The 57,671-nt window shown below is 36.8% G+C and carries 26 protein-coding genes (1 of these 26 running past the window's edge); 17 read left to right on the forward strand and 9 right to left on the reverse strand.

What is annotated here, in order from left to right; all coding sequences use genetic code 11:
- Nucleotides 1-221 precede the first annotated feature (221 nt).
- The 3 genes from serB (at nucleotide 222) to asd (ending at nucleotide 4,165) form a co-directional block, all read left to right on the forward strand.
- The gene (gene serB, locus CKF58_RS01370) at nucleotides 222-1,214 is read left to right on the forward strand and encodes a phosphoserine phosphatase SerB (RefSeq protein WP_119530199.1); all 993 of its coding nucleotides are present in this window, start codon (nucleotides 222-224) and stop codon (nucleotides 1,212-1,214) included.
- A 412-nt stretch (nucleotides 1,215-1,626) separates the two neighbouring features.
- The gene (locus CKF58_RS01375) at nucleotides 1,627-2,619 is read left to right on the forward strand and encodes a thermonuclease family protein (RefSeq protein WP_119530200.1); all 993 of its coding nucleotides are present in this window, start codon (nucleotides 1,627-1,629) and stop codon (nucleotides 2,617-2,619) included.
- Nucleotides 2,620-3,025: 406 nt separating this feature from the next.
- On the forward strand, nucleotides 3,026-4,165 hold the full coding sequence (asd, locus tag CKF58_RS01380) for an aspartate-semialdehyde dehydrogenase (RefSeq protein ID WP_119530201.1): 1,140 nt from the start codon (nucleotides 3,026-3,028) through the stop codon (nucleotides 4,163-4,165).
- Nucleotides 4,166-5,499: 1,334 nt separating this feature from the next.
- Here the strand turns inward: asd and CKF58_RS01385 are convergent.
- A complete protein-coding gene (locus CKF58_RS01385; RefSeq protein ID WP_222987648.1) occupies nucleotides 5,500-12,633 on the reverse strand; it encodes a filamentous hemagglutinin N-terminal domain-containing protein in 7,134 nt (2,377 codons plus the stop codon).
- Between the two features lie 2,502 nt (nucleotides 12,634-15,135).
- Between CKF58_RS01385 and CKF58_RS01390 the strand changes: the two genes are divergently transcribed.
- The 6 genes from CKF58_RS01390 to CKF58_RS01415 all read left to right on the forward strand — a co-directional run bounded on the left by CKF58_RS01390 (nucleotide 15,136) and on the right by CKF58_RS01415 (nucleotide 25,042).
- Nucleotides 15,136-15,996 (forward strand): SAM hydrolase/SAM-dependent halogenase family protein, encoded by an 861-nt coding sequence (locus tag CKF58_RS01390; protein ID WP_119530203.1) that lies wholly within the window; start codon nucleotides 15,136-15,138, stop codon nucleotides 15,994-15,996.
- 606 nt (nucleotides 15,997-16,602) lie between these two features.
- Nucleotides 16,603-17,166: an ECF-type riboflavin transporter substrate-binding protein gene (locus tag CKF58_RS01395; RefSeq protein WP_119530204.1), complete on the forward strand. Its 564-nt coding sequence runs from the start codon at nucleotides 16,603-16,605 to the stop codon at nucleotides 17,164-17,166.
- A 336-nt stretch (nucleotides 17,167-17,502) separates the two neighbouring features.
- Nucleotides 17,503-19,218, forward strand: coding sequence for an ABC transporter ATP-binding protein (locus tag CKF58_RS01400; RefSeq protein WP_119530205.1), 1,716 nt, complete (start codon nucleotides 17,503-17,505; stop codon nucleotides 19,216-19,218).
- Entirely contained in the window at nucleotides 19,208-20,038 is an 831-nt protein-coding gene (locus CKF58_RS01405; RefSeq protein WP_119530206.1) for an energy-coupling factor transporter transmembrane component T family protein, read from the forward strand. Before CKF58_RS01400 ends, CKF58_RS01405 begins: the two co-directional genes overlap by 11 nt.
- A gap of 636 nt (nucleotides 20,039-20,674) precedes the next feature.
- A complete protein-coding gene (locus CKF58_RS01410) occupies nucleotides 20,675-23,053 on the forward strand; it encodes a TonB-dependent siderophore receptor (RefSeq protein WP_119530207.1) in 2,379 nt (792 codons plus the stop codon).
- A 207-nt stretch (nucleotides 23,054-23,260) separates the two neighbouring features.
- Complete coding sequence (locus CKF58_RS01415; protein ID WP_119530208.1) at nucleotides 23,261-25,042, forward strand: ABC transporter ATP-binding protein/permease; 1,782 nt, start codon at nucleotides 23,261-23,263, stop codon at nucleotides 25,040-25,042.
- Nucleotides 25,043-25,427: 385 nt separating this feature from the next.
- Here the strand turns inward: CKF58_RS01415 and CKF58_RS01420 are convergent, their stop codons facing one another.
- Nucleotides 25,428-26,855: a pyrroline-5-carboxylate reductase gene (locus CKF58_RS01420; RefSeq protein WP_119530209.1), complete on the reverse strand. Its 1,428-nt coding sequence runs from the start codon at nucleotides 26,853-26,855 to the stop codon at nucleotides 25,428-25,430.
- Nucleotides 26,856-27,256: 401 nt separating this feature from the next.
- Entirely contained in the window at nucleotides 27,257-30,034 is a 2,778-nt protein-coding gene (locus tag CKF58_RS01425; protein ID WP_119530210.1) for a hypothetical protein, read from the reverse strand.
- Between the two features lie 2,020 nt (nucleotides 30,035-32,054).
- Here CKF58_RS01425 and CKF58_RS01430 point away from each other — a divergent pair.
- From CKF58_RS01430 to CKF58_RS01440, 3 genes are all read left to right on the forward strand, one after another.
- Complete coding sequence (locus CKF58_RS01430) at nucleotides 32,055-33,299, forward strand: hypothetical protein (RefSeq protein WP_119530211.1); 1,245 nt, start codon at nucleotides 32,055-32,057, stop codon at nucleotides 33,297-33,299.
- A gap of 2,315 nt (nucleotides 33,300-35,614) precedes the next feature.
- On the forward strand, nucleotides 35,615-36,964 hold the full coding sequence (locus CKF58_RS01435) for a hypothetical protein (RefSeq protein WP_119530212.1): 1,350 nt from the start codon (nucleotides 35,615-35,617) through the stop codon (nucleotides 36,962-36,964).
- A gap of 1,616 nt (nucleotides 36,965-38,580) precedes the next feature.
- Nucleotides 38,581-39,777, forward strand: a complete 1,197-nt coding sequence (locus tag CKF58_RS01440) for a hypothetical protein (protein WP_119530213.1) — start codon at nucleotides 38,581-38,583, stop codon at nucleotides 39,775-39,777.
- 226 nt (nucleotides 39,778-40,003) lie between these two features.
- Here CKF58_RS01440 and lnt read toward each other — a convergent pair whose 3' ends face one another.
- Nucleotides 40,004-41,695, reverse strand: coding sequence for an apolipoprotein N-acyltransferase (lnt, locus tag CKF58_RS01445; protein WP_119530214.1), 1,692 nt, complete (start codon nucleotides 41,693-41,695; stop codon nucleotides 40,004-40,006).
- 12 nt (nucleotides 41,696-41,707) lie between these two features.
- Entirely contained in the window at nucleotides 41,708-43,177 is a 1,470-nt protein-coding gene (locus CKF58_RS01450; protein WP_222987649.1) for a transporter associated domain-containing protein, read from the reverse strand.
- A gap of 1,805 nt (nucleotides 43,178-44,982) precedes the next feature.
- Here CKF58_RS01450 and thrA point away from each other — a divergent pair.
- From thrA to trmD, 4 genes are all read left to right on the forward strand, one after another.
- Nucleotides 44,983-47,448 carry a bifunctional aspartate kinase/homoserine dehydrogenase I gene (thrA, locus tag CKF58_RS01455; RefSeq protein WP_119530216.1) on the forward strand — a complete coding sequence of 822 codons (2,466 nt, stop codon included), beginning with the start codon at nucleotides 44,983-44,985 and terminating at the stop codon, nucleotides 47,446-47,448.
- A gap of 9 nt (nucleotides 47,449-47,457) precedes the next feature.
- Complete coding sequence (thrB, locus tag CKF58_RS01460; protein WP_119530217.1) at nucleotides 47,458-48,588, forward strand: homoserine kinase; 1,131 nt, start codon at nucleotides 47,458-47,460, stop codon at nucleotides 48,586-48,588.
- 426 nt (nucleotides 48,589-49,014) lie between these two features.
- Nucleotides 49,015-50,325 (forward strand): threonine synthase, encoded by a 1,311-nt coding sequence (gene thrC, locus CKF58_RS01465; protein WP_119530218.1) that lies wholly within the window; start codon nucleotides 49,015-49,017, stop codon nucleotides 50,323-50,325.
- Between the two features lie 179 nt (nucleotides 50,326-50,504).
- On the forward strand, nucleotides 50,505-51,335 hold the full coding sequence (gene trmD, locus CKF58_RS01470) for a tRNA (guanosine(37)-N1)-methyltransferase TrmD (protein WP_119530219.1): 831 nt from the start codon (nucleotides 50,505-50,507) through the stop codon (nucleotides 51,333-51,335).
- A gap of 591 nt (nucleotides 51,336-51,926) precedes the next feature.
- Here trmD and CKF58_RS01475 read toward each other — a convergent pair.
- Entirely contained in the window at nucleotides 51,927-52,301 is a 375-nt protein-coding gene (locus tag CKF58_RS01475) for a hypothetical protein (protein WP_222987650.1), read from the reverse strand.
- Nucleotides 52,302-52,634: 333 nt separating this feature from the next.
- Complete coding sequence (locus CKF58_RS01480; protein ID WP_147397185.1) at nucleotides 52,635-53,006, reverse strand: hypothetical protein; 372 nt, start codon at nucleotides 53,004-53,006, stop codon at nucleotides 52,635-52,637.
- A gap of 198 nt (nucleotides 53,007-53,204) precedes the next feature.
- On the opposite strand from CKF58_RS01480, the gene CKF58_RS01485 reads away from it, so the two are divergent.
- Nucleotides 53,205-53,927: a hypothetical protein gene (locus CKF58_RS01485; RefSeq protein WP_119530222.1), complete on the forward strand. Its 723-nt coding sequence runs from the start codon at nucleotides 53,205-53,207 to the stop codon at nucleotides 53,925-53,927.
- A 346-nt stretch (nucleotides 53,928-54,273) separates the two neighbouring features.
- Here CKF58_RS01485 and CKF58_RS01490 read toward each other — a convergent pair whose 3' ends face one another.
- On the reverse strand, nucleotides 54,274-54,834 hold the full coding sequence (locus tag CKF58_RS01490) for a DJ-1/PfpI family protein (RefSeq protein ID WP_222987651.1): 561 nt from the start codon (nucleotides 54,832-54,834) through the stop codon (nucleotides 54,274-54,276).
- Between the two features lie 143 nt (nucleotides 54,835-54,977).
- Nucleotides 54,978-57,671 carry the 3' portion of an ATP-dependent RNA helicase HrpA gene (hrpA, locus tag CKF58_RS08535; protein WP_342767820.1) on the reverse strand. It continues 1,797 nt past the right edge of the window, so 2,694 of the gene's 4,491 nt are visible here — the last part of the coding sequence; the start codon falls outside the window, past its right edge; its stop codon occupies nucleotides 54,978-54,980.

The following is a 57,671-nucleotide window of genomic DNA, read 5'->3' on the forward strand; positions in this document are numbered from 1 at the left end:
CCTTATAGTATATACATACTCTAGGTAAAAAGGTTGGGTTGTTTGTCTGAAAAAATTAATTATTTATTTATTTTTTCATCAAGTTATAAATGCATAGAAGTCTATTGCTCGGAAATGATATAATAATAAAGCTGGTATTCCTTTGTTTTCAGATTAGATTTAATACCCATGATCTTGAACAAACTATATTTTAATCTCTTATATAGGTGCAAGATTTTACTATGGTAAAGTTTTTTTCTATTGATAATTCTTTAGTAATAAATAGTCGTAAAACAGCTGCTTCTTTAGCAGCTTTCCCTAGCTATAAATTGTCATCTCGTGAATATGCTCAAATGTTAGAGCCAAATAATACATTGGAGAGATATTTGGTAGTAGGGATCATGCAAGATTTTCCCGTAAGCGTGTTACAACATAAGTTAAAATCTTATGATGCACAAGTACACTTTGTAAGAGATCAATTTAAGTTAGTGGTAGTACTCTTTTCTACTTCACAACCTCAAGAGTTTATTAGCTTCTTAAGTTCATTAGGAGCTGATGCTGTAGAACTGACTCATGTACCAGATATCCGTAAAGCTGGAGCTTTTGTTTCGGATATGGATTCGACAATAGTGCAATGCGAATGCATTGATAAGATTGCTGCTTTATGTGGGCTAGAAGAACAAGTGGCTGCGATTACCGAACAGGCAATGCAAGGTAAACTTGATTTTGTAGCGGCTTTACAAGAACGTGTATCCTTATTAAAAGGTGTGCAAGTAGATAAGTTTGCAGAACTAATTGCCGAGCTGCCAGTTATGCCAGGGGCGAGTGAGTTATTAACTTATCTGCATGAGCAAAAATGGACAAGCGTACTTGTAAGTGGAGGCTTTGTGCCTTTTGCGCAAACGGTGGCTCAAGCTTTAAATTTTACAGCCTACCATGCAAACCACTTAGAAGAGAAAAAAGGGGTATTAACTGGTAAGGTAACTGGCACAATCGTAGATGCAGCCTATAAAGAGCAATGCTTAGCAAGCTACGCCGAGCAAGAGTTAGTGACAATTGCTATTGGTGATGGTGCGAATGATATTCCAATGCTGGATAAAGCTGATTGGGCAGTTGCTTATTATGCAAAAGAGAAAGTACGAGCACATGCGGACTTTATTGTACAGCACACCGATTTACGAGCGGTGGCAGCTGCATTAGAGCTTAAACGTCAGTTACTAGAAATGAGTAACTAAAAATTAAGAGAATAGTTACCTTTATTAATTTTAGATTAAGATTGGTAAATATTTAATTTATACTCATTTATACAATGGCAATATAAAATATTACGCGTCTAACTTACAAAGAGGAAAAATATTTTACGGTCGTTTTTGCGCTAAATTTCCCTTGTTTCGGGAAACTCAAGACAAAAAAGTAAAAATTCTTTTTCTATACGCTAGTAATTTATTAATTCGCCCTTATAAATAATATAAGAAATAGAGCAAAGGATATTAGCAAGGCTAGTTTGCTAGACCATAAAGATGACTTTGCTTTACTCTTCTGCCGCTTAAGTGTTTGAACTAAGCATTAAGCAAATTACGAATAAAAGTTTTTAGTTTAGGATTTAATTTTTTAGCAGGAATTGAATCCCGAGTTTTTAGATGTGTTATGAATCTTTCGGTAAAATTTAAACGCTACTTACTAGCGGCTGCCACAGGCTTATGCTTTGTCTCAGCTCTAAGTACAAGTAATTTTGCTGCAGCTGCGCCTATGAGTGCAACTAATGATTATAGTGCATTTGGTGATCGTGGCGGACCTGGAGGCAATCCAAGAGCTAATCTTGGACATGATCCAAGTAAAGCTCCAGGACGTGTAGGTCCAGGATACAATTCAAATCCTGTTCTTCGTGGTAACCAAGGTCGTAATAACCCAGCCGCACGTGATGGCAATGGACGTAGTTCGAACTTTGGTAAAACTTCGGTTTATGCAAGTAATCCAGCATTTGCACGTAGTTCTGGTTTTAATAATTTTGTTCTTTACAACAATAGCAGTATTTTTACAACTGCGGGAATTGTTGTAAGTTTTATGACGGCTAACTCTGTTGGTGGTTCATCTAATCCAGTCGTAGGTATGTATCAACATGCAAGCACAGGCACAGCAACAACTTTAACTAGTGCCCTAAGTGTAGATGCAACAACCGCAACCACTCTAGCCGACGATAGTCTTAATCAAAGTACCCAAGCTGCAGAAAGCTTTAATAGCTTTGTGGCGCAAAACCAATTACCAAGTTGCTTAGTGACCGAAGTATTTAGTGGAGATACTTTCTCATGCTACTTCGCTCACTTAGATGCAACCAGAATCGTTAAACTTTATGGCATTAATGCCGTAGCTAGTAGCTATGCATATAATGCTTCGGCTTTAGTAGCTAACTCTATTTTAAATAAACGAGTAGTAGTCCAAGCTTTATCAACCTACAATGAACCAAGTGTGCAAGCTGTAGTGTATTGGGAAGGCTTAAACCTTAACTACCGCATGCTGCAAGTTGGTGCTGCACAAGTAAATACCAATGTTGCTGATAATAGTTCAGCGTATAAATCATTTATTGAAGCGCAAGCGCAAGCTAAATCACAATCGCTAGGACAATGGCACTTAGTTGATTAATTCTTACATCTAAAAACTCGTCTATTTAAAATTTTATCCAAAGATCATTAGCGTCTCAGTTTTATCAACTGAGACGCTTTCTGTTTAGCCGATCTTTTTAGCCAATCTTTGCTTAAGCAAATAGAAAAAACTTCAGCTAAATCCCTAAATAATTGCTAAACTAAGATAGTTAAGTTAATGTTACTTATACCTAAATTGAAAAAATTTAACCTTTTAGTTTTAAATGTTCTAGATAGTTCTGAATAGTTCTCAATAGTACTAAATAGTTCTAAAGCTAAGAGTTTTTAGGTGTTAACTATGACTTAATTCCAGAATTTTGATAATTATTATTTTTATAACTGAGAGTTTACGGCATTAAGGTCGTAGATCCTGTGGGCTAAATTTTTATTCAAGGATTGATAAAATCATGACATTTACGCATAAACCTAAAGTAGCTATTGTGGGCTACCGTGGCATGGTAGGTTCAGTATTAGTTAACCGTATGTTAGAAGAAGACGATTTTGCACTAATTGATGCAACCTTTTTCTCAACTTCAACGCACGGTACTCCAGCTCCTAAAGTTGGCAAGTATGATTTAGGTTTAATTGGTGATGCTAATAGCGTTGCCGAGTTAAGCGCTTATGACGTAATTATTACTTGTCAGGGGGGTGACTATACTAATGCAATGCATCCACAACTACGTGCTGCTGGTTGGCAAGGTTACTGGGTAGATGCTGCTTCAGCTCTTCGTATGAAAGAGAACGTAAGTTTAATTCTTGACCCAATCAACAAAGACCAATTAAAAGCAGCAATCGCTGCTGGGCAAAAAGACTTTGCCGGTGCAAACTGTACAGTATCTTTAATGCTAATCGGTTTAGGAGGTTTATTTACTAAAGGTTTAGTAGAGAGTGCGATTGTAAGTTCATACCAAGCAGCTTCTGGTGCTGGTGCAGCAAATATGCGTGAACTAGTAGAGCAATTTGGTGCAGTATACAATCACGTAGCTCCTGAACTAGCTGATAAATCTAAAACCATGCTAGATGTAGCTGCAAGTGTGCAAGATTTATTAGCAAATAATCTACCATCTCCATACTTTGGTGCGCCATTAGCAGCAAGCTTAATCCCATGGATTGATGCAGCCCATGATCATGGTTTTACCAAAGAAGAATGGAAAGGTCATGCAGAAACTAATAAATTATTAGGTTTAACAGATCACAGCATTAAAGTAGATTCGACATGCGTACGTGTAGGGGTATTACGCAGCCATAGCCAAAGCATTACCCTAAAATTAAAAGAAAATCTGTCAATAGCACAAATTGAAGAGTTAATCGCAACTCATAATAAATGGGCTTACTTAGTACCTAATGAAAAAGAAGCAACTTTACAACGTTTAACCCCAACCGCAGTATCAGGTACATTAAACATTGCAGTTGGTCGTGTGCGTAAACTATCATTAGGTGATACTTACGTAAGTATCTTCACTGTTGGTGACCAATTACTATGGGGGGCGGCAGAGCCTTTACGTAGAATGTTACGTTTATTATGTAATGCACCTCTAGACTACTAGTAGTTACAGCTTAGTAGTATAGCGTAATTATAAATTGCAATTTGTGTAGAAAGGTATAAGAAGTAAACTTTACCACTTCTTGCACTTGCTATATTTTAAGAAGCGATTTAATTGTACGACCTAGATCTGTGATCAAGTCAACTTAAATTGCAAAACTTAAGTAAAAAGCCGTGGTGTTTTACAACATCACGGCTAAAATTTTAAGGGTTTAAAAAAGGATTAGTTAGGTAATAGTGATTAAGATCTGTAAGAGGTAACACTTGCTTAGAAGTTGTATGTGCGCATGTACATACTGCCAACAAGTGTATGAGTTTACGTTAGTCTTAAATAGGTTAAGGTTTTTAGAGTTAAATTTAAAGTAAAAAGAAGAGGTAAAAATTAAACTTTGTGCTATGCACGTTAAGTCCCTATAAGAGAAGCGATAAGTCTCTATAAGAGATGCAATAAGTCGCTATAAGAGACTATGCTGTCATAGGACAAAATCTTTAAACGGTTTTAGTTTGTTACTGCCAAATTATCGGGAATCCCTAAGTTAAGTAGAGCTAATTATAGGTTTAAGTTAGAGAGTATGTACAAGACTTATAAGGATAAATCTCGTCATAAGTCTAGAAGTAGATCTAAGAGTAAATCTCTAAATCGATCTGGGATTAAGTATATAACTAGCTAGCTAATGGTCTTGACTTGGATTTGATTTGGCACTAACAAAATAAAAAAGTTCTCGCCGCCGTGCGGCGAAAACCTCGGACTTTGGACTTTGTTTTATTATCTATAATCATTTTTGCTTGAGCTCAAACTTTAGTCTATAAAAGTGATTACTCATTGTTTACAAGTTGAGTTAAAAATACACCTTGCACTTAGGGGGATTAGCCTCGACTTTAGGCTAAAATAGAGTGAGAGAAAAAATGCCTAAAGTAAAGATAAACTAAAAGTAAATAAGAAAGCATCATAGCTCGCAACTTCTATCATGCTTTCTCCAACATATTTTAACTATCTTTTAGGAGGCTAACATGTAGTGCTGGTTAAAGATAACACTAACTTGTTAGGATGAATCCATTATAGGTATAGATGATAATTATTATCATTTAGATTGATAGTAAAAATTACTTAAGCTGTGATAAATAATACTTATTAATTTTTTAATCCCGCAGTCTTATTGTGGGATTTTTGTCTGAGTAAAAAAATCTCCTCAGCACTTGGTTTATTCAACCTTGGTGCTGAGGAGATTTTATGTATATAGTCAGCGCTAACAAGCTTGAGCTGATTTGCGCTTTGCTTGTTATAAGCTAGCAGCAGTTATCAGCTAAACATAGCAAGCTCATAGCTCTTAGCAAGAATTAGTTATTTTTTATTGCTTGAACTATTAGTGCTATTGCTGTTAGTGCTGTGGTACTATTCGTACTATTAGTGTTGGTAGTCGTGCTGTTATTGTTGTTTGCACTACTACCAGTTACTTGCGCTTGATTATTGCTTGGCGCGCTAATGCTTAAATTAATAGGCTCTGGAGCTGGAATTACACTACCTGGAGCATAACAAACTGATAAAGCACCTGGAGTGGTTGCTGGTAAACAAGTTTGTGTTTGGTTTTGTAATTGGATGCCCTGTCCTTTACGACGACGTGCTTGACTATCTAAACCAAAATCAGGTGAAGCTTCAAGTAAAACTTGCGTTTTAGTGCTAAAGTTTTGTACCAGACTTAAGTTGGCTGAATAATCTTGTACGCTTTGACCGTATGGTCTTACAGGATCCAAACCTTGACCTGTAGTTTGTGAGTCAAGAAGATCTGAAGATTTTAACTGACTTGAGTTAGTTAAGTTTTGGCTTTGACGTACGAGATTGAGCAGATTGTCATTAGCGTCGATGGTTTTAGCATTAACGGCTGCAAACACTTGACTAATTTGGGTTTTCGAAATGCCTTTAAATGCACTATCAGAATTACCATATGGTAAAGCTTGCGAAGCAATACCAGCATTCTTAGCTGCATTTAATGCTGCTTTCGATGGTGTTGGATCTTCAGGGAACAGGTTACCGCTGCCACTTTGATCTTTAATATGATGACTACCAGGTAAGTTCATTTGAGTATCACTTAAACCAGCTGTAGGAGCTTTGATTCCAGCTACATATTTCTCACCATTTAGTTCACCTGTTAGTTTACGCTCTTTTACTAAAGCTACACGACGGCTAATTTGGCTATCGACTTTAGTACTAGCGTTGGCAGAAGTTTTATTACCGCTGTTTTTACCTTTATTGCCGTTGTTATTATCTTCTTCATCGCTTGAGCTGCTACTATCGCTACTTTGTTCTCCCTCTTGCTCGCTGCTACCGGTTTGGCTACTTTGACTAGAGTTGTCAGCTTGGGCATCGCTGCTTGTGCCTTGCTTGTCGTCGCTGTTAGAGTTTGAGCTGGTTTTGCTTGAGCTAGTAGGATCTGGTGAACTACCACTTGCACTGATAGCTTCGTCACTAAGTACTTGCGTATCAGAGTTAGTTTTAGTGTTCTCAGCAATAATGTTAATTACTGTACTTTCTGCTTGCGCAGGAATAGCTTTTTCTGATTCTTCTGCAGTATTGTCTACATTACCTTGGCTAGGTGTTGTAGAGCTGCTGCCAGTGCTACCAGTTGTACCTTGATTGCCTTGGTTGCCTTGACTAGCTTGACTATCAGTATTACCGCCCGTACCTGTGCTGCCTGAACCGCTATTACCACCAGTTGAGCCTTGGCTACTATCCCCTTCACCGATGGTAATCTCGCCTGAAGCTGGATCTAAACTTGGAGTCGTTTGATTACTTTGATTAGAACCTTGCTTGTCACTATCAGTTTCAGGGGTAGTTACAGGTTCTTTAGTTTCGCTGCTCGAGCCGCTAGTATCTGAACCTGTATCTGGAGTAGTAACTTGGCTTGAATCTTTACTACTATCTTCTGCGCTCTCACCTTGTTTATTGTCTTGCGTAGGAGTTTGGGTATCAGTAGTAGGTTGTTCAGTTGGCGTATCAGTTACTGGAGTTTCGGTACTACCTGTTTCACCACCGCTTGCACTTGAATCAGTGCTATTGCCAGTTTGTTCTTGGTTATCTCCTTCAACACTCGAGTCCTGACTGTGCGCTTTAAGGAAATCAGCACTTAAGGCATTACAATCACTTAAAGAATCAACACAAGTTAAAGATAAGTTGTTAAATGAGAAACTCGTAACTTGCGTATTTACTTGACGTACTTGTAAATCAATGCGATCGGCAGCAATAGTTGCTTGCGAGTCAACGGTTAAGGTGTCTGTAGTTAAGCTTAAAGTTTTACCTACACCAATATTTGAGTTACCGTTAATATCGGTGGTAGAAGCCGCATTAATGGTTGCGTTATAGTTAACTGTAGCCTGACTATTGGTAAAGTTGAACGTAGCAACCGCAACATTAGCATAGTTAGCGATTAATGCCGCACTATTGAATGTTGCTTGTGAGCTCGAACTATTACCCGTAAAGTTAAAGTTATTAACGCGTAAATTAGAGTTATCTACCGTTAAGTTACCTGTAACGTTTAAGTTGTAAACTTCGGCTGTAGAGTTAGCTGTAGCTTCTAAAGTACCTACATTAACTTGCGTTTGTTGGTTGGCTGCGTAGAACTTAGTATTGTCACTTAGGATTAAAGTGTCAATCTCAGCACTTGTGCCTTTAACTGTAGTAGTGCCATTAGTATCAGCAATATAAGTACCAACAGTTAAATTACCAAAACGGTTAATCGAAGCGCTGGTAATGTACTGCGTAGTTGCTTGCACATTTGTAGCGTCCACCACACTACCACTAACCACACTAACGTTTGGAGCTTTGATGTTAGTAACTGCAACTGATGAACTATCTAAGGTTAAGGTCGCAGCATCAATGGTTGTATTAAGCTCTTGGCTACCAGTGATTTGCGCATCATTGGTTAGGGCTAGTTTATCGCGTACGATTAAACTACCATTATTACTGAAGTTAATAGATGAGTCATTAAGAGTAAAGTTATTAACTCGCAGGTTATAACCTTGTAGCGTACTATTGTTAGTAGCGCTTGCATCAGCAACGGCTAGCATGCTCGAAGCGTTAGCTGTACTATTATCAAGGATAAGGTTCGACCCAGTGATCATGCCCGCATGGAACAATGAATCTTTTACGGTTAGAGTATTACCATTGAAGAAGCTTAGATTGCTAATATTGCTACCATTACTAAAGTTAAATTTATAGCCGGTCAATGAACCTTTTTGCTCAGCGTTATTCAGGATTACGTTTGAGAAGTCAGCGTCACGACGTACTTTAACGATCCCTTGGAAATCACTAATTAGGTTGTTGGTAAAGTTAACATAGTGTGAACTATAGTTAGCTAAACCACTACCTTCACCACTACTAGGACGGAAATCACCTAAAAATAGTCTGATGACACTAAAGTTTAAAGTCGTGTTAGTGAAATTTAAACTTTGAGTTGTGTGTAAGTCGATAACGCTAGTACCAGTTAATACTAGGTTGTTACCAGTAACATCAGTATTCCAACTACGGAAATAAATACCTTGGGTTTTCTCTTCCCCAATCAGCGTTCCAGATGATGGAGAACTTAGGTTTTCATAAGTGTAATCGCTGCTTAGAGTAGCATTTAACTTAAGGTTACCTTTTAGTGAAATGTTATTCGCAGTTACATTCATTGAGGTAACGTGGAATTCAGCCTCTGCACTTTCGTTTAGCGTGAACTCTTGCGTATTAATCTCAACCGTTGATTGATTACCACGGGTTACACTATCAAGAACAAACGAATTAAGGTTTACCTTACCATCATCGGTAAAGTTATCAGTAGTTAAGTTACCAGTACGCACAATTAAGCTTGAGCCATCAGTTAGGGTTAAGCTAGCATTGGTAATGGTAGCTAAACCATGATCTTGTAAGCTAATGTTTGTCCCGCTTACATTTAGCGAAGTATTAACTAAGTTACTATTATTAGCCGAAATTACTAATGAATCTGCTGCTTCATCAGTATTAGCCGCAGCATAGTTGTAATTTAAGCTTAAATTCGAATCAATAATTAAAGCATCACGTAAATAGATATTAGCCGTGTTGCTGTATAAGGTATTGTTCGTTTTTAAACCAATAATGGTTGAGTTCTCAATACCTAAGTTAATATCGCTACTACGATTAATAACTTCGTTATTAGTCGTATTAGTAAAATCTGCTTTTGTAATATTACGGAAAGTTAGAGTTAGACTACTATTTGGATAAGTACTACCAAAAATAGTATTGTTCGCAAATGATACGCTGTAATAGTTAGCTACTGCAATGTTACTTGCATAAGCTTTAAAGCGAGAAGACGAGTCAAACTCAAATGTACCCTGACTATCATCACTCCTTGAATAATAGTCAAAGTTTAAACTACCGCGGTTTTGAATAATTAAATTCGAACCATTAGTTGCACTAATGTTGCCCGTAATTTCTAAACTGCTTTCAGGCACTTTACTTTTTGCACCTGCAGCTAAGTAGTTAGCATTAGTGTTTTGCAATAATAGAGTGGCATTGTTTAAGTTAAGGTTTTCTAAATAACCACTTAAACCAGTATCATTTTCTGAACCTGAGTAGTAGAACCAATAAGCATTACCATTAGTAACATTTAAGGTTGCACCTGCTAAGTCAAATAATAACCACGCATTACCGTCTAAGCTTGAGTTAGTGCTTGTGCGGAAATAGATATTACCACCGTTTAAGCTTAAATCATCAGTTACGGCGCTGAGTTTTTGATTTGACGCGCTTACAATGCCTGTAGGTAAGTAATCGGCTGCCGCTACATATTGTAAAGCTGTACTATTAGTACCACCTTCGGCTGTTACACGAATATAACCATTATTTGCAGTTACAAAACTCGTATTCGCTGTTAGTAAGTAAGCAGCATTATCAGCACTAGCGGTATTAGTATTAATAAATAAACCTGTACCATTAGCTAAAACCCGACCCTGTTGTATTGTACCATTAGTTACATCAAAAGTAACATTATTAATTGCGGTTCCACTATAGATATTACTATTACCTAAGTGACTTACATAAGTAGCATTGTCTTTATCAGTGCTATCAGGGAAAGAGGTTGCATTACCACGGAACTCTACGTTTTTCAGTAGCAGACTGCCCGTAGTTGCAACACTAGCATTAGTACCACTTACGTCAATGGTTGAGTTAACAAAGCTTACAGCTTTACTCGCTGTAATTTGCTTAACAAAAGCTGTACCACGTGCACGTTCATCACTGTTTGAATCTGGATCGATGGTATCCGAGCTTACAATAACAGGTTGTTGGCTTGTGCTGGTGGTTTCGGTTTCAGCCGTAGTTGAATCTACTGCGCCAAGTTTTTCATTAACGTAATTTACTCCCGCTAATGAATAATTAGCCATAGCGCTATAGTAATTATCTAGAGCACTATCACTCACATTTACGTCTAATTGACCGGTTAGTGTAGAGTCGGCAACACGTAATGAACTTAGAGCACGGTAGGTTTGATTAGCTGTAATGGTCGAACTAGTAATACTAATATTATTCCCAGCTAAGAGTTTAAACTCACTACTACCAAGACTTAAAGTTGAATTATCTAAACTAATATTCCCTAGTTTCGCCGCTAAGGTTAGGCTGTAACCATTAGTTGTTTCAAGGTTTATATTACTCGCGCTAATGTTACCTTCAGGTGTATATAAAACAATGTTAGTTGTATTTAACCAGTTGTTTAACAGGTTATCTGAAATAGTAACATTATAAGTAGTACTTAAAGTACCTGAGCTTTGGTAAGCAGAAACAATTTTCTCTAAAGTAATAGAGTTGTATGAAGTACCTGAGTAATTAATGCCAAAGATGTAAGTTGAACCTTTATATAAGGCTACTACATCATTTTCACTATCACTGCTATTCGCAAATTGATAGATAAAGGCCTTTTGCGTTAGGATTTTGGAATTTGTAAGCGTAGAGTTTGAAATTAAGTAGATGTCTACTGGATCTAAGTACCAGTTACCACTACTTGTATTCACTAGCATGTCATCAGCAAAGGCAATATTCTTCGCCGAAGTCTCTACAATCCCTGCGCCATTGGTGATACTCCAAGTACCAGCATATAAAGCGGTATTAGCATAAGCAAGGATTTGTCCTTGTTCGCTTTGTGTAGATTCAGCAAGGAAGTTCGCACCGCTTTCTACAACAAGGCTTTGCGCATATTGACTTTTACTATTAGCTAACTCTTGTTCTCCAAGTAAAGTAGTTAGACCACCAACGTACACTTTACCTGCGCTTTGGTTATTTGCTTGTGCGCTCACGCTTGAGTTGCTTAAAAAAGCAATCTCATCACCATTTACGGCCACTTGGTGACCGCTTAGGCTACTGTTGTTGATTACTAAGCTGTTATTAGTAGTGTTAGCACTTACGTTTGTAGTACTTACATTAGCTTGGGTGCTAGTAATCGCATGATTACCTACGTTATAGCTACCAGTACCTTCAGCACCTACGAGCTCAACTACGCCATTTTTATCAACTTGCACGGCTTTAATTGAACCTTGGTTGTACACTCTATTAGCTAATAAAGTGGCATTTTTACCAGCAAAGATCTCACCTAAGTTTAAGGCTTGGTTCTCAGCGCTAATGGTATAAATAATGCTTGGGTTATTAAAATCAGCAATTGAAATAGATTTACCTGCTAAAAGGTAAACACTACCTTTTTCGGCTTTTAATACCCCTTGGTTAATTACGCTACCACCAATTAGCATTAATTTACCGTCTTCACCAACGCTTAATACCCCTTGGTTAAGAATGCTAGCCGCTTGCGCTTCTTTAGCATTAGCAAACTTATAGTTACCGGCTAAGAAGTCTTCGTTGCTTAAATCTAAACTTGAAACCACTAGACTTGCAGCGTCAATCGTAGCATTTTTACCAATAACTACACCTGCTGGGTTAATAATAAATACTTGCCCATTAGATTTTAGCGTCCCAAGGATTTTTGAAACTTCACCACCTAAAACACGGTTAAGAACTGCGCTTTGGCGATTGTTTTGGATAAAGTTGTAGATTTCATCTTTATTGATGTTGAACTTATCCCAATTAATGATAGTTTTGTCAGTAACGGTTTTAATGTTGGTTACTAAACCTTGAGAGCTAATAGTTGCTTGGCCTGCAACTACTTGTGGATTGCCGGTTAGAGCATAACTATTTGCACTTACACCAAAACTACCCATCATGGCAAGAGTTGCAGCTAATAAAGACATGCTTACGCGCGAGCCAGTGTAGTGTACTGCTCGACGAGAATTTACGTTTGCGTTGGCATTTTGCGACATGCCTAATCCAAGACTTAATGGCAGTGCCATTAAGCCTGATGAGCTGTCGTTTGCCTCATTAATGTCAAGATGACCTTGAGTTGTTTTATTTGCTGTATTTTCTAGTTCAGAAACTACAACAAGATATCCGCTATGATTGCGTTTTAAACGATATATTCTGTTCATGTGAAGAAAACTAAAAAATATCTTAGTCATCATAGTGCGCAAGGCGCACAATAATCAACGGATACTCATATTTAAAAACGGTCAATACGTAAACGGTGCAGACCACAAACGCAAATTGGGCAGACGTTTGCAGCAGTGCCGGTTTATGGTGCTTAAATATGAGTACCTGCTATGTACATAACTAAGAACGATCTATAGAAAGAGATTGTATTTTCTGGGATCGTTTAACTTGCTTTAATCTTAATTTAGAGAATCTCTATATCGCAATTTCGAGCCAAGTAAAGAACTGCAGAAAATAAATCTATTTAGGTGTTGTTCTAAATAACCAAAATAAAGTGGAGAATGTAAAGATGCTAACTTAAACAGTTGGGCTATTTAGTCAGCCAAAAGAAATTAGAAATTAAAATATAGAGGACAAGAATAAGAGTGTAAGAACAGGCAAGAGTCTGGGAATGAGGCAAAGCCGACAATACTTTCAGAAATAATGATTGTTTGGAATGAGAGGTGAGTTAGTTACGTAAGTAATGAAGTACTCTGGAGATACTTGCTAATCTAGCCAAGGATAAAAAGTCTAGATAGATCTAGATAGGTTAGATATGTTTAGATAGTTCTAAATAGCTATAACTAACCAAAAGCTCTAGAGAAAACTAGATAACCATTATCAACCTGAAAAACTCTAGATAACGGATAATCTATCTTCTTTAGTGTTAAAGAGAATAGAAATCAGTTGTTGTAAGTGTGAAATCACAAGAGTTTAAGGTTAAGTATTTTACGAGGCAACTAAAAAGTTTAACTTACAGCGAGGTAAGGTTAAACATTAGTAGTTAAGTTTAATACGCGGATGTATTATGAACTTAACTAGTGAATTTCCTGAAGTATGTGAATAGTCTTTTTATCTGTCTATGTGTAAAGTTACTCTACGTCTAGAGTCTGCATTAGCAGCATAGATTAAAAAGAAAGTGTTTGCTTTGGTGCTAGTCCCAACTTACATAAGTTTTTATGGCTTGGTTTAATAAACTTAAGCTATAAACTCTTATTACTTGCACCTTATTAGCGAAAATAGCTAATTTTCACTAATAATTAAGAAAATTTAACTTTTAACTAGCTAGGTTAAAACTTAAATTTATTTAGCTATAGTCTTAGACAAAATATTTCTTGAAAAGTTTTATAAAAAATGAACTTTTTTCAAGAAAATATCAGCATAGACAACATGGTTAATCATTGCTGGCAGTGATAGCGTTAAGGCATGATCACTGTTAAGGGATTTTGTCATGAATAGATAACTGATTATCTATGCAGTTAGACAAGAAAAGAGGAAGAAAGTTTTATCTTTTTACCAAAAATCTTCCGAAAAAGCACAAGTCTAGTTGAACTGGCTATTAAAAATTACTCTTCAAGCTAGCTTGTATGCCATGAAGATTGAATTTGGTAAAGGTTGTTTGAAAAATATCTGTAAAGTAGCTTAATTTTATCCTTACGCAAAGCTTAAGAATAGGAGAGATAAGAACGAAGAGATTTGCGTAAGCTAGGTTTTGGGGCTTAAGTGCAATGGCTTTTTTGCTACTTTACAAAGAGTTAGAAAAGTCTAAGGTGCTGTTTGGTCAAGAAAAATAGGTAATGTTTAGCAGTATAGTCAGTAAAAGTTAATCATAACTTTAAACCTGCTAAAACATAAACCTAGCAGGTTTATTAACTCCGTTAAGAGTTAACTGATCTAGAGCATTAAGTGAACTAGAACATTAACTGGACTAGATCACTAACCCAACTCGAACATTAATCTAGCTAGAACCTTAACTTTAGAAATTCTTCTATGAGAGATTAAAAGCTTTCTCATAGATTTTTCTATAAAAAATCGTTAAATTAAGCGATTTTAATCAGCAGACGATTTCTAGCTCTAATTATACAGATTTTATATAAAAATTGGCATAAAATACCTAAATATTATATCTTTACAGAGCTCTATAGCTTCCTATTGGTAGATAACAATCTCAATATAAAACCCTTAGTTAATTATCAGAATTTTAACTATTGATTTAACGGGATTTATTACTACTGAAATTGTAGTTTTGTAGGCTATTTCCTACTAAAAACTAAGGCTAAATAATTGTCTGTAAAGAAGTGCTTTAGAGACTTGGACGTCTAAACAGGAAAAACTTCAGGCTGGGGTTTTAGAAAAAATTGTGACTTAGGTGGATAAGAAAAAGTCTTTTTGCGTATAGCCTGCTATATGTAAGAGGCTCGGAGAACTAAGATTGCTTGCTTTAGAATTAACTAGTGCAATCTATTGATCTTAAAAATAATTATCTTAATTATTAAGGTTTTAGTTAAAGTGGGAATAATTTGCTCTTAACAAGCTTCCCATTGCCTTGAGCTTTAGGTTAGGATATATCTATGAGCTCCAAGCGCATTAATTTTTAACCTCTTATTACACTTTAACTTCTTATTTATTTCTTAGCGCAAGTTAGCTTTTGCACTTGCAGCCCCATTCACATTGGAGTTTTTATGCCAACAAAACATGTCTTAGTATTACAAACTGATTTTGGTCTAGCTGATGGAGCCGTAAGTGCAATGTACGGAGTTGCTGCCCAAGTTGATCCAACTTTACGTGTAGCAGATCTAACGCACGAAATTCCACCTTATGATGTATGGGCGGCTAGTTATCGCCTATTACAAACAGTTCCTTATTGGCCACAAGGTACGGTATTTGTGTCAGTTGTTGATCCAGGTGTAGGTTCGACGCGTCGTTCTCTTGCCGTACGTACTACTGGAAGACAAATTATTATTACTCCAGACAATGGGACTTTAAGTCACATTGCCCACGTAATCGGCATCGATGAGATTCGTCAAATTAATGAAACTACTTCCCGTCTTGCTCATTCAGAAGAAAGCCATACGTTTCATGGACGTGATGTCTATGCTTATAATGGTGCACGTTTAGCTTGTGGGGAGTTAGATTTTGCGGATATTGGTGAGTTAGTAGCTGTAGATTCGATGGTAAAACTACCTATCATTGACGCAAAAATTGCGGAAGATGGGAAAACCATTGAAGGGATTATTGATATTCTAGATATTCGTTTTGGTAGTCTATGGACGAATATTCCTTTAGGTTTACTACGTCAACTGAACATTAACAACCAAGATGACTTAGTAGTGTCGATTTTCCATAATGGTCTACAGGTTTATCAGAACATTATGAAGTTTGCTAAAGTGTTCTCGGACGTAAAAGTGGGTGAACCATTAGTGTACATTAACTCACTCTTAAACGTAGGGGTAGCGGTAAACCAAGATTCATTCAGTCGTCTATATCATATAGGTACAGGAGTTGAATGGTCATTACATTTACGTAAAGCTGAACCTCGTTAATTGGGTCTATATGATTTATTAATTAGATCCATGCGATTTATTAATTAGATCAGTACGACGATTTATTGTAGTATCTATCTCTTTGGCTAGATGATTTCACGATAATCTATTAGGTGTAAGTTCTTGAGCTTACACCTTAAATTTTATTAAGGTGGTGATACTTATTCACAAGAAATGAATAAGAAATGAATTGTAGATAAAGACTAGCAATTTTTCAGCCGATCTTCAGAGTTAAATCTCCCACTAGCTATGTAACAATTATGACTTAATCTTTCTATATATCAATTTTCTTTAAATATAGACGTGTAAATAAAAATTATTTAAGAAAAAGATAGAAGAATATACTTGTGGAGAGTTAGTTCTGATATACTTATAGGGCAACATAAGAGCAAATAAATCCAAGTTTATAAAATATAACCCTATAAGGGCTCGATCTTCTGTAAGTTCTTTAGAGAAAAGAGAGCTATACCTTATAGTAGCTAACTTGTGGTTGCGTATATAGATTGATCTTTGCTAGTACTTTTACTTTACTAGCACGTACTCATCGTTAGATGAGCAAGTTTAGGCATTTTCTAAGTCATCAATTTAGTTTAGGGAGTAACTAATATGGCAACCACAAAACGTAACCCGGTAATGACTGTTGTAGCCATTGGTATCGGGGCGGCTCTGATTATGATTTTAATGCGCTTTATTGCGCTACCTTCGCCAATTCCAAATACTAAAATTCAAACAGCCTTTGGTTTTCTGGCATTATTTGCTGGAGTATTTGGACCTGTAGCAGGAGCTTTTGCGGCATTTATTGGTCATGCTTTAAATGACATTACCCAATATGGTACAGCTTGGTGGTCATGGATTATTTGTTCAGGCTTACTAGGTTATGCTATGGGATATAGCATTGACTTTAAAAAGTTACAAAACGGTATTTTTGGTCTGAAACAAATTATTACCTTTAATAGTGTCCAAGTTCTTGCCAATATTGCCCTTTGGGCAGGTGTTGCTCCTTCACTTGACATTATTATTTATAAAGAACCAATAAATAAAGTTTACTTACAAGGTTTAGTATCAGCTTCAGCTAATGCTTTATCTGTAGCGATTATAGGTACTTTACTTTTAGTTTCTTATGCTAAAACGCGCACTAAATCTGGCTCATTATCTTTAGAAAAAGATTAAAGAAAACTTAGAGAACATAGATTTAGGGTAACAGTGTATTTAAAGTTTTTAATGTTGAGGAGTATGTAAAAATGGTTTAACTTTAAGGAGTATTACGAAAAAATACTACTTGAAGCCTTAGACTTTACTTTTTCAGCTAAGCTTAGTTCAAGCTTTCAACTTCAAATTTTAAGCATAAAACTTTAAAGATTAGCCTTACCTTAGTAAGTAAAACTTCTATCTTGGTTTTAGTTTAGATTTTCTTTGTATGTATATAGCCAGGATCCTGTATCCTGGCTAAAACGTTGTATTTTACTCACTAGAGCTGGTAAAGTACAAAAACTTCTCATTGCGTTTATGAGTTTGCAACCAATTATTTCATTTAAAAATTTCAGTTTTAAATATAACGCTCAAGCTGAACCTACACTAAAGAATATCAATGTTGATATCTATCCTAGAGAAAAAGTGCTAATTCTTGGACAATCTGGTTCGGGTAAAAGTACGTTTGGGAATTGTATTAATGGTTTAATCCCTCATGCTTTTCCTGGGCAAATCACAGGTGCACTTTGGGTAAATGGAAAGAATACGGCTCAAGAGAGTCTTTTCTCTCTAAGTACTTCAGTAGGAACAGTTCTCCAAGATACCGATCATCAGTTTGTAGGTCTAACTGTAGCCGAAGATATTGCCTTTGCACTTGAAAACTCTTGTATGCCAAATGAAGCTATGGCGCAACAAGTAGATAAATGGGCAAAAGCAGTAGGAGTTTATGATCTATTACACTCATCACCTTATGATCTATCAGGTGGACAAAAGCAACGCGTTTCGATGGCTGGGGTATTAGTTGATGAAACTCCGATTCTTTTATTCGATGAGCCTTTAGCTAACTTAGATCCATCTTCAGGTAAAGAATCGACTAAGTTAATTGAACAAATTCATCAACAAACTAATGCAACTATTCTAATTGTTGAACACCGTTTGGAAGATGTGCTTGCTGCACCAATCGATCGCGTACTTGTGTTTAATGCAGGCGAAATCGTTGCTGATACCACTCCGGAGAAACTTCTCAAAAGCAACCTGCTTGCTAGTCTAGGAATCCGTGAACCTCTATGGGTAAGTGCTTTACGTTATGCAGGTTACGATCTAGAGCAAGTAGAGCATATTGATAATCTCGAGTTACTAGACGGGGCAAATATGGCAGCCACTTTACAACAATGGGTTGCAGCTCAACCTCCGATAGCAGAACGTAAAAGCTATGCACCAATTCTACGTCTAGAGAAAATTAACTTTGCTTATCGTGAAGATTTACCGCTGATTATTCGTAACCTAAATTTAAGTTTAGGGCAAGGAGAAATGATTTCTCTAGTTGGCAAAAACGGAGCTGGTAAATCAACAACCTCTAAGTTGATTTGTGGTTTTGAGAAGCCGCTAGCCGGAAAAATCTGCTGGCAAGAGCAAGACATGACGACTTGGGACATTAAACAAGTAGCCGATTGTGTAGGCTATGTAATACAAAACCCTAATCAAATGCTCACTCAAGTTAAGATTTTTGATGAAGTAGCCTTAGGCTTACGTTTCCGTAATCTTGATGAAGCAACCATTAACCAAAAAGTAGAACAAGTGCTACGCATCTGTGGTCTTTACCCGATGCGTAATTGGCCAATCAGTGCATTATCGTATGGGCAGAAAAAACGTCTTACTATTGCCTCGATTTTAGTGCTTGATCCACAAGTAATTATTCTGGACGAACCTACAGCTGGACAAGACTACAAACACTATACTGAACTCATGGAGTTCCTCAAGCAAATCAATGCCATGGGAGTAACCATTATTATGGTAACGCACGATATGCATCTCATGCTTGAATATACCCAACGGGCATTAGTGATGGTAAACGGACAGTTAGTTGCTGATACTACACCGGCTAAGGTGCTTACTAATCTAGGATTAGTTGCCCAAGCTGCTTTAAAAGAAACGAGTCTCTTTACTTTAGCCACTCGTTTTAACTTAGGCAATCCAACTTCGTTTGCTGAAAAATTTATTGCATTTGATCGGAGGTTACGTCATGGCGAATAATGTTATGGGGTACATCGCCAAGAACTCCCCGATACATCGCATTCATGCCACTGCTAAGTTAGTATATTTCTTTGTGGTATCCACCGCAGCAATGATTACTTACAACACTTGGCTTTTATTGTTCATTGCTTTTAGTTCGGTACTCTTATTAAAGATCTCCAAAATCTATTACCGTGAAATAAGCTTTGTTCTGAAGTTTATTATCTTCTTCTCGGTACTAAATTTAGTTACGGTGTATCTATTTGACCCAATGCATGGTACTGATATTTATGGTACAACCCACTATATGTTTAAAGGTTGGAAGTGGTTTCAGTTTACTTATGAAGAAGCATTCTTCCTCTTTAACTTAGTCTTAAAATATGTGGCTACAGTACCTTTAGCCATTATCTTTTTAATGACGACTAATCCAAGTCAGTTCGCTTCTTCGCTTAACCAAGTAGGGATTAGCTATAAGATTTCTTATGCAGTGGCTTTAACCTTACGTTATATCCCTGACGTGCAAAGCCAATACCAAGCCATTAATAAATCACAACAAGCTCGTGGCTTAGATTTATCACGCAAGCAACCGTTTTTTAAACGCTTAAAAGCCGTAATCGCTCAAGTGATGCCATTGATTCTTAATTCGTTTTCGAATATTGAATCGATTAATCATGCTATGGAGTTACGTCGCTTTGGAGCACAGAAACGTCGCACTTGGTTAATGCGTCAAAAATTAACCACTAAAGACTATTTAACCATGTTAGGTGCTTGTTTAATTCTGGCTTTTGTGTTTGCGCTTTACTATGTAGATGGTGGTCGCTTCTATAATCCGTTTATTTAGTCAAGAGATGATAATTGTGATCAATGACTCTATTGATCCTATCCCTACTCAAAATAACGAGTGCAAGACATTTGAGAATAAACTATTATTCTAAAATTTAGAAGCAATACAATCATGAAGAACCTCGCAAAAGTTGATTATCAACTATTGCGAAGTTCTTTTCTTGGTATAACCATTAAACCCTTAAGGAAATAGGGGAATTAGAAAGGAGAGTTTCGTAGGAATTAAGAGAAAATTAAGCTTGAGATTAAGAGTGATTAACATTTAGGTATGAGGATATATTATAATTTCCACAATTTTACATGCTGTATGCGCTCATAAGTAAGGTTGTCAGCTTATGGATAAGGTTTGAGATGACTAGATATAGGTACTGAATTTGCTTAAGAAGCTCTAAGAGGGTTTCTTATGCAATATTTCCTTACGAGATACATTCTTACGCAGTGTTTCTTTACGAATCACTTCCTTACGAAGAGCTTTCGTACTAAATGCTTTCGTACTAAATGCTTCCGTACTAAATGCTTCCGTACTAAGTACTAAATGCACTTTACTCTCTAAACCTCTGTCTCTAACTCTTACGGGACATGCTTACGCTTTACGGTATACAGCTCAACCTCTATTTGTTCATTCGCTCTAATTATGCATAGATTTCGCTTTTTAACCACTTGTAAATTAGCACCTCTAGCTTTAGCTCTGTTTGCAGGGAATTTAGCCTTAGCAAATACAGATTCCACAACTAATGCTGCTAGTGCTACAACCTCAACTAATACTACGACTAGCACGGCTAGCACAATTATCGATGCTACGAACAATACAACTACTAATGTAGTAAATGCCAATAGTAGTACGGAAGTTGCTACTAGCACTACCAGCGTAAATAGTAACGCGATTCCTACAGGTAAGTTATCAGACTTAACTGTAATGGGGATGAACCGCTCAACACGTACTGAAGGTCGTTATGCTTTTATGAGTTCGGCTTTTAGTTCAACTACCGGGTTAAACTTACTCTATAAAGAAACCCCACAATCGATTAGTTCATTAACCAATGCTTATATTCAAGCGCGTGGGATTTACAATGTTGAGAAAGCTCTTAACTCGGTAACTGGTATTACGGTTGTTAAAGAATCAAATAACTATCGTTATCTGTCACGTGGTTTTTACATCGATCAAATTCAAGAAGATGGACAGAGTTCGACCATTCCTGGAGCAGCAACTAATCCCTACTATTCTGCAAGTAGTTTTACCGATTTTGTCGTTTATGATCATATTGAGGTAGTGCGAGGTGCAACTGCACTGACTTTAGTTTCAAATGATCCATCAGGGACAATTAATGCTGTATACAAAAAACCTCTAGCTCGTCCTCATGCGCAAGTAGGGTTTAAAGTAAATAACCATGGTGCAACACGTTTAACTTTTGATTTGAATAGTCCGTTAGCTGATCCAAGTTGGAAAGCGCGTTTAATTGGAGCTATTACTTACGATAAAAATCAAACTACAGCCAAGGCAGGAAAAAGCGCAGTTTTATATTCCACGGTAAGTAAAGACTTTGAAAATGATCAGTTAGTATTAGGTGCGATTTTCCAATATCAAAGATCAACTCCTAATCCGTATGGCTTACCTTATAAGTATATTGACGGTACAGAAACTAATTTACCACGTGATACTTATTTAGGGGCAGCCTGGAATAAACAAAGCAATAAAAAATTCAAACTCTTTGTTGAGCATACGCACGATTTTAATGATCAATGGCAATGGTTGACTAAAGTTTCTTACACGCGCATGAAAAATGAGTTAGCTTTTGCGGCTCTGGGTAATAGTAGTACGCGTACAGGAGTAGGCGGTGTTAATGCTAATGGTACTTTAGCCTTAAACAATAAACTCTACTATAAAACTCTAGGTACAACTTGGAATGTAAATACAGGGGTAAAAGGAGACCTTGATCTCTACGGTCATAAAGCTAAAGTGTATGCAAGCTACATCTATACCGATGAAGTAAGTGATACGAGTTTTAAACGAGTTCGTGATACTAGTGCCTACAATATTTATACCTTTGATCGTTATAGTGTAGTACGTCCAGACTTTAGTACTACTTATGATGATTGGGGTACTGGTTATAACCGCTTACGTTCACATAGCTTTAGTGTCGGTGGACATGTAGAACTAACTCCACAAGTTAAATTACTCGCTGGAACGAATTACTCTTACTTCCAACAAATTAGTGGTACGGATTATATTTGGTGGAACGGTCAAGCAGATTCTGATACTGATCTATACACTAATTATGGTTATCATGCCTTAACGCCATTAGTTGGTTTAACTTATGAGTTTTTACCGAACCACACTTTATATACCTCTGTAGGACGTAACTTTAAAGTGCAAAGTGGTAAAGACATTAACGATAATCCAATCGGTCCTAAACGTGGCACTAATTACGAGATTGGCTATAAGTACAATACGGCTCGCGTAAATGCAAGTATTGCAGCGTTTAAGATTTTAGATCGTAACCGTGCAGTGTCTACTGGTTTACGTAATGCCAATGGTAATATTTACTCCGTGCCAGTAGGTAAAGTACGTAGCCAAGGGGTTGAACTAGAAGTATCGGGAGCAATTACAGACAACTGGCAAGTATTTGCAGGTTATACTTTTAACACTAGTCGTTACTTAGTTGATGAAAGTACAACTTATACTGCTGGTCTAAACTTTAGTAAAGTTACCCCAAAACATATTCTACGTTTCTACACCAGTTATAGCTTTGCTGAATCTCCATGGAAAGTTGGTGGTGGCTTTAACTACCAATCAGCAACAAGTTCGTTATACCAAGACATAACGCAAGGTGGTTATACCCTTTGGAACTTTGATGTAAGTTACCAAGTAACGCCTAAGCTTCTAGTGTCTATGAATGTGGATAATCTATTCAATAAAAAATATTGGATTAATAACCGCATGCGTGTATACGTCATGAACAACTGGTATGGTGAATCTCGTACTGTACAGTTAGGTTTAGATTATAAATTCTAGAGTTAGAATTACTTAGTTGCTATAAGTAAGTACTACAAACTCATCTAGTACTTAGAACATAGTCAACTACAATCAAACACAACAAGTACTTCAAGCATAATCAAGTACAACCAAACTCAATAAGTACTTCAAGCATCAAGTACAATAAAGACAACTATTCAACCCTAAAATCAAGAATTACTTGGTTTTAGGGTATTGTTTTATATTATGACGATATGCCGTTATTTTCTGCAACTAAGTCGCTATTTCTGGGGGCGCAAACAAGCATGGCGTTACTGGTTGCTTTTTATCATTATCATTAGTCTATCTTTAGTCATAGTTCGGGTATCCGTAGCTATAGCTAATTGGCATAAAGAGTTCTACGATGCTTTAGCAGCCATGGAAGGAAGTAAAATGCTTCCTCTGATTTGGCACTTTTTAGGTTATATGCTGATTATTGTAGGATTTGTGATTAGTGGTAGTTATTTACGTAAACGGTTAATGTTTGCGTGGAGACAAGACTTAACCTACAAACTACAGCAAGCATATTTAGAACAACATAATCACTATAAACTGCGCTTTAGTCAACAAGTAGATTATATTGATAACCCAGATCAGCGTTTAGCTGAAGATGTCTATCTCTTTTGCTCACAAACCTTAGACTTAATTAGAGGTTTTACTTTAAACTTAGCGCGTTTAATTTCGTTCGTAGGAATCCTCTGGGGCATGAGTGCGAATTTTGTGTGGCATTGGCAAGAGCATCATTGGGCTATGCCTGGCTATTTAGTGTGGGTAGCATTAATCTATGCGATAGTGACTACTCTGCTTATGCATCTTGTAGGTCATCAATTGCAACAAATTTATGTACAACGCCAACATCTCGAAGCTGATTATCGTGCCGATCTCGTACGTCTACAAGAGAATAGTGAAGCCATTGCCCTCTATCGTGGTGAGCAACACGAAGCTTCCAAACTTCGAACTAAATTTGCGCAAATTCGTGCGAACTGGTTAACTCTAGCTAAAGAAGAATTAAAAGTAGAAGCTTTCTCGGCTACAAATTTACGCATCAATTTGTTTATCCCCATTCTTGCTACCTTACCTATGTACTTTGCGCAAAGTATTACCTTTGGTGGGATGATGCAAGCAAGAAGTGCTTTTGGAAATGTGCAAGATGGTTTTAACTGGCTCGTAGATTCGTATAAACAAATTATGCAATGGGCAGCTGTAGTGCAACGTTTAGGGACTTTTCATCAACGTTTATTAGAGTTAAAGCAAGCTAATCAGCAAGATGTAGAACAAGATCTAGGATCTCCAAGCGTAGATCTAGAAGTTGCTATAACACCTTCTTCTACTTCCACTGCAACTCCAGCAACTTCACCTATGCTTCAAGTAGCACCTATGCTCCAAGTTGCAAACCTAAATCTCTTAACACCTGAGCACAAGTTAATTTTACAAGATGTTAATTTTACGGTGCAAGGGAATAACTGGGTCTTACTTGCTGGAGCAAGTGGGAGTGGTAAAACAACAATCTTACGAGCTTTAGCTAGCATTTGGACATATGTGCAAGGAGAGATTACTCTGCAAGCGCAACGCCCAATGTTCTTACCGCAAAAACCATACGTTAGTTATGGCACGCTGCAAGAGTTGCTTTCCTATCCCCAAAACCAGTTATTGGATCTAACTCGCTGCACCGAGTTGCTACACTTAGTTGGACTGGAAGAATTTGAGCCGCACTTAACCTTAGAGCAAAACTGGGCACAAGTTTTATCTGGTGGACAGCAACAGCGACTAGCTCTTGCACGAGTTTTAGCTTATGAACCTGATATGCTCTTTTTAGATGAAGCTACCAATCAATTGGATAATGAGGCTGCTTATGCTTTAATGGTAATACTAAGAGAACAATTACCAAATACCATGGTGATCGGGATTACCCATCAAGCTCATCTCTTACCATTATTTGAGCAACAACTAGATTTAGGTGAGTTTAAATCAGCAAGCAGCTCAGAATAAAAAGTGTTTGCATCCTTATCTGGTTGTATTGTTATCGAGTTGTCTGGATATCAGATTAAATCCATATCAGATTAAAGATAAGTCTGGTCAAAGACAAAATCCTAAAAATGAAACAGCTAAGAGCCAAACAGCCAAGAACAAAACACCGAAGGTAAAAACAGTCAATAGTAAAAACAGCTAAAAGCAAAAGTGCTAAAAGACAAAACATTCAAGCCTAAACTACGAAATCCCGCTCATGTGAGCGGGATTTCGTAGTAATTGTAACAAGATTTTTTCAATAACGAGATTTGTGCAATAACGAGATTTGTGCAATAACCAGATTTTTAAAAATAGCGAGACTTTTTACAAAAACTAGCTTTTCTAAAAACGAGAATCTGCAAATACTTTAATTAGATTTTGGTAGACGCTGATTTGGCTTTTTCGGACTAGCACTTGCGACTATATGGGAAATTTGCGTCAGAGAAGTATTCTCGGTAGTAACAAATCTTTCAGGTTTTTGCGTAAAGTAAGCAATGTAAACTTGGTTTACATCGTCTAAAGTTAAGTTATAGGCAGTTGGTTGGCGTTGCGCAAATAACCAACTATGAATTGCTGGGATATTGTAAGCAATTTCCCAAGTGCCCATATGCGCTGCACCTGGACTTGGAGATTGAGAAAGTTTTTGCGCTGGTAAAGTACCAGACTCTATAGTCATGTAGTGGATATTGCCACCTTGCGCCAGCAGCTCTTTTACCGCTTGATCTAGTTCGGCGGTTTTCGCTAAACCGTTAACGGTTTGATAGCCATAAACCGCACCATTTTCTTCGAGCACTTTACGCATTTGGTTTTGTGTTGGGTAAGCTTTAGCATCATCTTGACTAACAAAAACAAACATATTGTTTTTGGCCATAGGTGCTACAAGTTTCGAATCCCATTGACATGCGACTAAGTAAGTACCTGCAAAGAAGTTCGGATACTTAATGTTCATGGCAATTTCCATCATGCCACCACCAGATTGTCCGGTTGCATAAATCCGTCCCATGTCAATATTGTAACGATTAGCTAAGGTTTTAATTAGGTTTAGCGTAGGTTCTAAATCTGCTGGATCTTCAGACTTATCGTTTACAATCTCATGATCAAATTGCGGTGCTAGTACAAAGGCTTCTTGTTGCGCTTGGACTTCAGGACTTGCCCAAACTGTTGCTCCATTGCCTTGAAGTAATGTAGTCTCAACATTAGGTGAAGTATTACCAGCATCGTGAATGAACATCACTAACGGATATGACTTGTGTGGGTCATAGTTAGCAGGTACGTACAGATTGTATTTAATTTTAGTGCCAGTAGTAGCGTCAGTGTAAGTAAACTGTTGGAAATCATCTACTACTTGGTTAATTAAAGTACTTGAAGTTAAATTTGTTACCTTAGCTGGTTTTTCAGTTAAGGTTTGTAATGGACGAACTTGACTAACTTCTAATTTAAAATCGGTTTTAACCGTTGGTAAAGCTCCACGTTCAGTGCTTTTTTCAAGTAATGAAGCATCTGGATCGTGTGGATTAAGTACTAATACTACATAACGACCATTGGTAACTTTACCATTAACATTTGGTTGATTAGTAACAAAAGCCTGTTCAACATTCCGGCCTTCCACTTTAAAAGTAGCAGGACGAAGTTTGCTTGCGTCGATCTCTTGGCTATATTCTAAGATAGCATAGATTACTTTTTGACCGGCGCCTGTAGGTGTAGAAATAGCTGTAACTTTTTGCATATCAGCAAAGGCTGGTAGTGCCGCAGCTAATAAACTCAGAGTTAATAAACTTTTACGAAAGAATTTCATAAGGCAAAAGATAATGAAAAATTCAATGAAGAGATTATTAAGGGTGTAATATCTCTTATTTATACCGGCATTTTATTAAAATTCAAGCGCTAACAAAATTAGTACTATAAGATTGAGAATCCTGATGTGTTAGAACTGATTAGAAAAAGGTAATACCGTACAAGCCTGCAATGGAATCCCCTAAACTAAATTGATACACCACACTTAAAATCCTTAATACATAAGAAAAGACCATAGCCTAAGCTATGGTCTTTAAAATTGTAAAAAGCTTAGTACAGCTTACAGTAAATTATTTTACAGCTAGCATAAATCATTTTGCAGCTAAGCATTAATAAACTTAAGCTAGACTAGCGTAAATCATTTTACACTTAAGCATTAATCAGTTTATAGCGTAGTAAATCTTATTTTCCTTTAGCTTTTTTACGTGAAGAACGACTTGCACGCATAATTCTTGCTTCAGGGGTTTTTGGCGTATTTACTGGAGCAGGTTTTTCATTAGTGCTATGTAAATGATTAGCCGCTAGGTTTTGTGCATCAGTAGTGTTCTCTCTATTTAAGTTAGCTAAACGACTTGCAGGTGTGCCTAAGCTATTAGCACTATCTCCTGCAGGAGAAGTTGTTGCTGTAGACGCTGTTGCCGTTGTTGCTGCTGTTGCCGCAGACGCTGCTGTAGAAGCTGCGGGGTTCATAGCTAGATTAATCGCTTGCGCTTGATTTGCAGCATTCGAAATTGCTACTTGCGCAAAGTTATTAACCGCAGTTGCTAATTTAGCAGCTGTAGCATCGGCTTTGCTCGCACTTGTAAGTTTGTTAGCTGTTAAGCCGCGTGCAAAGGTATTGTTTGGGTTATTAGCGGTTAGTACTTGCGAAATTGGTGCTTTACCTGCTAATAATGGATTACCTACGCTGCTCGCCGCGGCACTAAGTGCTGCTGCAATTGGATTAGTACCTGCAGCCAGACCTAAGTTACCTAATAAGCCATTATTACGACTAGTAAAGGCTGATGGGATACCTGATTTAGTAGCAGTTAATTTTGCAAGGTTGCGTTGTTGCTTCTTATTAATTGTGCTTTGAATAATCTCAAGCTGTTTGGCCGGAGAGAAACCTGCACGTTCTAATAAGTTACCAATATCAGATCCTTCGGTTGCCTTAATACCGTTATTAGCTAACTCTTGTACCCAGTGTTGTGTAATTTGTTGTTCACGTTCGCGAGCAATGCGTTCTACGTACTGGATTGTTGCTAAGTATTCTTCGGCTTCGTTGTTAGCTTTAACTACAGATGAAAGCATTAAGCTTTTGGCTTCTTGGTCTAGAAGAGTGCGAGTTTGTGCAATGTCTTCTGGATTAGGATTGCCTTTTTTCTCAATATCGATTGGCGTTTGCGCCATAATCGCTAACTCAAGTTCATCTTTATTGAGTTCATCATTGAGTAAAGCTTGAGTACTTACTAAAACATTATTATTAACGCGAGCTAATAAGCCTTTTTTGTACTCTGGAGCAAGCATATTGTGGTAGTACTTGGTATAAGCGTCCATGCGTGGGGCTTTACCTTTTTGTAGTTGTGCCACAATTAAGTTTTGTGCGATCTCTAGAGCTTCTGGATCATAAGCCGACATTTTTTGTTGGTACGTAATCTGCGCACGTAGTAAGTAAGCTTGAACAATAGTTTGCGCTTTAGCTTGGTACTGCTGTGTATACTCAGCACCTTTAGCTAGATGTAAACTAAAGTCTTTTTGTGCCAGACTAGGTTGTAAGCTAGCAACTAACTCTTGTTGTTCTGGAGTTAATTCACTTGGTAGGCTTACCGTATGATCGATCAGTTCACATTTAGTTAGGGCTTGTCCTTGTGGATCAATGAATGCCGGCACTAAAGGAGTGTTTTCTTGATCGACATAATAATCAACAAAGATTTTACGTAGTTCTGGAGAACTATAATCTACTTTAATATAGTCTGGTAGTTCTGTACAGTTGGTGTAGATATCAGCTAAATGATATACGTAATTCGCAAAGTAAAGTTTATCTTCATTGCGTACATAAGAGTTTAGATCGATTACATAATCTAAGTTAAGTTCTGGATCTTTAACTGTTTCTACATATGGCTCATTTGCACGATCTGCAGGATTCGTTTGTGCAGCACGTAAATCTTGCATGGTTTGCAGTAAACGTGCATAAGCTTTTTCTAAGCTAGTAACAATAAAGTTAAATGCTTCTGGATAGCTTTCAGCTTGGCGTGCTACTTGCTCACTAAAGAACTCTTTTTCACTTTCGTGACGTGGGAAGCAGCCAACTACACCTGTACGATCAAGCGTATTTGCAAATTCATGTAACTCTAAGCCTGAACTTGCAAATAGACGTCCTAAATTGTAGAAATCATCTGGAGAGCCATAAGCACTTTCCCCAAAAATAAAGTTATCTACAATGTAGTTTAAAGTACGTGTTTGTTGATCTGTACGATCAAAGCGGAAATACCAGAATGGAGCTTTAGACTCAAGACCTAGTTTACGTAAGCTTGCGTGATAACAAGCTCCTAACCCCATAGTAAAGGCTACATAACTAAAACTAGACATATATAAATCAAAAATATCTAGTAAAGCTTGTTGATCGTAGATATTGTTGTTTTGATGTAAGTAGCGGTATACGTACTTAAATAAAGCACTAGTTAACGCAAAACTTGGTAAAGCCACAAAACGTTTTGGAGCAATGCTTTGACGTGTAGCTTGGGGATTTTGCATTTGTTTTGCAAGGTAATCCATTTCTTCTTGGGTTAAAGCAGAAATGCATTGATATGGATTATTGTGATCAACTTCGGCTAAGTAGTAATCATAATAAGTCACGATTTTCATTAAGAGTAAATGACGTAAATCGCGATTCTGATGATTAGCCATTAATAAGCTTGCATAAAGAGAGCTTAAAGTTAAAACTAATAAACCTGTACCATTAGCTTTACCACCAGCCTCGTTACTTAGTAAACGAAAAGCGCGCAGCATTTCATGGTTAAAGGATTTGTCACCACCTAAGGCTGTACGTGAAGTACGATTTAGGTGGAACATCCCGTTAATAATAGGGTCGTTAAAGTTTAAACGGTTGGTAAAGTTCACCGTAAACTCTAACTCTATTAAGATAGCGCGGTAAAGATCCGGCGCATAGAGTAAATTTTGTACTTGTCGATTAAGACTCATGTTTATTTCAAGGTTGAAGTATTACCTTAAATCATTTTAAGAATAAAGATAGTGAATAAAGATAGTTACATCTTAGGCAAAATGAGCAAAACCTATCCCTAGATTTTAAAATTAGATTTAAAAAATACGAGATAGTTGCACTTTTAAGGTAAATACAGAGTTAGAGGAAATTGTTAAGAATAAAAAGAATAAGCAGAATAAAAATCACTTAGTTAATGGCTTAAGGATTTTTAATCTTGCGACTATCTATTTTACCGCAAAACCTAGCGCAACGCCTAATTTTGTCAGGAGAAAGTGAAGAAAATACCCTTAGGAAGTGGAAGAAAGTTGGAGCGTGAAAAGTTTACGACTTGCTTAAGAGTGACTTTGCTGCCAATTGGGGGATTAAAAATTAGGATATTTACAAAATATAGAAGTAAGTAGATTTTTGAGATGTGTGGATTTGTAGTGCTACCTATATGGTTATGGGGTTGAGGTATTTGGAAGTATGTAACATTCTGGGGGTACAGCTCATAGGGCATAGTGTGTATTGGTGCGGAAGTTAGAACCTATTTAAGTAATGTATCATTTTTGGGGTACAGCTCAATGATGATAAAGATGGTAGGGAAGTGTTGAGAGAAAGCGGATAAGAGATACAAGATCTGATAGCTACAAAAATGGAGAAATAGTACCAACAGTATTGATGCGTACATGAAGTAGCTCAAATACAATTAAGAAATATCATTTTTGGTTTATCTGCCTTAACTTGCAGTGTTTTAATTTGCGTTTTGTAACCAATAAATTTTCGCTTTGCTAGCAATTATTTACTCTGGATTATTTTGTAAGCTTTTCTTGGTTTAGAGGAGGTTCGGTTATGATTAGGTAGCTGTACTTTAGGCTGGAAAATTACCGCTTAGGTACTATGCTATAAGGTCTACTAAGGTGCTATGTTGAAAGAGACAGCTAAGGGGATGTACAGTAAAAGTCTAGTGAAAGTTGGTGGTAAGATAGAGACAAAAGTCTATGGATTAAGGAAAGAACTGCTGAATTGAGTGTAAAACTAAGCGTTGCGAAATGACAGGTTTGTGTGAGGCTGTAACAGGAGTTAGATCACTAATTATTGCTCTTAGTAGTCTTATTTTATCTTCGGTGATAATTTGCGATGGGGATGGCAGGCCCCATCTATCAAATGATATTAATTTCTGCGTATTTGTAATTTCATTTATTGTTTGTTAGATGGTGGGGATATCATTTTCATCTTGCGTTTTGCTGGTTTTAAAGGAAGGTTTCGTTAGAAATGACACCTTAAATATAAAAACACCTATTTATAAATTTTCATTTGTTTGTAATATTTAAATTTTGCTCATGCAAATGACTATTTTCTTTTGTACCTAAGGCTATTTAAAATTTATTTTCGTTTTTTAGGTACTTTTTTGCTCTTAACTTTCGTTTTGTTGTTTATAATGAGCGCGTAAGAGCAATTTGCTCTAATGTGAGGGCTAGCAACTGACTGTACTTTCCATCGTTTAGGGGCTCTTTCATTTCTTATTAATCTTAAACGATAGTCAGTTTACTGCCTATTTTTTTATTCCCAACAACTATCTTTCCACTATTTTCTTTCCACTGTTAGTTTGTTGGACAGTCTCTTTCACTTTTCAAGACAAATCTCCGTAATTGTACTAGACAATAGTACTAAATATAAATAGCACTGTTTATATTCCGGAGGTTTGAGGTTCTGTGGTTACTTATCTCTGTTGTTTAGACTTAAGTAATTCTCAGAGTTGAAATTTTATTCAATGTCTCCCTTAGTTTTCTCATAATTGCTTGGTACTGCATCTCTTTAAGAGATAGACTAGTATGAAGTAGCTGTATTATTGGGCGACATTCCATAACCAAGTTTTGAAGAATTTTTAGCTCTAAGATATCCTATCTTCTCTTTCCGATCTAAAACTTCCTTTCAATACGGTTATCCTGTTGATCAATAGTACGGTGTAATTATGTAGCTAAGCAAGGGCGACCTTAAACTTTCGAAACTATACATATGAAAAAAACGCTCTTAGCTTTAGTATTAGGTTCTGTCGCCGCTTCATCTTTCGCTTATATCAATCTTTTTTCTTCTGCTGACGGTCGTTCAAAAATCCGTTTTGGTGGTGACTTCCGTGTAGTAGGACAATACCAAGATAATAGTTTCTATTATCCTAGTAAAGCTGGTTCAGACGAGTTCTATACGTTCAACCAATTACGTTACCGCTTTAGCTTAGACGGTCATGTATTCTTAAACCCAGAAACTTATTTAGGTTTCTACACACGTTTTAATGGTAGTTTCACTAATTACCAATACACGTACACCGGTAGCGATACTAATGCTAACTTCCGTAACTCTACACGTATGAGTTATAAAACGGATAATGGTTCAACCAAAGTTCGTTACCACAACCAGTATTCTCCAGATATCGACCGCTTCCAAGTTTACTTTGGTAGTTACAAATTCGGTCGTGTAACCTTAGCCCTAAACTCAAAAAATATGGGTAACCAAGAAGTGGGTGCTGCTGACAACAATGACTTCAGTACAGCAACTAACTTCGTGTACACCTTCTATACTGCTTTATCAAACGTATACTTACGTAACTACGATTGGACTGTACGTTACGACTTAACTACAGATCCTAATGCTAAATATTTAGCGTCTGTTTCTTATGCACGTGGTAAGAGTGACATCTACAGTACTCAATCTTCATCAAAATACAAATACAACCACGATGTACAAGTATCGTTTGGTTATAAATTCAACCGTCAAAACGGCTTTTACTTAAATGCTGCATCTACGGCTGAAGCAACAAATACACGTGATAAAACTGCAACTAAATCAGAAGGTGTAGAATTATACGCAGATGTACGTCCAATTCCTGAGTACAACAACTTACGTTTACGTACAGCGATTTCAACCATGAGCCAAAATCACCGTTCATGGAACTACAAAATTAAAGTGACTTCATTCTCAGTAGATTTAACTCACTATGATACTTTTGTGAAAGGTTTAAATCTTTATGCAGGTGGTGGAGTTAAACTTGATAAACGTGCATATGCAACTTATAACACCACTACTAAAACTTACCAAGGTTACGCAGGTGGTGAGTACTACATCTTAAATACTTACACTGGCGACAAAGTAACCTTAAAAGGTTTCTTAGAAGGTCTATACAGTCGTGAGAAAAGAGAAAACTGGAGCACCAATCGCAGCATGAACTCACGTTCAGTTGCTGCAGGTTTCCGTCTGTTCTTATAATTGTAGGTTAGACGATCTAGTGTTTAGATCGATAAAGTCCGACAATCTTAACCCTGTTTAATGCCTAAGCAGGTAAATTCTAGATAAGGTTAGAAAGATTAACTATAAAGATAGACATCTATAAAGATAGTCAACAAAGTTACTTTCTACTTTACGCAACAGAATTACCAGCTTAGAACTAAGTATCACCAATTTGCCTTTAAGGCAACGAAATTACTTACCTACAAACAAAGTCTTACCGTAATTAAGTTTAGCTTAATTATTGTGAAATGGAGAAGTAAGGGAAGAATATTTCGTTTTAAGTCTTTTTTCGAATAGATGGTTTAACTTACGTTAGACCATCTTTTTTATGGGCTAAAGAAAATGCTGTGAGACGTGTGATATGTATTAGCAATAGTTGGAGAAGCGGAGGGGCGTAACAGTGGGTGCGCTGTTTAGACTTTAGACTTTAGACTGACTGCTATCCTATCTTTAACTTATCTTATGCTTCTGATTATTGCCTAGGTATGGTAAAAGGTAGGAGAAAGGGTAGTCTAAAAGGTAATCTAGAGGGGGATTAAAAGGTTAGCTCAAAGATAGAACAAAAATTTATTGCTCTTGAGTATGGTACAACTAATGGAGAAACATACGAAAATTTAATAGCATCTCTTGGAGGATAATACTGCAAATTAGGTACAGATCAATCTAAAGCAAAAGTAGTAAATTATGGTTATCAATTGACGATTTTACTCAAGTTCAAATTGTGATTTGTGGTTATGAAGGAAAAACAAGTAATGAGATAGAGTAAATTTAAGGGATGAAAATGAAGTTTCTAGGCTGTTGCGCACAGGTATATCGTAAGGATATCGCTGTGACTGCATAGAGACATCACTGGAGCGTGGCTTAGGTATGAATCTGGGAGATTATTGATAAGTAAGGTAAGTTAGTGCATGAAAAAGACAAAAATGAGACCTCATAAGGGCTGCTTTGTGGTTGATATAGGTGTTAGTGATATTGTTAAACTGTTATTTCAGACAACCTTTTAGGAATTAGCGTTAATTTTCATTTTATTTTAGCGAAAATCACGCTAAAATCTCGCTCTTAATGGCAAAGATAGCTAAATAACCATGTAAAGCCTAGGGATTAATTGCGTCATGGTTCACAAATAGCAAAAATTTATTATGGAGTATTAGTATGTTTTTGCTACTGACAAAAATAAATTACAGCTTGCAAAAATCTTGCGTCTAAAATCTTTATCTTGTGCTATTTATGGTTAAATATCCATATTTTAATTTGTACAATCAATAATTGGTGCTAAATAACAAAAAGTAACTTTTGCAAGAAATGAAAGTAAACTCACGGTTTTAAGTTATAAATACATAACTAGACAAGCAATTTTTTTATGTTACTATAAAGGCACAAAATTAGTTAGTTACTTGGTAATTCCAGATATATTTTTTGTTACTTTTTACTTGTTTACTTAAAACAGTAACAATTGTTGCCAAGAGCAAAGCTTGGTAACTTTTTTAGCTCTTCATGTATCTTGTTCCATTATTGTCTGGATTATCATTTTGGCCTCTTTCCAATTTTGCCAAAAAATAACAACTGATTCACTTTGCTATTCCTAGGTTTATAACTTGGCTGTTTAAGTTAAAGTTCTCTCACAGCCGTTTAAATACTAATTCTTGCGATTACCTATTTAAAGGACTTAGGAGATAATTAATTGAACAGCGTAATTATTGTCTCTTTCCACAACAATAATTACTTTCTAGATCCTTAATTAAAAATTTTATCGCAACTCTAAATTTTTAACTCATCTAGGGTTATTTTCTTAGGCATATCTTTTAGCAAAACCGCTTTGGCTGGGCAACCAGAAACAGTATTTGTACCCTTAGGTAGTTTTACGTTGCGTTGACGAAAGTTTTCTCCCAGTTTACTACCTAATTGTATCTAATTACATTTAAGTCGCTTACCTAATTAAGCATCTTGCATATTTAAGTATCTCGAGCATAGCTAAATGTAATTCATATTTATGACAACAAAGTTTTGCTAGAAAATAATGTCGCCTAAATATCCATACTAAAACAATAGATAAGTTTCAGCAGTGCCTCTCTAAGAATCCCTTCTTAATTTGTCATTCCTGATAGCCTATCTTGCCTTTCCTGGCAATCCATTATTGTTTTATTTCCACTTTAAGGTGTGATTTAGTCTTAACGACCCTTTTAAAGTGACTAAAAGTAACTTTAAAGTATTACTCTTACTGTTTTTGTTCCCAGTCAAAAGGTCTTTTTGTTTGAGTTTCATTAGCTTACTTACTCATTTGTCTCATATTAGTTATGAAAAAGACTCTTTTAGCTCTAGTTCTAGCGACGATTGGAACTTCAGCATTCGCTTATGTTAATTTAGTATCTTCTGGTGACGGTCGTTCATATTTAAGAGGTGGCTTATCAGCTGAGCTTAGCCAACGTCTTACTGGAAGTAGTTACATTAATTTAAATAATACTAACGCCACGGAACGAGATAATTATCATCAACAACGTTATCGTTTTCGTGCAACTTTAGACGCACGTGCTGCGATTACTCCTGCTTTCTACATTGGGTTCTTCATCCGTGCAACTCACTCATTTAACCCATCAACAATTGTTACTACCAATAAGAACTATTCAGCGAATTACTTATCGGCATCAAATCGTAACAACGGTAATATCTTACGCGCTTATGGTGTAGGTTTCAATGATTCACGTAAACTGAATTATTGTTATAAGAGTGAAAACGGTAACCAAAAATGTAAAACTCACTCGGAGTACCGTCCTGGGTTTGACCGTATCCAATTCTGGGTGAACTCATATCAATACGGTAAAGTAACCTTTGCATTTAAAGCGCAAGGTAGTAGCAACCAAAACATTGGTGCGGCGGATAACAACGACTTTAGTACTTCAACTAACTTCTTAGATACACCATATAGTGCATTATCAGATGTGTACTTAACTGGTTACGACTTCTCAGTACGTTATGATTTAACTACTGATCCACGTAAACCATATAAATTAGCTGTATCTACTGCAAGAAAGAAAACTGATACTTATTCATACGACAGTCAATGGAAGTACAAGTACGACAATGACTACCAAGTATCAGCAAGTTATGAGTTTAGCCGTAATAACAAAATTACCTTAAACGCTGCACGTAAATCTTCAGCTTTAACCCGTGGCTTAAAAGCAAACTCAGATCGTACTTCAGTTAAAACCACAGGTTACGGTATCTATGCTGATGTACGTATGCCAGGCAGAGATAACTTACGTATCCGCGCAGAGATTTCAACCTTTACGCAAAATCACCGTTCATGGAACTACAAAAATAAAGAATTATCATATGGTATTGACTTAATCCACTATGATTTATTCACTAGAGGTTTTGCGGTATACGGTGGTTACATCTATAAATCACAAACTAAAGACTATTATGACAATAGTCGTGTATTAGACGCTCACACTAAACAACGTGTAACTTACTTAGGTACACAGTACAACATCTTGGATACTTACCACGGTGATAAATTAACCGTAAAAGTATACTTAGAGGGTAGTTTAGATGAGATTAAATACGTAAATGCTCCTCGTAACTTCGGTTATAACGGTAAAGTGTATCGTAAAAATGCTTCAACAGGTGTAGCTATTTACTACTAAACCGTAAATATATCTACTGTTGCTTGAGTTAAACTCTTGTTACCAGTAAACAGGTTAAGGCAGTGGTGAATCACTATTGCCTTAACCAAGAATTATATGGTTGCTTAGCCTAATCCAAGAACTCTATACACATAGACATGTAAGCACGAATATCATGAATTATGTACTTACATAGAAGCAATTAAAGATTAAAGTTAGCAACTTGATTAAAAATCTAAAGTGAGTCACGACATTGCTGTAAAAATTAGTACACAGTATAAAGCTATGACGATAAAACTTTAGTCACCGAATTTCCTCTTTTAGAAGTTTACGGAGTCGCCTAGTATCAGCAAATAATAAGTGGTCAGTTATAGTTGCTGATATTATCTTTAAACTTCTAAAGCCAGGTTTTAATTTCACGGAAATTTAAATCTGGAAACCTTATGCTAATGCAAAATTAGTTAATCTTGAATTTCATGTGTATAGTCTTGCAAAAGGGCTATATAAACCTGTAAAGTAACTCCTATGTACAATAGTAGTTACTTTTTTTATGCCTAACCTAAATTCCGCAAATTTTAGATAATGGGAAAGCGCTGTTTTTAGGTATATTTATATTAACAAGTCCTTGAAAATCAACCTGTTGTTCAGAAAAACAAAATGCAAAACTCTAACATTACATGAGCTTTCATTACATTAGTATTGAACAATAAAATCAAAGCGTGCGAAGTGTCACCAAAATACGTTTTATATTAATAAGGAACTATATTATAGGTATTACTAATCGTATCTGGTAAGTTGAAATCAAAACAGATAAATTCCATAAAAATGAAATACCTTTAGTATACAAGTCGCTCATATTTTATAGACAGACAAACCAACTTGTTAAAGTAATTAGAAGAAATCTTTTTTACATAAGAAAAACTAAAATGGCTTTGTCATTATGCATTTTGGGAGTTTAGGATGCCTAAATTTTGGTATATGTGGTGTTTCGTTTTTAGGGTGCAACTCAGGGCTTAAGGCTTAGTTTTTGTGAGGTAATTTTTAGCTAATTTTAAAGTTTTATAGAGATTCAAGGGAGAGTTTCGTATATTTTTAAGTCTAGTATAGAAAATTTGCTACTATAGTAGCATTGCAACCAGAGAAGATAATAGTTAGTAACGTTAAGTACTTAACTAATGATATTTCTGATAAAAACTCGTAAGATGCTCTGTTTTGAGCTTATTCTGCTACTTATTTAAGTGGTGCTGATATCTGTTTAAGCTATGCTTGTGGCTGTTTAAGCTGTGCTGATATCTGTTTAAGCAGTGTTGATGTTTGTTTAAACAGTTTTAGCTGGTAAACTTAATCAAAGGTTCAATTGTAAGCAAGCTTAAACGTAAGTTCAACATTACCGTAGCTATCTAGAATTTAATTAGAGTTTGATCGCAAAATCTTAGTTAAGGTTCGCCTAGTTAGTTAACTTACAGTCTTATTCCAGTTTGGTTTTTAGTTTGGTTAGGAAAAGACTGTAAAGGTTTGTATAGGTGCCTAATGTTTGAGCATTAGGAGATTGTTAACTTACTGATTAGTTCTAAAATGTTATTCTTCTTTTTCGATCTAATCACTCTCAAATTGCAATATACACTAAGGAATACTTTATGGTAAGACCGTTACTATTAGGTATAGGCTTATTGGCTTTTATGACAACCGCTACCCAAGCACGCGTAACCTTAACTACTTGGAATGATGGTAAATCTTCATTACAATCAATCTGGCAAGTGCGTTTTGGTTATAGTTACTCTACGCAATATAATAGCTACCAAACGTACGAACGTAATACGCAAACTCCAACTTGGAACTTACGTCCTCGTATTTCATTTATGCTTAATCAGTACATTAACGATGATTTAACAGTTGGTGGTTATGTACGTTTTATGCATATTTTTATGAGTAGACATAGTCGTAGTATGAACTATGACTATAGTACGGGTACTTATAGTGATGTAACTTACACTGCGACGCACGGTAAAAATCCTATTCGTGCCGATCGTGGTCATTTCTATTTAGATAGTAAAACTCTTGGACGTTTAACTGTTGCTTTATCAACAGGTTTATATCCAACCCAACAAGGTGCTGGTGACGTACGTGACTTTGGGACTAATACTTGGTTCTTATCTAATCAATCACGTGCGATTACTTATGCATACTTAGATACGCAAGACCGTTTAGTACGTTATGATTCTCCGGAGTTAAGTGCAGATATTCCTTTACAAGTAAGTGTCTCATATGGTGATATGCGCAGCAATCAAACCAATGACGCTGGACAAATTAAACGCCGTTACGATACTGAAGTATCTGGAGCACTAATCTATAACCTGCCTCAATATAAAGGTTATGTAAGTTTACTTGCCGCACAAAAACACGTATATGCTAATTACACCACTAAGTATCCAACTACCGGTTACCAATTAATGAGTAAGTTCTCTCCCATCGAGAACTTAATGGTACGAGCTGAAGTTGGACTTGCCAAAGAAGAAACGGCAACCGTGTATAACCGTTACCGTGGCGCAGGTGTTGATTTAGATTACCGCATTGGTCGTTTTGAGCCATATGGTGGTATTTTATATATGCATACGATCACGAATAATAAGAGCTCGGGTTTACAGCAAGAGAAAAAAGCTTATGAGGTTTACGTAGGTACTACCTACGATTTAGCTACTAAAGTAGCTAATGCCTTTAACTTTATGCTCTTTGCTGAAGCATTACATAGCTATGTTAGATATGAGAAGAACTATGCAGCTCGTTTAAGTGATCATGTTTATACTTTTGGTGGTGGTCTGCTAATTACTTGGTAGTAGTTTAGGGATCGTAAGAGTTTAAGGCTCATAAGGGTTCAAGACTCGTAAGGGATCTGGATTCGTAAGAGACTCTGACCGTAGGAGACTAAGGTTTGCTGCCTATCACAGACTATCTATAAGTAAAACCCCAGAAAAGAAATGTTCTTTTCTGGGGTTTTAAGTTTATTTAGTTTCAAGTTTATTTAGTTTAACTAAAATTTCAGCTTGTGGTGTGTCACTTCATTTACACATAACGATTATTACGTGTAAAGAGGCTAACTACACCGCGAATTAAAGCATATAACGCAATAAAGGTGAATGCATAAGCAAAATTCAGCCAACGATAGTAAGCTTGGTAAGGAGTAGTTCCTACGTAGTTTAAATATTGTCCAACTAATACTTCTTCGCTATCACGTGGTGCTAAAGCAGTAATTTTGCCTTGTGGGTTAATAATGGCAGTAATGCCATTATTAGTATCACGTAAAGAATATCTTTGGCTTTCGAGCGAACGGAAGCGAGCGATATTTAAGTGTTGATCTGGGCCTTGCACATGTCCAAACCATACGTCGTTGGTAATGTTTAATAAAACATTAGTATTGTCATTAACGTTACGTAGCACTAAATCCGCAAAGAGTGTATCGTAACAAACTAAAGTATGAGCAAGACTATATTGCGTGCGCATATTTGCTTGATTACGATTGCCGGCTGTAAACTGTGCAGCATATAACTCTTTAAAAAACGGAATAGGTAAGTGACTTAATAATCCTCCCAATGGTAAATATTCTCCAAAAGGCACAAGTGTGGTTTTGTCGTATTTTTGTACCAGAATGTCTAACTCTGGAGTGTGGAGGATTTGATTATTAGCAGTTACGGCACGTTTAATTAAGCCTACTTGTGACAGCATAAGAGCTGAGTTGTAGTAACGAGTTTGCCCTTGTTCATTGCTTGCAGTTAGTGAACCCACTAACATATCCGCATTAGAAGAGGCTACTAAGATGTAGAAATGGCTTAGGATTTGCTCTTGTTGTCCTTGAGGATTACCGGTAAAAATTTGCATTACTGCAGATTCAGGTAAGATCCAAAGTTGCGGCTCAGTTGTTGCTTGTTGTCCGCGTTGAATTAAGTACTTATAAGTGTCAACTTGGGCTGGGATTTGTTGCGGATCCCATTTAGCGCGCGATTCGATATTCGGTTGTACTAAAGCTACGGTAATAGGTTTCCCTTCTGGTTTGGTAAACTGCATTGGGTAAAAATGAGCTGCCGCAAAACCACCAGTTAATAAAGCTAGCACAATAACATCTGTACGGAAGTTAATGCGTAGCTGACGGTCAATTGTTTGACGACGCAGGCTCATACCCGAGTTAGGTTGACGAGCCACAATCAGTTTACGCACTAAAACATACACAAAAGTAACTGCACTAAACTCAAAGAACTGTACAAGGTACACGCCACCTAAAGGTGCTAAGGTTTGGCTTAGGGTATTAGCATTAGCATAACCAAAGTTTAACCAGTTAAAGTTAGTAATTAAGTTATACCAAAGATAAGTAATTCCTGAAAAAGCTAAAGGTAAGAGCGCAAAGTTACGATCACGTCCATTCCAAATAGCAGCAAGAATAATTGATCTAATCCCTAAAACTAAACTTAAACCAAATAAGGCGAGAATACTTGCCCATGGTGGGAAGTCCCCATAGTAAGTAATAGCATTAGTGAGCCAGTAAAGAGTACCAAAACTAAAAGCTACATCCCAAGCATAAGGTAATAAATAAGACCCACGCTTGTCATTAGCTTTAGTTTGGAGAAAGAAAATATAGAAGAATAAACAGATATAAAAAGCTGATTTACTGTAGTAAGGAGCAAAGCCTAAATACATAAAGTAGCCAGTAAAAGCAGCTAAGAATAACAGAGGAAAGCGTAATGACCAATTATTAATAATCATAACGACAACTCCTTAAGCGTGTTTATCTGCTGATGAAGTTGAGTTGTTATTAGTTTCTTGATCATCACTTACAGCACTTGGCATGCTAAAGTCATTTTCTTCTGCTGCAACTTGAGCATTAGTTGCTTGTGCATTTGCAGTTGCTGCGGCATTTGCTGTCGATTCTGTACTTTCAGTTGCTTCAGTATATGCAGTTTTTTCTGTACTTGCTGTTACTTCAGAGTTTGTGGTAGAGCTAGCGTTAGATGCTGGTTCAGAATCTGTAGTTTCCTCTGCTACTTTATCTGAAGAAGTAGTTTGAGCAATTGCATCAGTAGTACTGTTCGCAGCTGAAGAGCTACTTGCTTCTGTTACATTAGCTTTGTCTTGAGTTTCTTTAGCTACTTGCTCTTGAGTTGTTTGCCCTTGCTCTTGTACTTGCTCTTCTTTAAGAGTATGAGCTTTAATAGTTTCTACTGCTGCCATAGTTTCTTCAATAGCAGCAATATCTTCTAAAGTTTCAGTAGTATTTGTAGCTTTTAAAGCTTCAGCAGTTTGTTCTGCAGCAAGGCCATGTTTAAATACTTCGTTATGCGCTTGTACTTTTTTATCTTTTTGTAGTTGTAGAGCGTATTCTGGAGAAGTACGAACACGTAGTTTAAGAATTTGACGTTCGTTTACTTGCGTAATACGCGCAATAAGCACATCCGGAATAATTTCTACTGATTCATTGCGCGTTGGTAAGTGACCTAAAAGCCCTAAAACATAACCTCCAATGGTTTCATACTCATCATCAGAAAGTTCACATTGAAATGCTTGGTTGAATAGATAAATCGGAGTGCGTGCTAAAACATCATACGAAGTTTTACTTACTTGTTGAATATAGTGGTTATCTTTATCGAACTCGTCGGAGATATCACCCACGATTTCTTCAAGAATATCTTCGATTGTAATTAACCCTGAAATTTCACCAAACTCATTTACCACTAAAGCTAAGTGTGTATGCGAGTTTTGGAATTCTTGTAACAGAGTGGTTACGTGTTTGGTTTCTGGGATGATTTTAATCGGTTTACTAATGTCGAGTAAGCTTACTTGATCGATTTTGTCGTCGATAAGTATACGTAGTAAGTCTTTAGTAAACAATAGACCAATAGAATCTTGATCTTCAGCATCATCAGTAAGAACTGGATAACGACTATGACCATATTCAAGTACTGAGTTTAATACTTCACGTAATGAATCATCACTGTAGAAGTAGTCAATATGCGCACGCGGGATCATTAGATCACGCGCTCGCATATTGCGAATGCCTAAAACACCTTTAAGCATTTTAGCAATATGAATATCTAATTGATTATTAGCATTTAAATAGTCGATCTGTTGTTGTAAAGAGTCGGCATTTTCTACTGATCCTGGTTTATTAGTTAATTTAGCGATCAGTTTATTGCGTGAGCCAGAAATAAAGTTTTGTAATTTTGTAGAAACTTGTGTAAAAAACGACATAAGTTTAGAAAAGGAATTCCGTGTAAAATGAGTTGTGCACATGGCACAAGGCATTTATGCTACTTAAGTTATTTAAGAAAGTTGTTTGCCTTAGTTAGTAATGTCGAGTGTTGATTAGACTATTTTCTTTTAAGGTTAGATAATCTAATGCCTTATGAAAAGATAAAAACCAAACACTATTTATAACGCTCAACCTACAACTAAGTAGCTTAATATTAAAAATTGAGATAAAAAAACCGGAAAACTTTCCGGTGCTATTGAGATTGCTCTGCCAAAATGGCGTACTTTCTATTATATTATAACCTGTTAGTTATCTCGGAAAAAATGTAGCGATAACTCATGGAGTAATAAGGAGATCACTATAGCTAAGGATGCTTTTGGTGTACAGCTCAAGCTCATTGATAGCTAAAATTTATATATTTTTCTCGGACTATGGATTGTTGAGGGTGATTGTGTTATAATTTGTTCGCCATGTTGTTTCCTTATTGACTTTTTTATTGATTTATGATTATGCTTTACAGCATAAACGCAACATGGCTTTTTTCGTGCCTTAATTTTATGTTTGAAGTGCCCCTCTTTTTTTTTGGAGTGAAGTGCTACTCAGGGGTGTGCACTTTTTACATACTCCCTTTTACATGCCTCCCACTCCTTTTCTAAGATTATTTTGTTTTGTTTTTCTTAGTGTTGAGTAAAAGTAGTGATAAAAGGTTTATTAACTACTTGGCAATGGTTAGTCGTTTATGCTAAGATCTAGTTATAAGCAGTTCTTACTAATATTGGTAGAATTGTTGCGTAAAAAGATTTTATATATTTGATAAAACATTAAAAAGGAATTGATAATGTACTTCTTAGTTACCACTACCACCACTTATTGCGACTAGCTTTAGTGGTGTAAGAATTGATTATTTGATTGTTAAGATAAATCTAATTAGCTCATGTTCAATATTTGTTTCTGGCGATCTAAATATTAAGCAGAGCTGCTAAATGTTTTTAGAAGTGCATTTAGTTTTAGATTTAGGTATTAGACATAATAATCTTTCACTTTGGTTAGTCAAAGAACTGTAGTTTGGTGGCTAACTGGTACTTATCATTAAAAAGGAATACTGAAAGAGCCCCCAAGGGCTCTTTTTTTGTGCGTCAAATTCAGCTCTAAAATGAACGATATATTAGGAGGTTCATCACCCAATAGATAGCTCTGATTAATTCTGTAATTTATGAACCCTAAAGGCGCGTAATATCCACGTTTTCCTATAGTTAATCCTTTATAATAGAATTAAGTAGACTTAACTTCGAGTGTTATGTTTTATAGCATTACGTAAAGTTGAAGTTTACTCTCGGTTTTTGCAATTAATGTCGGTAATTAGCTTTACCACATCTGTTCTCGTTTTGTAGTTTGTAATTGTTTGTGATTACTTATAGTATCGCTATTACTTATGCAGTGAAGATTACTACTGAGTAGTTAGGATCTTAGATTTCCTTGCGAGTTTAGTTCGCAAAGTAGGTTTAAGATATTCTCTGTAATCATTTCATAAGGTTAGATACAGTTATTGTTAGTCCTTAAGTTTACATATTGTTCCGTTATAACCTTAGCGATTACGTCATAAAGTAGCTCAGTAATAACTTTTTGCAAAGTTGCTAGCAATAACTTTTTACTAAGTCATTAGAAGTAACTTTTTACTAATTAGCTAAGCAGCTAAGCAATTACTTCTTACTAAGTTGTTAAGTGATAACTTAGTCGTGAGTACTTAAGTAATAACCTCGCAATTACAAAGGTAAAACAGACATCCCTTTAATAGGACATAGATATGAAAGTTTTAAAATTTGGTGGCACTTCTGTAGCTAATGCTGCATGTTTTATGAATGTAGCAAAAATTGTGCGTCAAGCTTATGAAGAACAAGGCTGTGCCGTAGTATTGTCAGCACCTGCAAAAGTAACAAATTTATTACATGCTGCGATTGGGCAAGCGCAAGCTAATGGTACTTACCGTTCATCATTAGGGGCGGTTGAAGATATCGTTTACGCTATTGTTGACGGTTTAGCGCAAGCAGAAAACCGTGAAGGCTGGTTATTAGGTCTTTCTTCAATTCTTAATGAAGTAGAAGAGAGCTTAAAAGCTTTATGCATTAATAAACGTATTAGTGATAAAGAATTTGCGTACGTGGTATCGGCAGGTGAACGTTGTTCGATTTTTATTATGCAGCGTTACTTACAACAATTAGGTTTAGAAACAGATATTATTCTGCCATGGGAATTAATTGTTGCTAAAGACAACAATTATCTTGAAGCTGAAATTGATGTAATTGCCTCTAAAGAAAACTTTAAACGTTTAGAATTAGCGCGTAAAGTTATTCACTTAATGCCAGGCTTTACGGCTGGTAATACTGAACACGAAATTATGCTTCTTGGTCGTAATGGTTCAGATTACTCTGCTTCTTTGTTAGCCGCATGTATTGATGCTAGTGCTTGTGAGATTTGGACAGACGTGGATGGGGTATTTACTTGTGATCCAAATTTAGTAAGTGATGCCTTACTACTAAACGAACTTTCATATCAAGAAGCTATGGAATTAAGCTATTTTGGAGCAAAAGTTTTACACCCTAAAACTATGGCTCCAATTGCCCAATTTAAAATTCCATGCTTTATTAAAAATGTAAATAATCCGAGTGCGGTTGGTACAGTGATCGTTGACGCTAGTCAACTATCACCAAACCAACAACACATTAAAGGGATAACTGCTTTAAACAACATTGCCATGTTCAACGTGTCTGGTCCGGCAATGATTGGACAAGTAGGGATTGCGGCTAAGATCTTTAATAGTGTATCGCAAGCAGGGGTGTCATTAATTTTGATTACGCAATCATCTTCAGAATACTCGATTGGCTTCTGTTGTCGTGAACAAGATGCTGATAAGTGTAAAGCTGCTTTAGAGAAAACCTTTGCTACTGAAATAGCTCAAGGCTCATTAGATCCAATTGAAGTACAACGCGATTTAGCGATTGTCTCAGTAATTGGTGATAACATGAAAAACCTGAAAGGGATTGCTGCTAAATTCTTCTCGGCTTTAGCGCAAACAAATGTAAGTATTATTGCCATTGCCCAAGGTTCATCAGAGCGTGCAATTTCTACCGTAATTCGTGCTTCGCAAGTAACTGAATCGGTAAGAGCAACTCACCGCATGCTTTTTAATTCCAAGCAAATCATTCGTGCCTATATCATTGGTGTAGGTGGAGTGGGGAGTGAGTTAATTAATCAGATCTTACGCCAAAAAGAATACCTTGCTTCAAAGAATATTGAAATTAGTATTAATGGTATTGCTAATAGCCGTAAATGGTTACTTGACCCTAAAGGCTTAAACTTAGATGATAACTGGCGCAATAAACTCGAAGAAGAGGGGCAAGAGTATACGCTTTCAGATTTCATTCGTCGCGTAGAAATAGATCACGTAGTTAATCCTGTGTTTGTTGACTGCACTTCAAACCAAGGTATTGCCGATAGTTATGTACGTCTACTCGAAGCAGGCTTTAATATCGTAACGCCAAATAAAAAAGCTAATACTTCTTCATATGCTTACTACCAACAAATGCGTAACGTTGCCCAACGTGAACAACGTCGCTTAATGTATGAAACAAACGTTGGCGCAGGCTTACCAGTAATCGAAAACTTACAAAACCTAATCGCAGCTGGCGATGAAATCGAGAAGTTTAACGGCATTCTTTCTGGTTCATTAAGTTATATTTTTGGTGAACTAGAAACAGGTAAAACTTTATCCGAAGTTACCAAAATGGCACGTGATAAAGGATTTACAGAACCAGATCCACGTGATGACTTATCAGGACAAGACGTAGCGCGTAAACTGTTAATCCTAGCGCGCGAAGCTGGTTTACAATTAGAACTTAGCGACATTAAAGTTGAACCTGTTCTTCCAGATGGCTTTGCCCAAGGCTTAAATACTGAAGAATTTATGCGTGCTTTACCGCAATTAGACGCAGAGTTTAGTGCGCGCGTTGAAGCTTGTAAAGCTGCAGGTAAAGTAATGCGTTATGTGGGTGAAATCGACGGTAACGTATGTCGCGTACGTATTATGGAAGTTGGTACCGAACATCCACTCTTTAAAGTAAAAGGTGGGGAAAATGCTTTAGCCTTTTATACACGTTACTACAACCCAATTCCGCTTTTATTAAGAGGTTATGGTGCAGGTAATGATGTAACAGCCGCTGGTATTTTTTCAGACATCTTACGTACTTTACAAAGCTATGGTGGTGTACGTTAAGGATTGCTTATGAGTCAATATCAACAACCTCAACAACATCAATTAGCAATTTTTGCACCAGCAACTAGTGCAAATTTAAGTGTAGGTTTTGACTTACTGGGGCTAGCTTTATCCCCAGTAAGTGGACAACTTCTTGGCGACGTAGTAGCTGTGGATGCTTATCATGAGCAAGCTGGTTTAACTAATCTTGCTGCTCAAGGTGAACCAGCTTTAGCGTTCCAAGGTAAAGGCCTATTTATTCATAAACTAAGTCCTGATTTAAAAAAGAACTTAGTAATTAAAGCTTATGATCTGTTTAAACAAGCTCTAGAGCAACAAGGTAAAAGCGTAAAACCTTTAACTTTAACTCTGTATAAAGCCATGCCTGTAGGTTCTGGTTTAGGTTCATCATCGGCGTCAGTAGTTGCTACCTTAGTAGCACTAAACCAATACCACGACTATCCTCTTAGTCAGAATCAAATGCTTCTATTCATGGGTCAACTCGAAGGTTCGGTATCAGGTTCAGCGCACTATGATAATGTTGCTCCATCTTACTTAGGTGGTTTGCAACTTATGTTTCCAGCAAGCTATGCGCGTTATTCACAAGCAGAGCCTAGCCCTGTAAAAACTTTAGGCAACAGCGAACAACCACAATTAACCTTAAGCTTACCGTTAGATAATGCTTTTGGGGAACTGTATTTTGTACTAGCTTATCCAGGTACGGTAGTACGTACTGAAGATGCACGTAAAATCTTGCCTGATCATTACTCACGTGCGCAGATTATTCAACAAACAGCTCTCATGGGAAATTTTGTATCCGCGCTCTATAGTAATGATTTAGCTTTAGCTGTGGGCTGCTTACATGACGTAGTAGCAGAACCTTATCGTGAAACCTTATTACCAAACCACCAAGTATTACGCCAAGCTTTATATCAAGCTGGAGCTCTTGCTTGTGGGATTAGTGGTTCAGGTCCAACGTTTTATGCTCTAGCGTCAGATCAAGATACAGCTGAGCAATTAGTTACAACCTTTAAGCAAGTGTACTTACAAAATGAGCAAGGTTTTGTGCATATTTGTAAAGTAGATAAACGTGGAGCTCGTGCTTTAAGTATGGAAGAGTTAACAGCGTTTATTGCTACGCAACAGGATGCCCATGCTTAAGTCTAGCAAATGTTAAAGTCAAACTAATACTTAAGTTTAACCAACACTTAAGTCTAGGTAACTTTAATTAATGTTAGCTAACTTTTATTAACATCTAGTAATGTTTAAGTAGAGTAAAAGCTATTCTCTTTCTCTCTTAAGTAATGATTAAGTTTAGCTAATTTAATTATTATCTAGTCATGGTTAAGTCTAGCTAATGTAATTACCATTAATAACGTTTAAGTACCGTTGAAGCTAGTAACAAGTAAGTAATGTTTAAGTCTAGTTAATGCAAATAACAATATACTAATGCTTGTTAATTAGTCAGTATTACTCACTAATAAGTTTGCTAGTTAATGTTGCTAGTTACTAGTAATTACTAGTACTAACGATCAATACTTATTTGAATTCTCAATTTTCTCGCACACTGTAAATTTAGGTGCAAGTATGCAGTTATATAATATTAAACATCCAGAGCAAGTAGTTTCTTTTAAACAAGCTGTATTACAAGGTTTAGGTAAGGATCAAGGTTTATTCTTTCCGGCAACTATTCCAAGTTTTACGGAACAAGAAATCAACGAACTTCTTGCTTTACCTTTTGTAGAGCGTGCCGCTAAAATCTTAGGGGCATTTATTGGTGATGAATTTAGTCAAGAGGAAGTTAAAGAGCTAGCAACTAATGCTTTTAATTTCCCAGCACCAGTAGTACAAGTAAGCGATAATATTTGGACGCTTGAATTATTCCATGGTCCAACCTTAGCCTTTAAAGACTTTGGTGGACGTTTTATGAGTCAAGTATTACGTTTACTGGCTAAAGAAAAGAAAATCACTATTTTAACCGCAACTTCCGGTGATACTGGAGCAGCAGTAGCTCATGCTTTTTATAAAATTCCAAACATTGAAGTAGTAGTACTTTACCCTAAAGGTCGTATTTCTGAATTACAAGAAAAACTCTTCTGTACATTGGGGCAAAACATTAAAACTATTGCCATTGATGGGGACTTTGATGCTTGTCAGGCTTTAGTAAAACAAGCGTTTGATGATGCTGAATTACGTGAAGCTATTGGCTTAAACTCAGCCAACTCAATTAACATTAGTCGCCTTTTAGCGCAAATTACTTATTACTTTGAAGCTTATGCGCGTTTACCACGTGATAAACAAGTGGTAGTAAGTGTGCCATCAGGTAACTTTGGTAACTTAACTGCAGGTTTATTAGCTAAAGCTATGGGCTTGCCAGTTGCTAAGTTTATTGCCGCAACAAATGCTAATGATACAGTACCGCGTTACCTTGCTTCAGGTAATTGGGAGCCGCAACAAACAAGAGCAACTCTTTCGAATGCTATGGACGTTTCTCGTCCAAACAATTGGCCGCGTATTGAAGAGCTCTTTAAAGTTAAAGGTTGGGATTTGCACGCAGACTTATTCTCAGCTCCGGTATCAGATGCCACAACCGTACAAACGATTCTGGAATTAGATAAGTTAGGTTATGTATCAGAACCTCATGGAGCTGTGGGTTTCCGCGTCCTAGCTGATGCTTTACAACCTGGACAAGTTGGGGTATTCTTAGGTACTGCTCATCCTGCTAAGTTTAAAGCTGAGGTAGAAAAAGTACTAGGTAGAGATATTGGTTTACCAGAAGCTTTAGCTTATCACCAACAATTACCGTTATTAAGTGAGAACTTCCCTGCTGACTATGCACGTTTAAAAGAGTTCTTATTAACGAATACGGCAGCAGCGCAAGCCAATAAAGCTAAGTAATCGCTAAGTTAGTTAAAGCTAATTAGTTTACGAATAAGTTACAATAGTGAGTTTGCTAATTAGCCAAAGCAAATAAATTATTAGCTTGTACTTAGCGTTAAGAAAATAAAAATCATAAATAAAAACAAGTAAACGCCGTTGTTAGCAACGGCGTTTCTTGTACGTTTTAAGGATATGGTATGAGTCAAAAATGGTTTGGGGTATTAACCATTTTTCCTGAAATGTTTAAAGCCATTAGCGAATGGGGTATTACCAAGCAAGCATTACAGGCTGGTCTATATGAATTAGAGACGTTCAATCTGCGGGATTACACGACAGATAAACATAAAACTGTTGATGAACGTCCGTTCGGTGGTGGACCTGGCATGCTAATGAAAATTGAGCCTTTAGAAAAAGCCCTATTGCATGCAAAACAAATTGCCGCTACAAAAGGCTTACCGGTAAAAACAATCTTCCTTTCCCCTCAAGGTAAAGTATTTAATCATCAAGCAAGTGTAGAATTAGCGCAACCTGATTGTAATTATATTTTTATCTGTGGACGTTACGAAGGAGTTGATCAGCGTTTTATTGACTTGCATGCTGATCAAGAATGGTCATTAGGGGATTTTGTGCTTACCGGTGGTGAGCTAGGAGCGATGATGATGATTGATGCTATTATTCGTCATATCCCAGAAGCCCTACATACTAAAGAATCAGCAGAGCAAGATAGTTTTGCTACCGGTTTATTAGATTGCCCGCATTATACACGTCCTGAAGTTTATCAAGGGATTCCTGTACCGGAAGTTCTATTATCAGGGCATCATAAAAATATAGAACTTTGGAGACAAGAACAAGCTCTAGTTCGTACTTTAGAGCGTCGTCCGGAACTAATTGCTAAACTTGAAGTGGAAAATGCTTTATCAAAGAGTCAAATCAGCATTCTTGCCAAACTTAGGGGACAGCCAGATCCTTTTGCTAAAAAGCCTCGTCGTAAGAAAGGTACAAGTGCTTCTCTAGAAAATAAAGAATAAGACAACTAGTGTTAAGTTATATTTACTCAACGCAAGGCAAATCTCAATATATGAGGTGTAAGTGTTTGCTTGCGGTAAATAATATAACAAACGGTATAGCAAACTGTATTACAAACGCTATAAATTTGTATAGCTTTATCTCTTGATATAAAACCAAAAAGCTCTTGATAAATAGCAAGCTATCTTATTAGTAGTTTTGCTTAAATATTAGGTACAACATTTATACTTACGCACTCAGAGCTTAGATGGTGCAGGTTATTACCAGAAAGTGCGGTAAATCAACAAATTTCACGCTTGCTATGTGATTTTTATCTTTGCATTTTCGTACTCGAGTTAAGAGTAAAATGTTAGTTTTGCTATAAAAATGAAAAGTTATTTCTAGTTAACTACTAACGATAGTTAGCAAGAAATAACTTTTTTCTTGCCAATAATATGAAATATGTGGATCTATCTATGAGTTTGTTTGGCTAAAATTCGCCAATTTAAAGCCTAGTACTCCCTAAATAACTCAAATGTAAGCGGTACTAATGTAAGTATTAATGCAACCAATGGTTCGTTTACTGCGAACAACACTAACTTATGTGCTACAGCTCAAGATGGTAGTGTAAACATCGCTGCTAAAGACAATGTAACCTTAAATGGTACAAATGTAACTGCAGGTAAAGATGGTACATCTAACATTACTGCTGGTAACGTAAGCTTAGAAAACGTAAACGTAACTGGTGTTGATGTTGTAGTTAATGCAACTAATGGTTCATTAAGTGCAACTAACACGAATTTAACTGCTACTGATGGTAATGCAACTGTAGCTGCTACAGAGAACTTAACTCTAAACGGTACTAACGTTTCAGCAGCAAACGGTACAGCAAACGTAACTGGTGGCAACGTATCTTTAGATAACGTAAACATTTCAGCGGAAGAAGCTGTAGTTAACGCTACTAAAGGTAACTTAACAGCGAACAACACAAACATTACTGCGACTGATGGTAATGCATCTGTAGCTGCAGCTGGTAACGCTACCTTAAATGGTACAAACGTATCAGCGGCAAACGGTACAGCTAACGTAACTGGTGGTAATGTATCTCTAGATAACGTAAATGTATCTGGTCAAGATGCTGTAGTTAATGCAACTAATGGTTCATTAACAGCTAACAACACTAACGTAACTGCAACTGACGGTGATGCAACTGTAGCTGCGAAAGAGAACTTAACTCGAAACGGCACAAATGTATCAGCGGCAAACGGTACAGCTAATGTAACAGGTAGTAACGTAACTCTTGATAACGTAAACGTATCAGGTCAAGAATCTGTTGTTAACGCTACTAATGGTTCTGTAAATGCTAATAACACTAATATTACAGCAACTAACGGTAACGCTACAGTAACTGCGACTGATGATGTAAACTTAAACGGTACGAATGTAACTGGTACTGAGAACACATCAATCAAAGGTAGCAACGTTACTTTAGATAACACTAACGTAACTGGTAAAGAAGCTGATGTTAACGCTACTAATGGTGCTGTAAATGGTTCGAACTCGAACATTACTGATACTAACGGTAACGCAACTGTTTCTGCGACTGATGATGTTAACTTAAACGGTACAAATATAACTGGTACAGAAAACACTTCAATTGCAGGTGCGAATGTAACTCTAGACAACGCGAACATTACTGGTGCTACTGCAAGTGTAAACGGTATTGGTACAATGACTGTTTCTAGTTCGAACATTACTGCTAACAATGGTAACGTAACTGTAGCAGCTACTGGCAACTTAACAATGACGGTAGTAACTTAACTTCAGTACCTAATGCAACTATTGCCTTAAATGCGGCTAATATCGTTGCGGAAAACTCTAACTTATCAGCGGTGAATATTGTAGGTAATGCAACTGATGGTGGTATGAGATTCACAGGTACTAAATTATCAAGCGATAACTTAGACCTTGACACTACAACCAACACCATTATCTTCGATGGCTCTGTAGCTGAAGCTACGAATATTACAGTAAGAGATAAGTACTTCCCACAAATCGTGAATAGTACTTACGGTGAAACTTACCCTAATAATCCAAATATCAATGTGACGGAGAAATCTTATATCCAAGATGTCTTAGATTCTTCAAGTTCATCTAACTATACAAACTCAGAACAATCATTAGATGCTTCATGTACTGAAGGAATTATCAATACTGAATTCTTCGGTTACGAAACAACTAACGACGTTGAGCGTTCAAATGCTTTAGCTTCTGGTACGGTATCAGTTGATGATAAAGGTGAAGTAACCGTAATTAAAGATGCAGAAGAAGCGCAACAAGCTGCTGAAGATGCGAAAGATAACTACACAAGTAGTACTCTAAGCGTAGTAAGCACTACAAGCGAGTCTAACTCTTTAGCTACATGTATTGACTCAGTACAACCATTACTGAATAAATATCGTGTATCGAAGAAAGACCAAACTTCTATATCTCCGCAACAAATCATTGCGAAATACGGTATGAACTCTGCTGACGCGCGTCAATTCACGCAAAGCTGTCAACAAGGTTCTCCATCTTCAAAAGTTAAACTACAATCTGCAACTACTAAAAACTAGTAGCAGAAAGAAGAAATAAGATGAGGTAATTAAGATCACTTAGCACATAGATATAAAGCATTCATTCACAACTAACTTGTATAAGTGAATCGTGAGTTTTCTCGTATAGAAATATAGTTTTAGCCCAAGGGTCGATTGATCCTTGGGCTCATTTTTGTGCCAAAAAAATCCCCTTTAGTCTGAGCGCTAAAGGGGATTTTACGTTTAAGATCTTATTTTAAGGATTTTGCTTTTACTCTTAATGAGATTACGAGTAAGATTTGTGCAAAATTTGCATAAGATCTAAGTGAGATCTGGGTTAGATCTGAGCAAGATTTGCGTAAGAGCTAATTTGGCTTAAGCTTTCCTAAGATTGGTAAACAATAGCTTCGGCTACGCGTTGAGCAGTAGCTTTATCGGTAACTACTTCAACTAATTTTAAGCCAAAATCAAAAGCTGCACCACATGCACGTCCTAAGAGGATTTTCTCCTCATCTAAGTATACAGCATTAGTAGCTTTAAACTCTACTTGGTGCGCTGTAAAGTGTTCTTGCATTGCTGGGTAACAAGTTCCTTGTTTACCAGTAAGAAGATCTAAGCGCGCTAGCACAGTCGGAGCCATACAAATAGCTGCGAGAACCTTGTTTTTGTCTTGAGCAAAGAACTTGATAGTTTCCGCTTGAGCAAAATACTTACTTTCATCTAAGCCTCCACCTGGTAAGAATAAAGCGTCAAACTCTTGCACTTGTACTTGCTTGGGCATTTTATCAGCTTGCACTGTAACTTGTTGGTGTGAAGTTACACTTAAAGTTTGATCTAAAGAAATAGTAGTAACTTCAATGCCTGCACGACGCATTAAATCGATTGGCGCTAAAGCTTCAACTGTTTCAAAATTTGCGGTTAAGAAGACTGCAACTTTTTTCACCATGTTCTTCTCCTTGGTTATGTACATGTAAAAATGGTCTCTGATTATAACCGAGTTTTATCTTACCTGAAATAAAATATGAGCACGTTGTGTAGTTTGAGTTATGTGCGCTAATATTTAGTAATCACTTGAAAACTCGTTTGTTTCTAGAGAACCTGCTGCTTAAGTTGCTCTACATATTGTGCAATGCGTTTAGAGGAAATTGGAATGCGCGAACCTAAGGTTTGCGCAAAGAGACTTACTCGTAACTCTTGTAACATAAAGAATAATTCAGTTAATGGTGCTGGATCTTGATAGCTTGGCCAGTTAGCTTTTAACTGTTGGTAAACTTCTTCCCACTCATTAACTTCTTCTTGCCGTTTTTGGTCTAGAGCAGGGTTTTGTCCCATCCGTTCTAAACGATAGAGCGTAGCTTCTAAGTATCTTGGAACTTGGCTTAATTGACTAACGCTATGTTCGGCTACAAAGTCAGGGCGCGTCAGCGCTGCAACTTGTTGCTTCATATCATTGGTCGCAAAAACCAGTTCCAGATCTTTTTGTTTTTTCAGAGCTTTGTGCACTTGATTAGCTAGTACTAAGATTTGCTCAACTAATTGTGCTACTTTATAGGTCGCGTCATTAATATTAGCCCGCATTTTATCAAGCATAAACTGATAATAATGCTGATTCCAAATCATAGTTTGCGGGTTGATATTATCCTCTTGTCTTTGCACTTTAGCTCTATTAGCTTCTTGCCCTTGAGCATAAGCCTGCGCTTGCGCTTGGTACTCTTGCATAATGTCATCAGCGGCAGCTAGAATACATTCAGCAATAATTTGACTTACATTCCCACTAAAGTACATAGCTAACTTCGCACGGTTTGGTAGTTTTTCTTGTAAGTACTTAATTGGGTTATGACTATTAAGTAAAAGTAAGTCACGCATCCCCACATGCATTACTCGTGCTTGTTCATCCGCAGTAGCTAAGTTCTGAATAATTACCCCAGCTGCAATATGATTTTGCGCAAGGTCTGCATTACCTAGTTCTTGTTGCAGGTTTTGCAGACGTGGAGCGAGGAGTTTTTGTTTATCGTTTGGTAAGCTAAGAATTGGCATTAATGCTGGGTAGCTATCTAAGAGCACGCCACCTTTTTTCACTTGTTGCATTTTGCCAAACTCACTAAAGTTAAAATCAGTATAGATTTTCGCTTTAGCTAAATCTTGCTTACTTTTTTGATTAACTAACTCTTGACTCGTGCGTGCGTAATCTTGTTGCAGTTGTAACAGATCATTGCTTTCTGCCATTACTTGCCCTTCAAGATCTAGTAATTTAAAGTGCACGGTTAGGTGTGCTGGTAAATTAGCGGCAGCTTCTTGCCATGCATTAGCTTCGATTAAACTACCGTTAATTTGTTTAAATGTATGGGCTAATACTTGGTAGAAACTTAACACCTTACCTTTATCCATAAGCACACTTTCAATGCGTTGACAGAACACACGAGCATAATCCGGAGCAGGGATTAATTGTTTACGTAGATTTTTAGGTAAATTACGAATTAAGGTTTCTACTAACTCTTGACGATAATTAGCAATATGCCATTGATAGAGGCGATAGTCTAGAGCTTGGAGATATTGAATCGGAACAAGCACATTAACTCCATCCCATGGAGACTCAGGCTCAAATAAATAGTTGAGTTTGAGTTGATAATTACCATCGGAAATATACTCTGGGAAACTAGTTAAGGTTTGTTCTTTATCAAGTAAGTGTTCGTAATCTATATCTAAGTAATGCGGTTCTTGACGTGATTTTTCTTCCCACCATTGCGCAAAACTTACATTATCACGTACGTGTGCTGGAATACGCTGACTATACCAAGTAGCTAAGTCTTCTTCACTAATTACAATACCGCGTTTACGTTGTTGCTCTTCTATTTTTAAAGCTTGCGCTAGTACGGTATTGTTGTGAATATAGAACTCATATTCTTGATCCCAATGCTGTTCAACTAAAGCTTGACGAATAAAGATCTCGCGCGATACTGCAGGATCAATTTTGCCATAACTCACTAACCGTTTGTCCACAATGGTTAAACCAAATAAGTTTGCACTCATATAGGCACACACTTCTCCACGCTTAGCCGACCAATGAGGTTGTTGATAAGCGTATTTAAGTAAGTGACGCGCATATGGTTCTACCCATTGTGGTTCAATTACAGCTCCGCGCATAGCGTAGGTATTATTTAAGTGAATTAATTCACTTACCATTACCCAATGCTGACGTTGTTTATAAAGAGCTGAGGTATTAAAGAATTTAAATACCCGTCCGCGCGCTCCTTTATATTGCATCTTATCACTCGAATCAATTTGCGCAATATGATCTAGTAGACCTGGGATCATAGCTTTATGGATTTCTGGATAAGTAGCAGGTAATTGATTAAAGCGGAGCTTGAGTTGCATTGCAATTTGTTTAAGTTGCTGATATAAATCTTGCCACTCACGTACGCGTAAGTAGTTCAGATAACGTTTCTTACATAATTTACGGAATTGAGTATTTGAAAGTTTTTCTTGGAATAAGTAATTCCATAAATTTAATAAGGTGGAGAAATCTGAGTTCTTGTCACGATACTCAGCATGCATTTGCTGCGCTTGCGCTGCCTTACCTTGTGGTGTTTCACGGACATCAACAATGGTCATGCCCGCAGCAAGGATTAGCATTTCTTGTAATGAACCGAGATTACTTGCTTCAAGGATCATACGTCCTAAGCGCGGGTCAACTGGTAAATCTGCTAGTTGACGTCCGATTTTAGTAATAGCATAGCCTTGCGGTGTTACTTTAATTGCTTGTAACTGTTCAAGTAGTTTTAA

The organism is Psittacicella hinzii (assembly GCF_003585935.1).
Lineage (GTDB): Bacteria > Pseudomonadota > Gammaproteobacteria > Enterobacterales > Psittacicellaceae > Psittacicella > Psittacicella hinzii.

Coding starts and splice junctions, on each gene's coding strand:
- CKF58_RS01410 (WP_119530207.1), top strand. CDS start 20,675: ATGCATAGATTTCGCTTTTTAACCACTTGTAAATTAGCACCTCTAGCT.
- CKF58_RS01375 (WP_119530200.1), top strand. CDS start 1,627: ATGAATCTTTCGGTAAAATTTAAACGCTACTTACTAGCGGCTGCCACA.
- asd (WP_119530201.1), top strand. CDS start 3,026: ATGACATTTACGCATAAACCTAAAGTAGCTATTGTGGGCTACCGTGGC.
- CKF58_RS01435 (WP_119530212.1), top strand. CDS start 35,615: ATGAAAAAGACTCTTTTAGCTCTAGTTCTAGCGACGATTGGAACTTCA.
- CKF58_RS01425 (WP_119530210.1), bottom strand. CDS start 30,034: ATGAGTCTTAATCGACAAGTACAAAATTTACTCTATGCGCCGGATCTT.
- trmD (WP_119530219.1), top strand. CDS start 50,505: ATGAGTCAAAAATGGTTTGGGGTATTAACCATTTTTCCTGAAATGTTT.
- CKF58_RS01430 (WP_119530211.1), top strand. CDS start 32,055: ATGAAAAAAACGCTCTTAGCTTTAGTATTAGGTTCTGTCGCCGCTTCA.
- CKF58_RS01450 (WP_222987649.1), bottom strand. CDS start 43,177: ATGTCGTTTTTTACACAAGTTTCTACAAAATTACAAAACTTTATTTCT.
- thrA (WP_119530216.1), top strand. CDS start 44,983: ATGAAAGTTTTAAAATTTGGTGGCACTTCTGTAGCTAATGCTGCATGT.
- serB (WP_119530199.1), top strand. CDS start 222: ATGGTAAAGTTTTTTTCTATTGATAATTCTTTAGTAATAAATAGTCGT.
- CKF58_RS01405 (WP_119530206.1), top strand. CDS start 19,208: ATGGCGAATAATGTTATGGGGTACATCGCCAAGAACTCCCCGATACAT.
- thrC (WP_119530218.1), top strand. CDS start 49,015: ATGCAGTTATATAATATTAAACATCCAGAGCAAGTAGTTTCTTTTAAA.
- CKF58_RS01400 (WP_119530205.1), top strand. CDS start 17,503: ATGAGTTTGCAACCAATTATTTCATTTAAAAATTTCAGTTTTAAATAT.
- CKF58_RS01490 (WP_222987651.1), bottom strand. CDS start 54,834: ATGGTGAAAAAAGTTGCAGTCTTCTTAACCGCAAATTTTGAAACAGTT.
- CKF58_RS01415 (WP_119530208.1), top strand. CDS start 23,261: ATGACGATATGCCGTTATTTTCTGCAACTAAGTCGCTATTTCTGGGGG.
- CKF58_RS01385 (WP_222987648.1), bottom strand. CDS start 12,633: ATGAACAGAATATATCGTTTAAAACGCAATCATAGCGGATATCTTGTT.
- CKF58_RS01390 (WP_119530203.1), top strand. CDS start 15,136: ATGCCAACAAAACATGTCTTAGTATTACAAACTGATTTTGGTCTAGCT.
- CKF58_RS01440 (WP_119530213.1), top strand. CDS start 38,581: ATGGTAAGACCGTTACTATTAGGTATAGGCTTATTGGCTTTTATGACA.
- CKF58_RS01420 (WP_119530209.1), bottom strand. CDS start 26,855: ATGAAATTCTTTCGTAAAAGTTTATTAACTCTGAGTTTATTAGCTGCG.
- CKF58_RS01395 (WP_119530204.1), top strand. CDS start 16,603: ATGGCAACCACAAAACGTAACCCGGTAATGACTGTTGTAGCCATTGGT.
- lnt (WP_119530214.1), bottom strand. CDS start 41,695: ATGATTATTAATAATTGGTCATTACGCTTTCCTCTGTTATTCTTAGCT.
- CKF58_RS01480 (WP_147397185.1), bottom strand. CDS start 53,006: ATGTTCGCGTTGTCTAGAGTTACATTCGCACCTGCAATTGAAGTGTTT.
- thrB (WP_119530217.1), top strand. CDS start 47,458: ATGAGTCAATATCAACAACCTCAACAACATCAATTAGCAATTTTTGCA.